A 50,981-nucleotide genomic window follows, 5' to 3' on the forward strand; every position below is an offset into this window, starting at 1 on the left:
GTTAATTTGTAATTAATTGTTTGTCAGACTTAAATATACAAAATAATTCGGTGATTACCAACTTTTAAAGATACTTTCTTATCCCGAACTCACGTATTCTTTGGCACGTTCCATACCAAATGTCCAGAATTTCTGCAGGGTTTGAGAATTTGTCTGGTAATCCCATCTTCCGTTTCCTCGTCGCTTCCAGTCTTGTTGGTTCAGTGCCATTGGTTCGTGATGCGAAGTTCCCATAATAATTCCCATTTTGTTGGCAAGGGGACCGTTCTCGGCATCGTCATCATAGAAGGCGTTTCCCCACATGGCTGGCCACATAAAGTTACCTTTCAGGCGTAGAATCAGTTCGAATACCTTTTTGTAAAATTTACAGTTGAAGCCTCCGAATTTTTCTTGTGCCCATCCGCTCAGTGCAGGTGCTTCATCATTTAGAAAGATACCTCGATATTTAACTTTCGGTTCTCCGTCTGAATAACTTCCAGGACGGACGTATACATTTTTTCTGTGTACGGTAGGAACATCGGCCCACCAGTACCATGGAGAAACTCCCATTTGCCGTGATAATTCATAAATTCCGTATATGGTTCCCCGCTTGTCACTTCCGGCTATGACTAATGCACGGGTAACTCCTTTTTGTGGACGGTTTACTATGCGGATGATGTATTTTTCGTTTTTGCCAGTCAGCTCTTTTGCTGAAAGCTGCTTGTCGTTTATCAGTTGACGTATGATCGGACTTTCTATACTTCCAATATAAATGCAAATAGAATCATTTTCTGTAGAGGTTGAAATAACAGGCTGATGACCCGATACGCGAAAAAAATCTTCCTTGAGATTATCGGCTGCCATGCGAATACCTTCGTCTTCGTCGGCGTCAATTATTATCCTACAGGGAATGCCTTGATTAATTAATGTGAAGTCTCCAGCTGTCTTTTGAAAGAATACAAATTGTTCTGTAGCATATCCCTGCAGGAGAAACAGGGAAAGCATTGTTGATAAAATCAGTTTTTTCATGGTATAAAGTTTCTTCTGAGTTTGCGCAAAGGTAAAGATGTTTTCGAATGAAAACAAAGCTGAAATATGTTGTAGGTCATAAATGTAACATTGGAGAAAGTATATGTAACAGACTATACAAGCAATGTAACTTGTCAGCTATGCTTTGATTCAATGAATGAAATAAAATGACCTTATTCCTTATACTTTTGTATATCATGAAAAACAAAAAAAGAAGGTAATGAAAATAACAGATTGGTTTAATATTAAGTTAGGGTTAGTTTGTGTATTTCTTTGCTTCACTGTTCAAAGTGAAGCAAAGATTACCTTACCTGCTTTGCTGTCTGACGGTATGGTATTACAACGGGACTGTATTGTAAAAATATGGGGAACGTCGGATGCAGGTGAGAAGGTGAATTTAGCATTTTGTGGAAAGACATACCAGACTGTTGCCGATGAACAAGGAAATTGGATAATCGGACTTTCTCCTTTAAAGGCGGGTGGACCGTATGACATGCAGATAAACGAAATAACTCTGCATGATATATTAATAGGTGATGTCTTTCTGTGTTCCGGGCAATCGAATATGGAACTTATGGTATCTCGTGTGATGGATAAGTTTGCCGATGAAGTAAAGAGTTATGAAAACCCAATGATACATTATATTAAAGTGCCTTATAACTATAATTTTCGGAATCCTCAAGCTGATATTAGACAAGCTTGTTGGCAAGCTTTGACACAGGAAAATGTTATGGGCTATTCGGCTTTATGCTATTTTTTTGCCAAACTTCTGTATCAACAGACGGGAATTCCTGTTGGAATTGTTAATTCCAGTTGGGGAGGGACTCCAGTTGAGGCTTGGATTAGTGAAAACGGATTGAAAGATTTTCCTTCGTACTTGAATCAGAAATCTATGTATGAGTGCGACAGCTTGGTAGACGATATACAACGAATAGAAAGAATGAGCCAGCAAGTTTGGCAGGCAGTGTTATGTAATGCAGATGAGGGGTTGCATTCATCAATCCCTTGGTATGCTGAAACTCTGAAGGATGACTCTTGGCAAACGGTCGATATGTTTTCTGATGTATGGGCAACAAACGGATGGAAGCCTAAGAATGGTTCACACTGGTTTCGTCAGCAGATAGAAATACCTGAAGCCTGGAGTAACAAAGACGTTACGCTTCGTTTGGGCTGTATGGTGGATGCCGATTCCGTATACGTCAACGGGTCTTTTGTCGGAACTACTTCTTATCAGTATCCTCCACGTATTTATCAGATACCGGCGGGGGTGTTAAGGTCTGGTACAAATCAGATAACCATACGACTGATAAGTAATGGAGGCTATCCTTCTTTCGTGAAAGAAAAACCTTATAAATTGATTTGTGGAAAAGAGGAAATAACCTTATCTCCAACGTGGAAATATCATGTAGGAGCAGAAATGCCTCCAGCTCCTGCATCAACCAGCTTTCACTGCATGCCTGTAGGGTTATATAACGGAATGATTGCTCCTTTGGCAAACTATCGGTTTAAAGGGGTTGTATGGTATCAGGGAGAATCGAATGTAGACAGGTGGCAGGAATATGCTCCTTTGCTGACTTCCTTAATGAAAGACTGGAGAACACTTTTCAATAACGAGGAACTTCCTTTCTATATTGTAGAACTTGCTGATTTTCTTGCACCCGATGATCCGGGACGTCAGAGCTGGGCCGAACTTCGGTTACAGCAGGCTAAGGCTGCTCGTTCCGTAAAACATGCCGTATTAATTAAGAACAGCGATACAGGAGAATGGAATGATATTCATCCGTTGGATAAAAAGACAGCAGGAATACGCCTTGTTGAGGCTGTATTATCTGTAGACTAATGAAATTATAAAAAATATACTATGAGCACATTACAAAATCAGAAAGTATCTTTGACCGAGAAAATAGGTTATGGATTGGGAGATTGTTCTGCGAACCTCGTGTTCCAGATGATGATGATTTACCAGACAAAGTTTTATACTGATATATTCGGACTGGAAGGAGCAATAGCCGGTACGGTAATGTTAGTGGCACGCATCGTGGATGCCTTTGTCGATCCTACCGTCGGAATCTTATCCGACAGAACGAATACCCGATGGGGTAAATATCGTCCATGGGTCTTGTGGACTGCCTTGCCTTTTATGGTATTTTATGTGCTCGCTTTTTATAATCCGGGTATCGAGGATAAAGGTCTGGTAGCACTGTATGCTACTATTTCATATACCTTGTTGATGACTATGTATTCATTCAACAATACTCCATACTCTTCGTTGGGAGGAGTTATGTCTGCCGATATAAAAGAACGTACAAGTATAACTTCTATTCGTTTTATCTTTTCGACTATCGCCCAATTTGTAGTACAAGGTTTGACACTTCCGTTGGTCAGCAAGTTTTCCGATAATGGTGATAAAGCTCACGGCTGGTTATGTACTATTTTACTGTTTGCTGTTATAGGTTTGTTCTTCCTGGTTATTGTCTTTTTTTCCACAAAAGAACGTATTACTCCTCCTGCCAGTCAGAAAAATGATACACGTCAGGATATAAAGGATGTGCTGAGCAGTTTGCCGTGGCGTTCTATGTTTGTACTGACATTGTTTGTCTTTATAACACTGGCTATGTGGGGAAGTGCCATGAACTATTATTTTGAAAATTATGTAGATGCCGGAGCACTTTATGCTTTTCTCGATAAACTGGGACTTGTTGCCACAGAAGCCCAGGATAGTATCGGCTATATTATACTGAATGCCTTTGGCTTGATTGTCAGTTCTCCTGATAGAGCATATGAAGTCGGCTTTGGAGTATTTAATATGCTGGGTGCTTTGGTACAGTTCTTCGGCGTTATTTTATTGTCGGAATATTTGGCCAATAAGTATGGAAAGAAGCAAACTTTTATTGTTTGTCTGACATTGACTGCTATCTTTACAGCCATGTTTTATTTCCCGGCAAAAGATAATATTGAATTAATGTTTGTTTTGAACTTCCTGAAGAGCTTGGCGTATGCACCTACTGTACCTTTATTGTGGGCCATGATAGCGGATGTAGCAGATCATTCGGAATATATTCACTTCCGTCGTGCCACAGGTTTTGTTTTTGCCGGTGTAGTTTTTGCATTGAAAGCAGGATTAGGAGTTGGTGGTGCCATTCTTGGATTTCTGTTGTCTGGCTTCGGATATATATCTGGTACGGGGGTATCACAGAGCGATTCGGCTATTCACGGCATTCTTCTATCGTCGAGTCTTATTCCGGCTGCAACTTTCTTTATAGGAGTAATTGCTTTGTTATTCTATCCTATAACGAAGAAATATAATGAGAAAATGCAGGCAGAATTGGCCGAGCGCAGAAGTAAAAATGATTATTAACCTTTAATTATACCATGTTATGAGAGTAAAACACATTGCATCTGCTTTGCTGATAGCTGCTTTTGCGGCAGCTTGTAGTAATCAGAAAACAGCAGTTACAGAAGAGTTGTCGTTAAAAGACGTTGTTGGTGATAAGTTTCTGGTAGGAGTAGCATTGAATGTAAATCAGTCTTCCGGTATTGATACCAGTTCTGTTAAACTTGTAAAGCAACATTTCAATTCGATTGTAGCAGAAAACTGTATGAAGTGTGAAGTCATTCATCCGGAAGAAAACCGTTATGATTTTACGCAAGCCGATCAGTTTGTCGATTTTGGTGAAAAGAATGGCATGGCTATTATCGGACATTGTCTTATCTGGCATTCACAATTAGCACCGTGGTTCTGTGTGGATGAAAAAGGCAATAATGTGAGTCCCGAAGTCTTGAAGCAGCGTATGAAAAATCATATTACAACCATTGTAACCCGCTATAAGGGACGTATAAAGGGATGGGATGTAGTAAACGAAGCTATTTTGGAAGATGGCTCTTATCGTCAGAGTAAGTTCTATGAGATATTGGGTGAAGAATTTATTCCATTGGCATTTCAATATGCTCATGAAGCTGATCCGAATGCAGAGCTGTATTACAACGATTATGCGATGAATATGCCGGGCAAGCGCGAAGGTGTGGTGAAGCTGGTCAAGAAACTGAAAGAAAGAGGACTGCGTATAGATGCTGTTGGCATGCAGGGACATATGGGAATGGACTATCCCGATATTAATGAATTCGAGCAAAGCATTGTTGCCTATGCCGGGGCGGGAGTAAAAGTTATGGTTACCGAGTGGGATATGAGTGCACTTCCTACAGCCAAGCAGAGTGCAAATATTTCAGATACGGTTGCTTTCCAAAAAAGTCTGAATCCTTATCCGGAAGCATTACCTGATTCTGTATCCGAAGCATGGAACAAGCGTATGAAGCAATTTTTCGATTTGTTTGAGAAGCATGCTGATGTCATTACTCGTGTAACTGCATGGGGAGTGAGTGACGGCGATTCCTGGAAGAACGATTTTCCTGTAAAAGGTCGTCGTGACTATCCGTTGCTTTTCGACCGGAGCTATCAGCCGAAGCCATTTGTTGAGGAGATTCTGAAAGAAAGTCAACCTCAGGCAGAGGAGCAGAAATAACATTTGATTTAAATAGATAAAAACAATATTGATACGAATATGAAAAAAGAAGCAAGATACCTGGTACCGGGCGACTATATGGCTGATCCTTCGGTACATGTTTTTAACGGACGACTTTATATTTATCCTTCCCATGATTGGGAAAGTGGGGTTCCTGAAAACGATAATGGTGACCACTTTAACATGAAAGACTATCATGTTTTTTCTACAGATGATGTAATGCATGGAGAAATTGTAGATCATGGAGTTGTCTTGAAAGTCGAAGATATAGCGTGGGCTGGCCGGCAGTTATGGGATTGTGACGTGGCCTTCAAGAACGGAAAATACTATATGTACTTTCCGATGAAAGACCAGAATGATATTTTCCGTATGGGAGTAGCCATAAGCGATAAGCCAGAAGGTCCGTTTATTCCACAACCTGATCCGATGAAAGGCAGTTACAGTATCGATCCAGCCGTATTCTGCGATGATGACGGTACTTGTTATATGTATTTTGGCGGTATATGGGGCGGACAGTTGCAGCGTTATCGTGATAACAAAGCGTTGGAAAATCCATGTCTGCCGGCAGGTGATGAACCTGCATTGCCTGGACGTGTGGTCAGGTTGCGTGATGATATGCTGGAATTTGCTGAGGCTCCACGTGCAGTTCTTATATTAGACGAAAATGGAGAGCCTTTGAAGGCAAGCGATCCTCATCGGTTTTTCGAAGCATCGTGGATGCATAAATACAAGGGCAAATATTACTTGTCTTATTCTACCGGCGATACTCATTTCCTGTGTTATGCCATAGGGGATAACCCGTATGGGCCGTTTACTTATCAGGGCGTTATTCTTACACCTGTAGTAGGATGGACTACACATCATTCCATTGTTGAATATAAGGGAAAATGGTATTTGTTCCATCACGACTGTGTACCGTCGGGAGGAAAAACATGGTTGCGCAGTTTGAAAGTCGTAGAACTGGAATACGATGATAATGGTAAGATTATCACGATAGACGGAGGAGGAGAATGATAAAAAGCTTATTTCTCGGCCTGTTGTTCTGTGGGTGTAGTCTGATGACATCTGCAGAAGATGGTAATCGTTTGTGGTTGCGTCAGGATAGCACAGTGAATGCAGCAGTCAGTTGTCTGCTGCATTCGTCAACGTTGGATATAGCACAACGTGAACTGGCGAAATCCTGGAAAGGAAAGCCGGTTATGCTACAATTATGTGCTGACGAAGAACATTGCGGACTGGGTAAAGACGGCTATACTATTTGCAGCAGGAACAATCAGGTCATTCTGGAATCTCAGTCGGAAATCGGGTTGCTTTATGCTACCTATCACTTGCTCCGCCTGCAAGAAACTGGTGAAGACACAAACCATTTATATATAAAAGAGAAACCCGCATACAAGGTTCGTATACTGAACCACTGGGATAATCTGGATGGAACGGTAGAACGTGGTTATGCCGGACATTCGCTCTGGCAGTGGAATGAACTGCCTAAAGTTCTTTCTCCACGTTACGAAGCCTATGCACGTGCCAATGCTTCTATTGGCATCAATGGTACGGTATTGAATAATGTCAATGCTTCTCCCGAGATTTTGTCGACTGTATATTTGCAGAAAGTGAAAGCTCTGGCAGATATTTTCCGGCCATATGGATTGAAAGTGTACTTGTCGGTAAACTTTGCTTCACCTATGGTTTTAGGTAAGTTACCTACAGCCGATCCGCTGAATAGTGAGGTTTCGAAATGGTGGAAGGAAAAGGTTCATGAAATCTATTCGTTAATACCTGATTTCGGAGGCTTTCTGGTGAAGGCTAATTCTGAGGGGCAACCCGGACCATGCGACTATCACCGTACACATGCCGAAGGAGCAAATATGCTGGCAGAAGTGTTGAAACCCTATGGAGGCATTGTGATGTGGAGAGCCTTCGTATATAATCCTTCAGAAGACGACCGGGCCAAACAGGCTTATCTGGAGTTTCAGCCACTGGACGGACAGTTTCACGATAATGTCATCGTACAGGTAAAGAATGGTCCTATCGATTTTCAGCCACGTGAACCTTATAGTCCTTTGTTTGGAGCGATGAAACATACATCACTGATGGTAGAGTTTCAGATTACGCAAGAATACCTCGGACATTCCAATCATCTGGCATATCTGGCTCCGATGTGGAAAGAGTTTTTTGGTTATGTAAAGCCGGAAGGATTGCGTGCAGTTGCAGGTGTGGCAAACGTTGGCGACGATGATAACTGGTGTGGGCATGATTTTGCACAAGCCAACTGGTATGCTTTTGGAAGGCTTGCCTGGAATCCTCACTTGTCTTCTGCCGAGATTGCCGACGAGTGGCTGAAGCAGACTTTTTCTTCGGATAAGACTTTTGTCGACGCAATGGGAGAAGTCATGCTGGAAAGTCGTGAAGCGGTAGTAGATTATATGATGCCGCTTGGACTGCATCATATTTTTGCCTGGGGGCATCATTATGGTCCTGAACCGTGGTGTAAAGTGGATGGTGCACGTCCCGATTGGCTTCCTTCATACTATCACCGGGCAGACAGCAAGGGACTTGGCTTCGACAGAAGTTATACGGGCAGCAATGCTGTGGAACAGTATCCCGACTCATTGGCTAATGTATTTGGTTCACAGAATACATGTCCTGAAGAGTTCCTTCTTTGGTTTCATCATGTCCCGTGGACGTATAAATTGAAAAATGGACATACCTTGTGGGAAGAACTCTGTTACAGGTACAATGACGGACTGGAAGCTGTGCGGCGTTTCCGGAAAACATGGGCAAGCATGCGTCCGTATGTCGATAAAGAACGCTACGAAGCGGTATCCAGACGTCTGGATATTCAGGTTAATGATGCTGTATGGTGGAAGGATGCCTGTTTGTTGTATTTTCAGACTTATTCGAAGATGAAGTTCCCCAAAGGTATAGAACCACCGGTCTATCGATTGGAAGAGTTGAAAAAAGTTCATCTTCCGATAACTAATTTTGAATGTCCTACGGCTGATATGTTGCCGGGAAGCAAATAAAATCCGAAAATTACTCATCTGACTATGAATGTTGGCGGGATAACTGATAAAGTCAGTCTGTTCCGCCAATTTTGTTTTGATGAATTCATGGTATATCCAACTTGATATATAAAAATATTTGTTTTGAGTTTTGTGTAAAACCTCATTAGAGTCCGTTTAAAATTTGTACAAAAAATAAAATGTTTTGTACAAATTTTAAAAAAAGTCCAGCATGTTTTTCTATACACATGCTGAACTTTTGTGCTATCGGTAAGACGTCTTTTCCGGGCTGTAATCAAGGTGAAGCCTATTCTTGTGGCGTATTGGGCTCCGCAGCATTTTCTTCATGGGCATTCTGCATATATTCCTTGGGAGATAATCCGAAGCACTCTTTGAATGTATTCGAAAAATGTGACAGATTGTTATATCCCACGGCGTAGGCTACGTCCGAGATAGATAACTTTTTCTCTTTTAGTAACTTGGCTGCCTGCTGCATACGGATGTTACGAATGAAGTCTCTTGACGATAGGTTGGTAAGTTCCTTTAGTTTACGATGCAGGTGCACACGACTCAAACCTACGCTGTTTGCCAGCATTTCAACATTCAATGTTGGTTCCGAAAGATTCTCATTGATGACCTTCATGATTTTATTCATCAGTACCTCATCGGCCGATTTCAATTGGATTTTCTGAACTTTGTCTGTTTGTTCCTGAGCTCCGCTGAATTTATTTTTCAGCAAACGACGATTCTGTAACAGGTTACCTATGGTACTTCTCAGCACTTCCATATTGAATGGTTTGACCAAGTAGCTGTCGGCTCCTATTTCAATGCCCTCTACCTGTTCTTCGGGTCTTCCTTTTGCCGTCAGTAGAATAACAGGTATGTGATTGATATTGGCATTTTGTTTAATTTTCTTACAGAGGGTGATGCCATCCATTTCTGGCATCATTACGTCGCTTATCAGCAAATCTGTCGGATTATTGAGCAGATATTCGTAAGCGTCACGACCGTTATTACAAGTATGGATCTTGTAATTGCCAGACAGTTCGCTCTTCAGATAATTGAGGATTTCTTTCTCATCATCGGCCATCAGAATGTGGAAGTTATTCTTTGCTTTAACCTTTTTCTCTTCCTCTTCGTCTTCCCCCATTGTTTTTATCGGTTGTTTGGTTTCGGCAACCGTTGGCGCATTTTCTGTTTCCATGGTGGTATCTGGTTGTTCCAGATCTTCCATTTTCAAATGGTCGCTTCCTTGAGGAATCCGGATGATGAATTCGCTGCCTTGTGTATCAAGACGATTGCGGGCAATGATTGTGCCGTGGTGAAGTTCTACCAGCGAGCGGGTAAGGTGAAGTCCTACTCCCGTTCCTGCCTGATTGCGTGTAATGTCATTGCTTATCTGATAGAAGCGGTCGAAAATACGGCCAATCTGCTGGTCGTCGAGTCCTATTCCCGTATCGGCTACTTTGATTTCTATGTATTTCTTGAGTGGAAGATGCGCTTCCTCGTCTTCTCCTGTAGTGAGTGATACGGTAACACTACCTCCTTCAGGCGTATATTTGAAAGCATTTGATAACAGGTTCATCAGTACCTTGTCAAAATTATGTAAATCGAGCCATGCGTTCAGTTTGTTGTCCTGATGCTGGAATGTAAGTGTAATATGCTTGTCTTGTGCCAGATAGCTGAATGTATTTACTACATCGTCAATAAATCCTACCAGATCGGTTTCTCTGAATTTTAATTGCATCTGTCCCTTGTCTATCTTACGGATGTCCATTAACTGATTAATCAGTCGCAAGATACGTTGTGAGTTTCGGTAAATCATGATGTAACTTTTACCAAGTTCAGAATCGTGACAGTTGGCAATCAGCTTTTCGAGTGGATTGATGATCAGCGTCAGTGGAGTGCGTATTTCATGAGAAATGTTAATGAAAAACTGTAATTTGGCTTCACCTATTTCTTCGGCATGTTTGCGCTCTATCATTTCTTTGCGTCGTTGGAAGCGGGCACGCAGATTCCCTATTACTGCCAGTACGATGAGAATTATCAGTAACGTATAAATGACATAAGCCCACCATGACTGAAACCAGGGTGGTGTAATGATAATGCTTATACTGCGTATGGGAGAATTATTGCCGTGATTGATGGCATATACCTGAAAGGTGTATTTCCCGTGAGGTAAATTATTGTAAGTAACAGTATTGACTCCCGGTGCTGTAGACAGCCATTCTTCATCCAGTTCCTTGATACGATATTTGTATACTATTTGACGTGCATTGTCAAACTGCAGAGTGGAGAACGAAATGCTAAATGTATTGTCTTTGTAGTTCAGCCGGAATTTATCCGATTCTATTACTGCTTTTGGGGTTATTTGTTTACCTCCCGATAATGTATTGGTATTGACTGTCTTCCCTGAAACAACAAATTCGGTAATAGAGATTGAAGGTGTAGGTGCGTTGGCTGCTATTTGTTCTGGAATGAAGCTGGTTATGCCGTTTATGCCTCCAAAGAATATTTCTCCACTGGTTGAGCGGTAAAAGGCACCTCGTGTAAACTCATTACCTTGCAATCCATCTCCTGAAAAGAATGTTGTAAAATGTTGTGTTTGTCTGTTCAGGCAGCTGATTCCATTAAATGTACTGACCCATATGTGGTGGTTATTGTCTTCGCATACTCCACAGATAATATTATTGCTCAGACCGTCTTGTTGGGTATAGCGCTTTATTTCTTTGGTTTTTCTGTCGAATGAATATAGGCCGTTTGATGTTCCTGCCCAGATAGTGCCGTCGTGGCTTTCGGTAATGGCATACCCCAGACACCCTTTTATCACATAATTGTTCGATGTGTAATTGATGAAGCTTTCCGTATCTGGATTAAAACAACTGATGCCTTTGAAGTGACCAATCCAGATCATACCTTCTCTGTCGCAGTAAAGAGTGTTTATCCAGTTATTGGGTAGTTCGTCTTTACTTTTTTCAGCACTTTCTTCTATGCAATTATAGCGTTTCAGTGCTTTGCTGTCTTTGTTGTATACATAGAATCCCGATCCGTATGTACTGAAATATAGGTTATGATGATGGTCTTCGGTTATGGAGAAGACACGTTCGTTTATTAACTCCGGTATATATTCGCATAAACCGTTGGCAGGGTTGCACCGGGCTACTCCTTTGGTGTACGATCCGAGCCATAGTTCATTGTCGGAATCTTGGAAGATACTTAATATTGTATTGGTCACTCCATTGGCTGCTTCTCCCGGACGGAAGTGATGAATTTGCTTAAAGTCTTTATCAAGAACATATAATCCATCATTGTCGGTACCTACAAATAGTTCTTTGTTATGGTTCTGAAAGACAGACATTACACAATTATGTCCGATGGGGTTGTCGTATATTTGTTTACGTCCGTGGTAAAGAAATGGATTGCGCTTCATTGGTATAAAAGCAATTCCTCGTTGAAACAATCCAAGCCAAAGGTTTTTATCGCGGTCTATCAGTATGGAGTGTACTTTGCCGTCATTGATGTTTATTGGAACATTTTCTAATGAATAGTCTGTTATTTCATTGTTTTCGGATGAATAGAATTTCAGTCCTTCTCCATCTGTCCCGATATATAATAGATTATCGATGTATTTCAGGGTCTTTATTTGCAGGTCATATCTTCCTTTATAGGGTATTTGCACCAAGCTTTTTGTATTTGCATAGTAAACGTTAAGCCCTCCGGTCAGGGTACCAATGTAAATATTTCCGTTTTTGTCTTGAGCAAGATCGGATATATTGTTTTCACTGATAGATGGAGAACGGAATATCTGTATGGCTTGGGTTTCGGGATTATAGCAAATCAGACCATCATTTTCGGCTCCTGCCCATATGTTGCCATTGTTATCTTCCAAAATAGAACTTAAGTGGAGGATTCCTCTTTTATAAAAATCCATTACACATTCGCAACGCTTTCCTTCTTTATCGGCCTTAAATACACCACCTCCTGAAGAAGCTATCCATATTTCTCCATTTTTTCGTTCGATAATTTGAACTGTATGCATGGTCGTTATGCGTTTGGAGTTCATATAAAGGGGAACTTCTACAAAGGAGTTTGTATTATGATCGTATTTCAATAATCCTCCTAATGAAGCTATCCAAAGATTGTTTTTACTGTCTTCGAATATCGAATATACGTAATCGTTGAGAAGTGAGGTCGGGTCGTTGACTGAATGATGGAAAGTAACAAACTTATTGCCGTCGAACAGGTTTAAACCGTATTCGGTGGCTATCCAAATAAATCCTTTTCGGTCTTGGTAAATGTCATTTATCAGGCTGCTTGATATTTGATTCTCAGTAGAATATAGAACGCTGGTCTGAGCTGTTACCGGAAGTATGGTCAGACAGTAAATCAAGCAAATAAAAAATGTCTTTTTCAGTATTCTATTAGTAGGCATGATATATTTGTTTCTACAAAGATAGAAAATGTTCTTTTCTTTGGAGCTATAAGTTGAGATTTTCTTAACAAAAGACATATCCATAGATAGGTTTATCGTTGATTTATATCCTAAATTATCAACATGATAACCTCTATCTGGATATGTCTTTCTGTATAGAATTTAAATTGTCGATATGGTATCTTTATTCGGAAATGCTGATACTTATTTTTTGTAAAGCATTTACGTCCGAAGTTCCACCGTAGAGCAGTTCATAATTGCCTTTGACCAAACGCATGGTGTTGGTATTGGTATCAAACCATTGGAAGGTTTCGTCGTTAAGTGTGAAGTTAACATTGGCGGTTTCTCCCTTGGGAATGTATACGCGCTTGAAGGCACGAAGTGTATGTGAAGGCGCTTCTTTGTCGTCCGGGCGACTCAGATATACTTGTACAACCTCTTCTCCATTTGTTTCTCCGGTATTACGGACGGGAACGGTAAGGGTTATTTCTTTCCCTTTGCTCATGGTATTATTGCTTAAAGAAGCTGTTCCATATTTAAACTTCGTATAGCTTAATCCATGTCCGAAGCAATATAGCGGCGTTTCGGTCATATAGCGGTAGGTACGTCCTTTCATCGAGTAATCCTGAAAGTCGGGAAGTTGGTCGGTATGCTTGTAGAAAGTGACAGGCAGCTTGCCCGAAGGGTTGTATTCACCCAGCAGTACATCGGCTATCGCCGTGCCACCAGCCTGACCGGGATACCATGCCTGAAGAATAGCATCGCAGATTTTGCTTTCAGGTTCCAGACCGACGGCTGAACCGGAATAGTTGACAAAGATAATGGGTTTGCCCAGCTTCTTTAACTCACTGACCAGACGGCGTTGTATGGCTGGCAGTTCGATGGTGGTACGGTCGCCACCTTTGAAGCCTTCCGCACTGACTGGCATTTCTTCTCCTTCCAGTGAAGGCGAGATACCTCCTGCAAAGACGATAACATCAGCTGGTTTCATCTTGTCGATGGAAGCTTGCAAGTTGACGGGGACAGGACGGCCCATGTCAAAATTCAATTGAGCTGCTCGGTCTTTACTGTAGAAAATAAAGTCAATTTGAATGTTGTATGTCTTTCCTTTCTCAGCTTTCAAGGTATATAGTTTCATGTTGTTTTTCAGATATGCCCCTTTGGCTACTTCTTTTCCGTCGATGCTGAGACGAATGGCTCCTTCCGTTTCGAAATGGAAGTTTATATCTTCGGTTTTCTGGGCTGTAAAGTTCGATTCATAGCGGCCCGAGAAGTCTTGTATGTTTACTCCGGCAGCAAAAACGGTTGCTCCCAGTGTGGTAAAATGGAATGGAGTGCTTGTGTATGTAACGGTTGCTGGCTTTCCTTCCATTTTAATGTTGTTCCAGTAAGTAGATCTGAATCCGGGCTTACCATCGATGTTGCATTGTCCGAAAACACTTTCCAGACTGCTGTCGTTGGTGCGGTCACATCCCAAGTCGTAAATCAGTTGATCAGCCGGAATACGTTGTTTTAATGCTTCGTACAAGGTTGTAGTATGCGAAGGGAATCCGTTATAGTTACCCCATTGCATGATGGAATCGTTTGCATTTGGTCCGATTAAGGCTATTTTTATACCTTTTTTTAATGGCAGGATATGGTTGTGGTTTTGTAGCAGAACGATACTCTTGCGTGCAATTTCCAGTGCCAGGTCTTTGTGCTCCTTGCTGTCTACTACCGAGTAGGGGATAGAGTCCCAGCATACATGTTCGTCCATTTCACCTAATTCGAAGCGGGCTGTTAACAGACGTTTGACAGAAACATTGATTTGTTCTTCATTTATCAGTCCGTCTTTGACTGCTTGGGGAAGTGATTCATAGTTGTTCCCACATTCCAGATCGGTGCCACTTAGTACGGCTCCTGCACTGGCTGTCTGCTTGTCGGGGTGAGTTTCATGGGCACCCTTGTGCCAGAAGTCGCTGATTGCACCACAGTCGGATACTACGATTCCTTTATATTTCCATTCATCGCGCAATATCTGCATCAGCAACCGGTTGCTTCCGCAGCAAGGTTCACCTTCAAAGCGGTTGTAGGCACACATTACTTCCTTGACATTTGCTTCTTCTACCAATGCCTTGAATGCAGGCAGATAAGTTTCCCATAAGTCACGCGGAGCAATGTTTTCAGCATTAAAACTGTGTCGGTTCCATTCGGGTCCAGAGTGAACAGCGTAATGTTTGGCACATGCGTGTAGCTTGTCGTATTTCATGTTTGCTGGTCCCTGCAGTCCACGGACTACAGCAACTCCCATCCGGCTGGTGAGGTAGGGATCTTCTCCGTAGGTTTCCTGACCTCGTCCCCAGCGGGGATCGCGGAATATATTGATATTGGGAGTCCAGAATGTCAGTCCCTGATAGCGTTGCAGATTGCCCGATTGGCTGAATTTTGTGTATTTAGCTCTGGCTTCGTCAGATACAGCCGTAAAGACTTTATATATCAGATTGTCATCGAACGAAGCTGCCATTCCGATTGTCTGCGGAAATACGGTAGCGATGCCTGCCCGTCCTACTCCGTGGAGTGCCTCATTCCACCAGTCGTATGCCTTGATGCCCAGTCGTGGTATGGCAGGTGAGGCGTTTTGCATGAGTGCGGCTTTTTCTTCCAAAGTCAGTCGTCCAAGTAAGTCGGATGCTCTTTCTTCAGGAGTAAGATTGGTGTTTTGATAAGGGAACTGCTGTCCCATGAGTGGAGTTGCGAATAAGAACATACCCAACCCCATGAGTGTGTTAAGTTTTTTGTTCATGTTTTTATAGTATTAATGTGTTACTAACCCTCTTGGGGCAAAGATAAAAAGAATTTTGCTATAAGGAGGGCAAAGTATCCTCTAAAAAATAGTTCCAATTTTTAGAAGGGCTGCTAAGTTAGGAGAGAGGACTGATTGGAACTGTTTTTGAGAATTTGTTGGTATAGGTAAGCCGTTGTGGCATGTGAGATGGATGTACCTTCATATAAAATAAAGGAATATGTGTACTGGATATGATGAAATCGAGTGATAGTTATTTCTGTGTTTTCTATAAAAAAGGAAAACCGCTTCGACAATTCCTTGCATTTCCCGGTACTGGGCGTCAGGTTTTTGTCAAAGCGGTTTAAATACTAATTTTACGCTATGAACTATGTTAGGTCTATAGGGTAGGGATACTTGTTCTATTTTTTCAAGTAAAAGACTTTATTTCGGCAGATATTTGTTCCAGTCTGGCGTTTGTGTGATACCAAATCCGGCATTGATTTCATCGCTTGGTACAGGATAGCAGAACTGTGCAATATCGAAGTTGGTATATTTGTACGAAACCTGATCTTCGACGTTTGCATATACATCAGCCTTTTCACCCCAGCGGCGTAAATCGTAGAAGCGGAAACCTTCCTGGAACAATTCGCGGGCACGTTCGTCTTTCAGGAATGCAAATACCTTGTCTTTCGTATCACCTAAATCGTTGATGTTGGTTATTTTCGAGTTTCTCTTGGCAACAGTCAGCAGTGCTTCCTTGGCACCGTTCAGGTCGGGTTGTGCGGCACGCAGTTTCGATTCAGCAATAATCAGTTCCATTTCGGGAGCATTGACGATGTAGTTGGTTGCGTATGCCGTGTTTCCTCCTCCGAACCAGAATTTACCACCGTATTGTAGCTGGGTATACGAGCCTTTCTTGATGGTAGGAAGATAAAGTGAACCTCTACAGTCAGTGTCTGCTATCAGGTTACGCATGCGCTGGCTTGGCAGACCTCCGTAGGTAGTCCATACATTTCCACAGGCGTTGGCAGACCAGCTGTTGTTTACATCGATAGCCAGACGGAAGATACATTCCGAATTGCTGTCGCCGCCTGTATATAGTTTTTTATAATCGTCTATGGTGTAGGCTTCTACCTTTTTACCTGAATGCTGGAGTGCATTCGATGCATATTTTTCGGCATTGCTGAAGTCTTCCATATATAAATAGGTACGTGCCAGCAGGCCTTCGACAGTTGCTACTGACAGATACTGGTTGGTACCTCTTCCTTCTGTTTTACTTTCTGTGTAACAAGTCAGTGCATTGTTAAAGTCGTCCAGTATAGCCTGGTAGCATTGTCCTACGGTAGAACGGCTGACCTGTTCGAAAGCTTTTACCGGTTCGTCGACAATCACCACACCGATGGCCTCACTGTTGTCTGTTGTTCCGTTTACCTTTATCTGCTTGCCGAAGACATTGGTCATAGACAACATGGCATATCCTCTCAGTCCGTAGGCTTCCGCCATATATTGTTTCAATGCGGCTTTATCGGCATCGGCAACGGTTGCTTCCAGTTCTTTCCCCGCTTTAATGATACGTGAAGCATTGTCTACCACCTTATAACCATATTCCCATATACCACTCAGATAAGAGTCGTCGGGAGTTATACTATAGTGGTTAATGGTAGTCCAATGATTGGCGGAGCCGTTCAGGTAAGCCATGTCACCGGCCATATCGCCGATGGTAAGCGAATAGTTCCCGGCAAAATAGAACGCGAACAATTGATAATAAGTTCCGTTCAGTGCATATTTCAGGTTGTCCACACTTGTCAGTCCGTTGTCGACATCTATTCCTTCGTTGTACTCTGTATCGAAGAAATTGTTGCAGGAAGCAAAGCTCCCGGCCAGGGCTGAACAGATAAGCAGGCGAGTGATAAACTTCTTCATATTTCGTTCTTGTTTGATTCGTTAAACATATTTATTTAAAATCCGAGAGTAATTCCGGCAAGGAATGTTCTTGTAGATGGATACTGGAATGAAATCAATCCGCTTGTGTATGTTTCAGGATCGTAACCTACGAAATCCTTTGCCTTGAATGTATAGATGTTGTCAACAGATACATAGATACGCATGTTGTCTATCAGCGCTTTTTTCAAAAGTCCTTTAGGCAGTGTATATCCCAGTTGCAGATTCTTTACACGCAAGAAGTTTCCGCTATACAGGAACCGTGAAGAATGATTATTTTCTCCTGTGGTATTTCCGTATACATACTTGGGAACATCGGTGTAACGGTTGTTTTCGGTCCATGCATTCTCATACAGATAAGTTGTTGGAGTGACATTCCCCTGACTTCCTGCGGCGTTGAAGAAGCGGTTCGAAACAGCATAAACTTTACCTCCCAGTCGGTAATTGAAGTCGGCCGAGAAGTCGAAGTTCTTCCATTGTATGCGTGTGCCGAAACCTCCATAGGCTTTAGGGTCGGCCGAACCGAGGTATCTTTTCTCACATTCGTTCCAGTTGGTTGTGGTTTCGTCGCCTGAAGCATTTTTATACCATAACGGATTTCCCGTATTCGGGTCTACACCTGCATATTCTACCATATAGAATTGTCTTAAAGGATAGCCTTCCTGTTGGATTGTATAGGTACCTTCAATCGGTTTTCCTCCAGAAAGTTTCGTAACACGGTTTTGGTTGAGTGTAACGTTGGCGTATGCTGTCCATGTCCATCCCTTGGTTTGCAGGATGGTACCGTTCAGACCTATTTCCACACCTCGGTTTCTCATCGATCCGATGTTCTGATATACTTTGCTCAAGCCGGTAACCTGAGAGATAGGCAGTTCAAACAGCATGTTGGAAGTAGCCTCGTTGTAGAAATCTACAGTCAGGTTCCATCTTCTGGCAAGTGTAATATCCAGTCCGATATTCAGCTTCTTGCTGGTTTCCCATCCCAGGTCGGGAAGATTCAACGATACGGGAACGATACCCGGCGTGCTGTCATAGTTGTATCCGGCGCTGTAGAAACCACGGGCCGCATACCAGTCAATATCCTGATTACCTACCGTTCCGTAGCTTGCACGCAGTGCCAGGTTGGTCAAGAGGTCATTGTCTTTCAAGAATTCTTCTTCAGAGATACGCCATTTGCCGCCTACCGACCAGAAGTTACCCCAGCGGTTATTACTGCCGAATACCGACGAACCGTCACGACGGAAGCTTACCTGTCCGTAATATTTGCCCAGATAATCGTAGCTGGCATTCAGAAAGAAAGAAGCCAGACGTGCTTGACGGGTAACATACGACGGATTGCCGTAAGAAGAACCGGCCATATTCAGTTCCCGATATCCTCTCAGCGGAAAGTTGATGCCTGCATACGATTCATTCCAGTAATTCTTCCACTGTGCTTCTTGTCCGAGCATAATGTTCAGATTATGCTTTTCATTGAATGTATGCATCCAGTTCAATGTATTGGTCCATGTAATGGTGGTGGTATTCGAATTATATTGCATGCCACGTCCGTTGTCGTTTGCTCCCTGATTATTGTACCAGCTCCAGAAATCGTACTGACGTGTGCCATATGAGTTGATACCTAATGATGTTTTCAGAATGAATCCCTTTCCAAAATCGATGGCGAAATAAGGATTCAGATTGATCGTTGTAGTTTTTGTATTATAGATATCTCCTTCATCCTTGTCGTATACGGCAAGCGGGTTGTACGAGATACTGGTGTTATAACTGCCGTCTTCGTTGTAGAACGGATCGAGAGGTGTTGCTTTCATGGTCGCACTAACAAACGGATTCGAGAAGGAACCTCCGGTTGATTGTGAGAAGGCATCCATGTCGGCCAGCGCGAATGAGGTATTGAATCCGAAGCTGAACCATTTGTATGACGTTTCCAGATTGAGGCGGGCAGAGTATCGTTTCATACCGCTGTTGATGGCTACGCCTTCCTGATTCAGGTAACCTACACTGGCGTAGTAGCGTGTCTTGCCGTTTCCACCGCTGAAACTGAGGTTGTAGTCCTGATAATATCCGGTACGTGTGATGGCATCGATCCAGTCGTAACTCTGAATCCCGTCCCAGTTGTAGTCTGATTTGATCTTGGCCATAGCCGATTCGTAAGTGTATTTCTCCGGGTTGCTGTTTACCAGTCCTTGAGCGAATAAATCAGCGGTCTGCTGTGCGTTGCAGAAAGAGAAGTTGTTTGGAGCAATGGTTGTGAATCCCTGCTTGATATCCAGGTCAATATGCATGGCACCTTCCTGTCCCTTTTTGGTCGTGATGACGATGACTCCGTTGGCTGCACGCGAACCGTAGATGGCCGTAGCGTTGGCATCTTTCAAGACTGTAATTGTTTCTATATCGGCTGTATTGATATTAGCCAGCGGGTTGAATGCACGGTTGTTGCTAACCGATGCGGCATCCGTATCCGAATTCATCGGCATGCCGTCGATGATATAAAGAGGTTGCGTGCCCGAGTTCACGGAACTTTCACCTCGGATGTAGACATTAGCCTGAGCACCTGGCATGCTTGTTGAGTTGTTCATCTGTACACCCGGCATACTTCCTTCCAGCGCTTTCATGAAGTTGGCGTCCGTATGCGATTCGAGGGTAGTAGGACTTGCCACGTTGGCGGCTCCTGTGAATGTGCTTTTCTTGGTCACTCCGTAACCTGTCACCACAACTTCATCCAGCACCTTGGTATCCGGTTGAAGCGTAACGTTTAGTTCTGGCTTGATGTCAAGTTCGCGGCTTTGCATACCGATAAATGATATAATTACCTTCTTGGCACTTTCCGGAATGTTGCTAAGCGTAAATTTACCATCGATGTCGGTAACTGTTCCTGTGTTGGTTCCTTTGATAAGAACGGAAGCTCCCACGATAGGGAGATTGTCTTCTTCAGAGATGACCACTCCTGTCATCTTTGATACTTGTGCCATCGCTATGCTGATGCAGGCAAAGAAACAAGTGCAGATTAAAAGCAATTTTTTTTTTCATAAGATCTCTCGTTTTAGGTTAAGTCTAAAAACTAAGAACAGCAAACAGGTAAGAATTGTTTGCTGTTTTTATGAAAAAATATAAAAAAAGTTCTTTATATGCTTCCTTTTGTCTGCAATGAGGCTTTTATTGCATCTTTTCGGCTAAATATTGTCCTGTATATGACGCTCCGCAACGAGCTACTTCTTCCGGAGTACCGCAAACCACGAGGTTGCCTCCCATATCTCCTCCTTCCGGACCGAGATCGATTACATAGTCAGCACATTTTATGACATCCATGTTGTGTTCGATGATGACAACAGTATGTCCGCGTGCAATCAATGAATCGAAAGCTTTCAGTAATTTCTTGATATCGTGGAAATGGAGGCCGGTAGTTGGTTCGTCAAATACAAAAATAGTGGGTTGCGATTTTTCTATACTCAGAAAATAAGCCAGTTTTACGCGCTGGTTTTCTCCTCCCGAAAGTGTAGAGGAAGATTGTCCCAGTTTGATGTATCCTAATCCGACTTCCTGCAAAGGCAAAAGCTTTTTCACAATTTTTTTCTGTCCGTGTCCATCGAAAAATTCAATGGCCTGGTTGACTGTCATTTCAAGTATGTCGTAGATATTCTGCCCTTCATAGCGTACTTCCAATGTATCGCTCTTGAAACGTTTGCCGTGACACGACTCACATTCCAGCACCAGATCGGCCATGAACTGCATTTCTACCGTGACGGTTCCTTCTCCCTTACATTCTTCACATCGCCCTCCTTCGGTATTGAAAGAAAAGTATCCTGCCGAATAGCCCATTTGTTTAGATAAGGGTTGGTCAGCAAACAGTTTTCTTATTTCATCGTATGCTTTGATGTAAGTGACAGGATTGCTGCGCGACGATTTACCTATCGGATTCTGATCGACGAACTCTATGTCTTTTACCATCTGGATATCACCTTCCAGGGATACAAATTCACCCGGACGGTCACTACTTTCGCTGTATTCCCGTTTTAAGGCCTTGTAGAAAATATCACGTACCAAAGTACTTTTTCCCGAGCCGCTCACTCCGGTTACAACTGTCATTACGTTGAGCGGAAAACGTACATCAATACCTTTCAGGTTGTTTTCTCTTGCACCTTTTATTTCTATGTAGTTATTCCACGACCGGTGGGTCTGCGGACGTTCGATGGTTTCTTCTCCAAGCAGATATTTTACCGTATAACTGTTACTTCCGGGTTTCAGGTCTTTCATATCTCCCTGATAGACGATTTCTCCTCCCAGTCGACCGGCCTTAGGACCTATGTCAATAATATAATCGGCAGCACGGATGATTTCTTCATCATGTTCTACTACAACAACCGTATTGCCCAACTGTTGCAATTGGCGAAGTACCTTGATAAGCTTGTCCGTATCACGGCTGTGCAGACCGATGCTCGGTTCATCCAATATGTAAAGAGAGCCTACCAGACTGCTTCCTAACGATGTGGCAAGATTGATACGCTGACTTTCACCACCCGAAAGCGAGTTGCTGAGTCGGTTTAAAGTCAGATATCCCAGTCCTACGTCGAGCAGGAAAGTAAGTCGGTTGTTTATTTCGTTCAGCAGACGCTGAGCTATCAGTTGGTCATGTTCGTCCAATTGAAGCGTACGGAAGAATTCCTTCAACTGGTAGACTGGCATTTCTACCAGTTCTGCTATGGTGCGTCCTCCTACCTTCACGTAGAGGGCTTCTTTCTTCAAGCGGCTTCCGTGACATTCGGGGCAAGTAGTCTTACCCCGGTAACGTGCCAGCATTACACGATATTGTATTTTGTATTGATTCTCTTCCAGCATTTTGAAGAATGAATCAATACATACCTTATCGCGTGGTCCGTGCCAGAGATAATCTTTCTGTTCCTGGGTCAGATTATAATAAGGTTCAAAAATAGGGAAATCATGAGCCGGAGCTTCGCGCAAGAATTCGGTGAGCCATTCACTCATCTTTTCGCCTCGCCAGCACATGACGGCACCGTCGTATACACTCAGGGCACGGTTGGGAACTACAAGATGTTCATCGATACCGATAATCTTTCCGAATCCTTCGCAGGTAGGACATGCACCGATAGGAGAGTTGAATGAAAACATTTGGTCGCTGGGCTCTTCGAACTTCATTCCGTCAGCTTCAAATTTGGTACTGAATGAATGCAGTTTGGTTGTGCCGTCGGGCAGATAAAACCGTAACATACAAGCTCCGTCTCCTTCGTACATAGCCGTTTCGGCAGAGTCGGTCAGGCGGCTGACAGCATCTTTGGTGTCATCACAACTCATGCGGTCGACCAGCAGATATACAGTATCGTGAGGGTTGTACTGATATTCTTCCATACGTGTCATTTCACCGTTTACTTCCAGACGGGTAAAACCTTGTTTCATGTCCATGTCTATCTGTTCGGCTTCATTGCGTCCCTCGCGAGGGATAATAGGTGTCAGTACCGTGTAGCGTGTACCTTTGGGGTATGAAAGCATACAGTTTACAATATCTTCCGGACTGTCTTTCTTTACAAGTTGTCCGCTTACGGGAGAATAAGTCTTGCCGATACGTGCAAAAAGCAGGCGGAGATATTCATATATTTCCGTCGATGTCCCTACAGTGGAACGCGGATTCCGGCTGATTACTTTCTGTTCGATAGCAATTGCAGGCGGAATACCTTTGATAAAGTCACATTCAGGTTTGCTCATTCGTCCCAAGAACTGGCGTGCATACGATGAAAGACTCTCCACATAGCGGCGTTGTCCTTCGGCATACAAGGTATCGAAAGCCAGTGAGGATTTTCCCGATCCCGATAATCCGGTGATAACAACTAACTTATTACGAGGTATATCGACATCGATATTCTTCAGGTTATTCACCTTTGCGCCTTTTATAGATATGTATTTGCTGTCAGACATGCTTAGAATCGTTTAGTTTCAATAGGCAAAGATAGTGAAATATTTTAAAGAAGTTTTCATTCTTTACCGGCAAAATTAGCTGGATATATATCTCTTTAACAGTATTATCGCAACAAAACGCAGTCTTTTCTGCATGCTTTTCTATATCGATATTCTTTTGTAACGATTAAGCAAAAAGAAAGTTCGTGATTATTTTTTTCGTTATCTTTGCCCTCTCGATAATAATGAATAAAAAATATGAAATCAAAAGTTTTATTGGTTTGCCTGGCAATGCTTTTACTGATTGCCGGAAGCGTTGAGGCGCAAACTTATCCGAAGCGTGAATTTCGCGGTGCATGGATACAATGTGTGAATGGGCAGTTTCAAGGTATGCCGACAGAGCAGATGAAAGCTACCCTGATCAGACAGTTAGACAATCTGAAAGGTGCTGGCATCAATGCCATAATATTTCAGGTTCGTGCCGAGTGTGATGCTCTTTATGCATCGACTTATGAACCGTGGAGCCGGTTTCTCACAGGATTACAAGGTAAAGCACCTCAGCCGGGATGGGATCCTCTCCAGTTTATGGTAGAAGAATGTCATAAACGCGGAATGGAACTTCATGCGTGGATCAATCCTTATCGGGCTCAGACAAAGGGAACTACAGCCTTGTCGCCCATGCACCCTTATAATAAATATCCAAGACTTTTTGTACGCTACGGCGGACAGTTGTATTTCGATCCGGGCTATCCTGAATCGAGAGCCTATATCTGTAAAATAGTACGCGATATAGTTTCTCGTTATGACATAGATGCCATTCACATGGATGACTATTTCTATCCTTATCCGATTCCAGGAGAGGAGTTCCCCGATAACGTCAGTTTTGCTGCTTACGGACGTGGATTTACCAGCAAGGCCGACTGGAGAAGAGATAATGTAAACGTATTGATAAAGGAGATACACGAAACCGTACGCAGTTGTAAGCCTTGGGTTAAATTTGGAGTTTCACCTTTTGGTATATACCGCAATAAGCGGTCTAATCCGAATGGTAGTGATACGAACGGACTTCAGAACTATGATGATTTGTATGCCGATGTCTTGCTTTGGGTAAACAATGGTTGGGTGGACTATAACATTCCTCAAATTTATTGGGAAATCGGACATCCGGCTGCTGATTATGAAAAGCTGGTTCGCTGGTGGGCACGTAATTCTGCTGCACGTCCTTTGTTCATCGGACAGGATGTGATACGAACGGTGTCGAAAGCCGACCCAAAGAATCCTGCACAAAACCAGATGCCGGCTAAGTATAAATTGCAGCGTATGTTTCCTACGATACAAGGTAGTTGTCAGTGGTACGCTGCAGCTGTTGTAGAAAACAGAGGGAACTATCGTAACATGCTGGTGAATGTCTATCACAAATATCCCGCATTACTTCCTACATCTCCCTTTATCGATGATAAAGCTCCCGGCAAGGTGAAGAAACTGAAGCCTGTGTGGACAGCCGATGGTTATATTCTTTTCTGGACGGCTCCAAAAGCGAAGGACGAAATGGATAAGGCTGTACAATATGTGGTATATCGGTTTGCAAATAAGGAGAAGGTAAATTTGAATGATCCTTCTCATATAGTGGCAGTCACTAATGATACTTTTTATAAACTTCCATATGAAGATGGAAAAACGAAATACAGTTATGTGGTAACAGCGCTCGACCGTTTGCATAACGAATCGAAATCCGTCAAGAAAAAAGTTAAATTATAAAATATCTTTGTTTCTGAATCCCGTTCATCTTTTGGACGGGATTTTTTTGTTATAGGTAGAGCCATTTTTTTATTAATTCTTTCTGCTTGAGTTTGTTATTCTGTAAGATTTGTTTAACTTTGCAAAGAACACAAAACAAACAGGAGTGTGCCTTGGTAAAGAAGGCGGTCCCTACACTTCGAAAAACAAATCCTAAGATTCTTTGGGGGACAAGAACCTTAAAAAACAATAAGCGCTATGAAGAAGTTATTATTAACCGTTGTATTGGGATTATGTACACTGGCAGGCTTTTCTCAGGCAAGATTTGACGTGCATGCCGGTATGTCTATGGCAAACATCACCAATAGTGATGCAGACATGAAGATTGGCTATTCAGTAGGAGTAGGAATGGATTATGCTATTACAGATATGTGGGCTTTCCAGACCGGATTGAATTTTACGAGCAAGGGCTGTAAGGAATCGGAAGACGGAGCTACTGCGAAGTTTAATCCCGTTTATCTGGATATACCTTTGCTTGCAGCTGTGAAACTTCCTATCAGTGAAGGAAATACTTTCGTTATCAATGCCGGTCCGTATGTAGGCTTTGGCTTGGGGGGAAAAATGACGGTTGAACAAGGAGGAGCTGAAGTAGGAACTAAGTTGTTTAAGAAAGTGGATGGAGCCGATGAGGCTGTGATGAACCGTTGTGCAGTAGGCTTGCAGTACGGAGTAGGCTTTGAGTTGGGATATAGATATTTATTGAATCTGACAGGCCAGTATGGATTTACCAATATGATAAAGGAAAGCTGGGCTCATGAAAGCAATAAGAATCTGGCTTTCTTGATTACTGTAGGTTATCGTTTCTGATAAAACCGGATATTGGTCTTACTTAAAATAAAGAATAAAGCCGTTTCAGTCGTATTTATCTTGAAGACTGAAACGGCTTTTTTTATGTAATTTAATATATGCCTGGAGCAGCGTTCTGCTTAAAGTTGTCGTAATTTCCTGTAATCTGCTTTTCGTTTTCAGGATTCAGTTCGATTGCTTTTTTCATATCTTCCACCGAACCGTCCTTATCTCCTTTCAGCAGGCGGATACGTCCTCTTTCCTGATAGAAGACAGCATTCTGAGGCATCAGTTCTGTTGCTTCGGTATACAGTTCGACAGCCTTGTCGAATCCCTTCTGTTCAGCCAGCATTTCTCCTTTCAGCAAGTAAGCCTTTTCATTGAACGGGTTGATTTCCAGTACTTGATCGAAGCATGTATAGGCTTCCTGAGTTTCACCGAGTGCCGCATGTATCTTTCCTTTCAGCAAGAGAGCATCTTCTTCTTCGGGAGCAATGGAAAGAACTTTTTCCAGATCGCCCATGGCATCTTTAGCCTGACGCATGTCCCACAAGACCTCGGCACGGAGGAGATAGGCAGCGGCATATTCTTCGTTCTGGGCAATAGCCTTAGTCAGCATGACGATAGCTTGCAAGTCGTTCTTCATGCCACGTGCAGCCTTGGCTGCCAGGTAGTAGGCAAGGGCATTGGTTTCGTCAAGCTTGATGGCTTTCTGACAAGCGTCGTCCATGCTTTCGTAATCTTCCTGCATGTAGCAGATGCTGGCCAGCGACAGCAGACCTTTTACGTTTTCGGGAGTCTTATCAATCAGGCGGTCGAGAGTGATGCGTGCATCGTCGGTACGTCCCGCTTCCACGTAAGCATTAGCAAGCAGTTGTAATGTTTCCGGCTCATCGTTCAGCTCTATGGCTTGTTCGAAACATTTTATGGCATAAGCCAGTTGATGCATGTTGTGTGCGCGTATGCCGTCGTATTTCAGGATTTCGAAATTTTTCTTTTCCTGTTTAGCTTGTTGGTCTTCGCTCGGTTTGCTTCCTCCGAATAAGGATGATAATAAGCCCATAATTTTATCTTTTTATGTTAATGTGTTGCAAAGATAACGAGAAAATTAACTTAATGAATATGTTTGCTGAAAAGAAATTCGTATGTTTGCACGACAATAAAGCTGTGAATTTAAAAAAGATAAATTATGAAAAAGATGCTGTTGGCCATTGTTGCCTTGCTGGCATGCCATACCATGCAGGCACAATATTTCTGTACAACTAATGGTACAGAATTGCACTACGTAAATTATGATGAGGCAGGACAAAGCCTGTCGAACGAAACGGTTACAGTATATAATGGGGTGAATAACGCTTCAGGAGCAAGTGCGCAGTACTTGGCTAAGATTGTAACCAACAAGACAAAGAACAATACCAGCTATACACTTTATAACTGGAGTTACGATGGTAATGTAACTACCTGTCAGGAAGACTTGATGTACGGCCCTTATATCAAATCGGATTCCGATCCGGCCAAATATGACTCGAAGGCACGTCAGGCTATGGCAGAAGATTTGAAGCTGAAAGGGGATAATTCTTTCACGATCAAAAAGCAGGCCAATGCAGGTGAAGCTATTCCTGACCGCTCTTATTCGCTGATTTCAAACATGTTGAAGAATGAAGTAACTATTTCGGGCGCAGCTTACATGGGAACGGAACAGGTCAGTACAACTGCCGGTAAGTTCGATTGTATCAAGATTTCATACCTGAAACGTACAAAGATTGTGCTGAAATCGGAAACTATCCGTGTGACTGAATGGTATGCCGAAGGTATCGGTCTGGTAAAATCGGAAACTTACAATACCAAAGGCGAGCCGGATGGCAAGACGATTCTGGTGAAAATTGTAAAATAAGCTGATAAACAAACAGGCTGTATGTGCCGGTAACATAAAAATCTCCTACTTTTGTAGGAGATTTTTTATTTCTAAGTTTCAATCTGTATGTAAGATTTTACTTCTGCAATTCTATTTTGAGGCGACCTCTTTTTTATAATCTTAAATCACTTCAATGCCCTGCTGCCGGCAAAGTTCCAGACTTAAATCCTTCAGTTTGAACTTCTGAATCTTTCCACTTCCCGTCATCGGGAATTCCTTTACAAAGAAAATGTATTTCGGAATCTTGTAGCGAGCAATCTTTCCTTCACAGAACTCACGGACATCGTATTCGTTCATCGTACATCCTTCGTGCAGGATGATGAAGGCTCCCACCGCCTCACCGTATTTTTTCGAGGGGACACCTGCCACCTGTACATCCTTTATGCCCGGCATCTGATAGAGAAATTCCTCTATCTCGCGCGGATAGATATTCTCTCCTCCACGGATAATCATATCCTTGATACGTCCCGTGATGCGGTAATTACCGTTCTCGTCTTTTACACCTAGGTCGCCCGAGTGCAGGAAGCCGTTCTTGTCTATTACTTCGGCAGTAGCTTCCGGATTCTTGTAGTACCCTTTCATGGTATTGTATCCACGGTTGCACATTTCGCCCTGTACGCCTTGTGGACATTCCTCACCCGTTTCCGGATCGAGAACCTTTACTTCCGTAAACTCGAAGTCGTGTCCTACCGTAGTGAAGCGTACCTCCTGCGGATCGTCGATGCGGCTGTGCGTCATGCCCGGCGAGGCCTCTGTCAGACCATATACGCTGGTTACCTTCATAAACATTTTTTCTTCCACCTGCTTCATCAGCTCTATCGGACAGAGCGATCCTGCCATGATACCCGTGCGCAGGCAGGACAGGTCGAACAGGTCGAACATCGGATGATTCAGTTCGGCAATGAACATGGTCGGTACCCCATAGAGTGCCGTACAGCGTTCCTTATGGATGGAAGCGAGCACCAGCAGCGGGTCGAACCGTTCTACCATGACTTCTGTACAGCCGTGCGTCAGGCAGTTCATGGTGGCGAGCACCACCCCGAAACAATGGAACAGCGGTACGCAGACACAGAGCTTGTCGTCGGAAGTGAACTTCATGTGCTCTCCTGTCAGGAATCCGTTGTTGGCGATATTATAGTGGGTAAGCATCACTCCCTTGGGGAAGCCCGTCGTACCCGAAGTATATTGCATGTTTACTGTATCGTGGCAGTTGACTTTTTTCTTCGCCTCGTCGAGTACTGTATCGTCGATGTTGTTTCCCAGCAGCAGAATCTCCGCCGTGTTGTACATGCCGCGATACTTTTCCTGACCGATATAGATAACGTTTCGCATGTGCGGGAAACGTTTGCTTTTCATGTGACCACGCTCGAATGTTTTCAGCTCGGGAAGCATGCGGTACGTCATTTCCACAAAGTTACTGTCCTTTTCTCCGTCGACAATACAAAGTGTATGCATGTCCGAGTTCTCGCACAAGTATTCCAGCTCCGACTGCTTGTAGTTGGTATTGACGGTAACGGCTACCGCACCAATCTTGGCACAGGCATAAAGAAACGTCAGCCAGTCGGGGACGTTTCGTGCCCATATTCCTACATGCGTGCCGTGCGTAATGCCGATGGCAAGCAATCCCTTTGCCATATTGTCTACACGGCGGTTGAACTGACTCCACGTAAAACGCAGGTTACGGTCGGAGTATACGATATATTCCTTGTCGGGCGTTTCGGCGGCCCAGTGCTCCAGCCAGTCGCCCAGTGTTCTTTCCGATAATTGTATCATACGCAGTCGGTTTATCAGATGGGAGTATAGATAACGGCCAGGATGCGGGCTTCCTGTCCCTCGAACGCATGAACGTGATGCGGTACGATGAGTCATAGTAAATGGTATCTCCTTCTTCCAGCAGATACGTATACTTGCCATAGTTAATTTCCAGCGTTCCTTTCAGTACCATGATGAACTCTTCTCCTTCGTGCGCCGAGAGATTGAATTCACTGTTCCCGTCTGCATCGATGTCGACAATGAACGGCTCCATGTGTCGGTCGGTCTTGCTGCGCGACAGGGCATGATAATGCAGATGCTGCCGGGCGTCGAGTGCATTGTTCGAAAAGCTGATGGTATCGTCAGCTTCTCCGCGCCGGCATACTACCGGACCGGCTTCGTCGGGCTGGTCGTCGAGGAAGGTTCCCAGACGTACTCCCAAGGCGCGTGCCAGTTTTACCAGTGGAGCAAGCGACGGAATATCAATATTTTCTTCGATGCGGGTTATTTGTTCGATGGCGAGGCCGGTACGGTCTGCCAGTTCATCCAGACTTATTTCTTTGGCCATTCTGAGACCTTTGATCTTTTCTCCGATAACGTTTGTTCTATCCATAGTATAAGCAGTTTTTGTTAATGCGTAAGCCCTTATTGGGCTTTTAATGAATAAGGTCGGTGACAAATATAGTAAAGATTTTATAATACGCACGGTATAGATGTCTAAAAAAGGTTACAGTGCTTTTCCGTTCATATTCAGTTAACTAATATTTTCATAAAAAAACATATACGGCAGGCTGGTTGTGAACTAAAGTGAAAGTACCCTTGTTCTGATTTAGACGGTTTGGCCGTTTAAAAGACATTTGAAGTTCTTTCAAACATAAACAGAAAGAGTATGAAACTGATTATGACCGACCGCCCTGTCGACGTAAGTTTTCTGAAGAACGAGGCGGTGAAATATATCGATTTGTCATCCCTGCGGATAGCCAACTGCATGGGATGCTTTGGATGCTGGACAAAGACGCCGGGCAAATGTGTGATTCGTGACGACGCCACCCGGGTTTATCCGTATATTGCCGCAAGCGATACGGTACTGTATGTCAGTCGGCTGTGTTACGGCGGCTACGACAGCGTGATGAAAACCATGCTGGAGCGTGCCATCCCCGTGCAGCAGGCTTTTATACGCATCCACAAGGGAGAAACGCATCACGTACAGCGTGCCGTGACGATGAAGAAAGCCACGATTCTTGCCTACGGTGACATCTCGCCCGAAGAGCAGGAGATTTTCCGGCAACTGATAGCCCGTAATGCCATCAATATGAGTTTTGAGAGTTATGAAGTGAAGTTTACAACCGAGGCCATGTTGAACGATGTGGTAAAAGAAATTGTAGAAAAATGGGAAACGTGCTGATTCTGAACGGCAGCCCGAGGGCACCGAAGTCTAATTCGCGGCAATATGCCGAAATCTTTTCGGCCAACTGTCAGTTGCCGTCAGACTATTTCAATATATCGAAGAGCAATCATGCCGAACTCTGCCGGAGGATGTCGGAGTATTCCGATGTGTTGCTGGTGTTTCCGCTTTATGCCGATTCGCTTCCGGTAGGTTTCCTGAATTTCCTGAAGCATCTGGAAGCCAATCCTCCGAAGCGGAAACCAATTGTGTCTATCCTGATTAACTGCGGTTTTCTGGAGCATCAGCAAAACGATATTGCTTTGAAGATGCTGCGTTTCTTCTGCCGGAAGAACGGTTATCAGATAGGTTCGGTATTGGCATTGGGAAGTGGAGAAGCGATTCTTGGCACCCCGTTCCGTTATGTAGCGGTCAGAGCGGTCAAGAAGCTGGCGAAATCTGTCGGAAGCGGGAGTTACCGTACGATACGTGCCACCATGCCGCTGAGCAAACGCTTGTTTCTCTGGGCTGCCACGTACTACTGGACTTGGTACGGCAAGCGTTTCGGAACAACCAAGGAGCAGATGCAGACCATGAAGATTGAGTAAGATGAGTCTTGCGTCGGAAGGAAACTTTGGGATAGAACAAAAACATTTCATTTTGACAAAAAGTCAATTCATCTGTCTGAGAATCTTTTTTTTCGGACATTAGATGAGGAAGTGCCGGAAAAACGCAACGGTATGAAGTCGCGGATTTTCAGAATGTCAGAAATATAATCCTAAAGTCGTGCTTTTGTTTCGGATGAACGTGAAACGGGAATATCCGGATGGTATAAAGCGGAAAGAAAAGCAAAATGACGGTTGGCTTTCGACGGCGGAAGAAGAGTATCTGGCGTATTGCTGCTGCTTGTCGGGGATTTTTCACCCTTTTCTGGGCATGTTCATGCAAAATGTCACGAGGTTTTGGGTAAAACGTCCCGACGTTTTGAGAAAATTTGTACAAAAACTTTTGAGTTTGTGTTCTGCTTTTGAGTTTTTCCGCAGGAAAGTCTTTCCATTTTCGCAGGAATGTCCCCCAATTACCGCTGCCAACCTGTAGAAAAGGCCCTTTGGCGGACATGATTTTCGGCAGGAGGCCATTTCCTACACGCAGAAGAAACTTTTTATAGCTGAGGCTTGTTAGCTGTTGGAGAGATATTGCTTTTATTTGTCTGTGTAAATGCTTTTTTTTCTGTCTTTTTGTCAATGACCGTATTCGTCTTTTTGTAGCGTCTGCCTCCTGTGCTACAAAATTGTTTTGTACCTTTGCGCCGACAAAAAATAAGACGAATGAAAGAGGCTTTTATCAAACTTCATCTTTCGGTACTGATAGCCGGAGGTACGGGAGTATTCGGGCGTTTGATTACCCTGAACGAGGGACTGCTGGTGTGGTATCGTATGCTTTTTGCAGGTGTGTTGTTTTATATCGTACTTTTCCTGCTGAAGAAACTGCGCAAACTTCCAGTTCGCGATGCTCTGCGTATTGCCTCGGTAGGATTGTTGCTGGCAGTACACTGGCTGTTTTTCTATGGCAGTATCAAGGCATCGAACGTATCTATCTGGGTGGTTTGCCTGTCGCTGATGAGTTTCTTCACCGCCTTGTTCGATCCGCTTATCAACCGTCACCGCGTATCGGCAAGCGAAATCGTATTCAGTCTGATAGGAGTGGCGGGCATTGTGCTTATCTTTCATTTCGATATCCGTTATCGGACGGGTATTCTCATGGGAGTGGTGTCGTCGGCACTGGCTTCCTTGTTTACCATCTGCAACAAGAAAGTGGCATCGGGTTATCCGTCGGGCATTACCTTGCTCTATGAAATGGGAGGGGGATTTGCGGGCCTGACCTGCATGTTGCCTTTGTATCTGTATTTCTTTCCTGTACCTACCATATTGCCTTCGGCTACTGATTTCGGCTATTTGCTGGTGTTTGCTTCAGTGTGTACCGTTCTGTTGTATATCCTTCAGATACAGGTGCTGAAGAAGATTTCGGCGTTTACGTTCAATCTTACTTACAATCTGGAGCCTATTTACAGCATCATTCTGGCAATGATTATCTTTCGGGAAGCAAAGGACTTGAACTTCAGTTTTTATACCGGACTGGGACTGATATTTCTTTCTGTCGTGATGCAGACGGGAAGGGTGGCTTGGCAGGCGAAGAAAAATCAATTAAAACCCTAAAGCATGGACGATTTGAGATTACGCATACAACAGTTGTTGCAGCAGTTGAACGAACGGGTGTTCGGCAAGGAGCATGTCATCGCGCTGTCGCTGCTTTCTGCCGTGGCAGGCGAGAGCATCTTTCTGCTGGGACCTCCGGGAGTGGCAAAGAGTATGGTGGCACGCCGCCTGAAACTGGCTTTCCGCGGCGGAGAGGCTTTCGAGTATCTGATGTCGCGTTTCAGTACGCCCGATGAGATTTTCGGACCGGTTTCCATTTCGAAACTGAAGGAAGGCGATACGTACGAACGTGTGACCAAAGGGTATCTGCCTTCGGCTACGGTGGTATTTCTTGACGAAATCTGGAAGGCGGGACCGGCTATTCAGAATGTGTTGCTGACGGCTATCAATGAGAAGATTTTCCGGAACGGACGGGTGACGATGCAGCTTCCGCTTAAAGGACTGGTGGCGGCATCGAATGAGTTGCCGGCGGTAGGTCAGGGACTGGAGGCTTTGTGGGACCGTTTTCTGTTGCGTGTCATGGTGACAGGGGTGGAAGATTTGTCCGATTTCGACCGGATGATTGCTTCGGCCGACGAGAGCGAGCCGTGTGTACCGGAGGAACTTGCCATCGGCGACGAGGAGTATAGCGGATGGCAGCGGCAGATAGCAGGCATTACCTTGCATTACTCCATTTTCGAAGTGATTCATCTGCTGAAGGAAAAGATAGAGGAATACAACCGTCGCTTGCAGAATGATGAGTCGGCAGATCTTCCACTGTATGTGTCCGACCGCCGCTGGAAGAAGATGGTCAAGCTGCTGCGTGCATCGGCTTTCCTGAACGGTTCGGAGGTCGTCCGTCTGTCGGACTGTCTGTTGCTGGTACATTGCCTGTGGAGCGACGTGACGCAGAAGAATGTTACGGAGGAAATGCTTTCCGCGGCAATACGTCAGAGTGCCGAAGGGTACCTGCTGAACTTGCAGGGAGTGGACCGTGAGTTGCAGACACTGAAAGAGGAACTGAAGGCAACGGGTACGGTACGCGAGAGTCACGATCCGGGACTGATGCTGGTCGACTCGTATTATTATCAGATAGATCGGGTGCGGCTGGCAGGACGCTTGCTGATGTTTGCTTCCGATTTCCAGTCGCTCGACGATACGGGAAAACTCTTTTATCTGCATAAAGACAAGTACAAGTCGCAATGTTTCATTCTGAAGAAGTACGACCTTTCCATGCGAGGTAAGGTACCTCAGAACAAGATTTATTCCCTGCGCAAGGGAAGACGTTCGGTGTTCATCAACAATTATGAGTATCCTTTGCGCTGCAACGCCGATGCAGAACCGCTTCCGGCTATCGAGGTACGTCCGGAAAGTGACCTGACCAGACGTTTCCGGGAATTGGAGGAACTGCTTTCGCGGGTGGATGCCGGCAGCAGGGAGTTTTTCGAAACAGAGAGGGAATACTGCCGGAACCACCTGTTCCTGAACGAGAAACAACGCCGGACGATGGAAGACATGCTGTGCATGCAGCACGATTCGCTGGAGAAGTATAAAAATGAACTTGATGAGCTAAAACATGCGTACCGAAAAGAGAACGAGGAGTATCCGGATCAAGGATCTGAAAGCGACTTATTTGGAGGAGCTTCGGAGCAGGTGCTTTAAGTGTCTGGGCAAGGCTTTGCAGTACGGGACGGTGCGTCCGGGAGAGCTGGAAGGGGAAATCTGGGAGTATTACCGCAAGACGGCTCCATCTCTGCAGGAGTTTTATTCGCGCTACACACCCGAGTGGGAGGTGTTTTACGAGCACGAACAGTTGCTGCCGTCCGATTTCCTCGATTTTCTTTACCGCATGCAGTCGGCTTTTCGCAAGCGTTATTCGCTTGCCGAGCTCGACGTGCCTTATTACATCGAACGGCTGGAACGGCTGCCTTTGCTGAGTCCCGATCGGAAACGCTTGCAGGAACTTTTTCTGGATAAATGGCATTGCCTCCTTACGAATAAGGAATACGATTATCAGTATCATCACATTGAATCGCTGTGTGAGGGATTTGTTCTGCTCGACAAGCAGAGCGGACTGAAAACAGTGGAGGATGTGACGGGCTCGCGCGTCAGGTGGCTGTTGCTGAATCATCCGGAACTTTACCGTCGTGTCGTGCCCTATGAAAAAGTGATGGAACAGAACCGTCATATCCGTGAACTGGTGCGGGTCTTAGGAAAGCACAGCAAGGGAGAGAAGCGCAGTTTCGATCCGCTGGGAGGCATCCGTGAAGAGCAACTGGTTCGCCATGCCGTGCGCAGCGATATCGAGGGAGTAACATTGGGAAACGATTTGAATCATCTGCTCCCGACGGAGTATTGTTACCTGACGGATGAGGCACTTCGTCCGGTATTTATGCAGAAGTTTGTGGAAAAACGCCTGCAGGTATTCGACAGCCGTTCGGCAGAAGACAGCTCGACACTTCAGAAAGGTAGAAAGCCCGTGAGCGGTCAGGGGCCGTTTGTGGTTTGTCTGGATACTTCCGGCTCCATGCAGGGTAAGCGTGAAATGCTGGCAAAATCGGCTTTGCTGGCGGTAGCGAAGCTGGTAGACAGTACGCATCGCAAGTGTTATATCATCAACTTTGCCGAGGATATTCGTTGTATGCTGATAAAAGATTTGCGTACCGACTTTCCGTTGCTGGCCGATTTTCTGAATTATCGCTTCGATGGCGGAACCAATATGGCTCCGGCGCTGAAGGAAGCCATCCGTATGATACAGACAAACGGGTGGCATCGTTCGGACGTCGTGATGATTTCCGATTTCGAAATGCCACCCGTAGAGGACGAGTTAATGAAACAGATAATTCGTTTGAAGCAGAGAGATACTTCGTTTTATGCATTGGTTTTCGGGACTCGGCCCGAAATGGATTATCTCACTATTTGCGACCGGACTTGGGAGATGGAGATACCTTGATCTGCTGGATGGGTTGCTGAGTAACATTATCCAGCGGGATAGCCTGATATTTCACCTTGGCAAAGTCGATGGTCCGCAGGTCGATGCTGCGTATCGCGCTGTTGTACATCGTGCGGTAATAGATGGTCAGGTTCGCCATGTCGGTAGCCGATGTCCACTGTGTGGCGCTCGGAATGTCGGCCGGTACTTGTCCTAATGGAAATTCGATGCCTACCGGGATATCGAAGTTGTTCAGAATCTGGAATCCCTGAAGTACAGTCTTTTCGGCAGTGTCCTGTTGCGGAGCAGTCGACTGGTAGAAAGCTGCGCGCACGAAACGTGAAGGAGGGGTTACATCGCCCGGTATGCCTAAGAATCCGCTTCCTGCTCCGAACGATTTCAGCGGGGTAGTGCCCAGGTCTTGTGCCGGAGCCGTTCCCGGGAACAGGTTCACGTAATTGTTCAGGTTGGTGAGTTGCCATTCAAAGCCCGGAGAGTTGGTCAGTACACCTAAGTTGTTTTCGAAGAAGTGCGGGGTCTGGCCTGTTATCTCCAGTACAAGCTGTTTGCCAGCCGGATCGGTGAATCGCCAGTGAACGGTAGACGAACGCGGGTCGATGTTGACTACATGCACATTCTTTACCGCCTCTTTTACTTCATCCAGTGTGGCACAGTTACCCAAAATCCACGAAACCAGTTGGAGGTCGGATATGGTATTTTCTTTCTCTGCTGCGTTATAGTTCTCGTATTCTCCGTAGGAAGGGAAGTAGAACAGTCCGGCAGACAGTCCGGCTTCGTTCACGCCTTCCGCGATAAATTCCTTTTGTTCCACCGCCAGACCTACATATCCGTATCGTGCCGTGAACTTCATTCCGTTCACTCCTTCGGGTGTATACGATTGTGCCGTATATCCTCTCGGAACAATGATGTACTGACTTTTCAGGTCGCTTCCTCCCCATTCGATGGTACGTGCTACGATGGTTGTTCCATCTTTACTTTTCAGTGTGATGCCTGTGCAGGCATTTGCGGGCTGCGAGGTGAATAAACCGGCCAGTCCCAGTAATAAAATTGATAACGTTGATTTCATACTCTGTATTTTTTAATATAACAAAGGTTCGGTAAATATGTTCATTTGCAGATAAATAGTTTTCCGTCCTGCTGGCTGATTACTTCTTCTGCAAGCAGGTACGACAGAGTTTTCTTGTTCTTTTCTATGTCGCCGGGCAGGCTTTCCAGTAGTTCGTGTGAGGAACGGGGCGTTTGCAGCATAGACATGATTTCGTTGCGGATATCTTCAAACTCTCCCTGTTTCAGTCCGGAAGCGTGTTTGGCAAGACAGGTATCGCACTGTCCGCAGTTGTGTTCGTTCTTTTCACCGAAATATTGCAGGAGCAGACGGCTTCGGCACTGTTGTTCGGCATCAGCATAGTCGAGCATGGCTTTGATGCGCCGTTCGTAACTTGCCTTCCGGTCTTCATAAACTTCCCGGCTCAGCACGATACGTTCATTTTCCTGACGTTCGCGGGTATAGATGATATAAGGTGTTTTCTTTCCTGGTATGTAGTGCAAGATGTGTTGCCGGGTGAGCGATACCAACGTTTCATACACTTGCTGGCGTGAAAGTCCGCTTCGCAAAGCAAGCGTATCTTCGTTGATGTAAGCATAATCGCTGAACACACCGGTATAGGAGCGCAAGATGATACGAATCAGATTTTCCGTTTCCTGACTACTTTCGTGGATGCGGTACAATTCGTCGCGTCGTAAAGTGAATATCAGTCGGGAGGCGTTGTCCTGCTCGTCGGTGTATTCCAGATAACCGGCACGGGTGAGAATCTTCAATGCACTGTCTACCTGAATGGGAAAATGCTTGAAGTTTCGGCAGAACTCGTCGATGTTGAAGGCATATGTGCAGCCCAGTCCGTCGCCCATTGCCATCTGATAGTAATAATTGATGTGTTCGTATACCTGACGGATATAGTCTTTTTCGGGAAAAGTATCGGTGATACGTTTGTTCAGGATGGTTTTGTCGCTGCGGGCATACAGCAGAACGGCATACGCTTTCTGTCCGTCGCGTCCGGCACGTCCCGCTTCCTGAAAATAGGCTTCGGGGGAATCTGGAAAATCGATGTGCACTACCAGACGGACATCGGGCTTGTCGATACCCATACCGAAGGCATTGGTGGCCACCATTACCCGAAATTCTCCGTTTATCCAGCTTTTCTGTCGCTGGTCTTTGGTATCATTGTTTAGTCCGGCGTGGTAGAATGTGGCGGTAATTCCTTGTGTATTCAAAAATTGTGCAACCTCTTTGGTCTTCTTCCTGTTGCGCGTATAGACGATAGCCGAGCCTTCCACACTGTTCAGAATGTGGAGAAGTTCTTCGGCCTTGTTTTCCGTGCGGCGTACGATGTAGGCAAGGTTTTTGCGTTCGAAGCTCATCCGGAACACGTTTTCTTCCTTGAATGCCAGTCGTTGCTGAATATCTTTTACCACTTCGGGGGTAGCAGTGGCTGTAAGGGCGAGTACGGGTACGCCGGGGAGCAGCTTACGTATGTCTGAAATCTTCAGGTATGCCGGTCGGAAATCGTATCCCCACTGCGAAATACAGTGTGATTCGTCGACGGTAATCATGCTGACTTTCATACTTTTCAGCTTGGTCTGGAAAATCTCCGTGTCCAGTCGTTCGGGAGAGATATAGAGAAACTTGTAATCGCCGAAGATACAGTTTTCCAGTGCCACGAGGATTTCTTCACGCGTCATGCCCGAATAAACGGCAATGGCTTTGATACCGCGGTCGCGCAGGTTGCGTACCTGATCTTTCATCAGGGCAATGAGTGGAGTAACCACCAGGCATAGTCCGGGCTGGGCAAGGGCAGGTACCTGAAAGGTGATGGATTTACCTCCTCCCGTCGGCATCAGTCCGAGAGTATCGCGTCCGCTTCCGATGCTGTTGATGATATCTTCTTGTATGCCACGGAAGTTGTCGTATCCCCAATATTGCTTCAGTATGCTTTTGTAGTCCACGTTGTCGATTGAAAAGTTATGAAAGAAGGTGCTGAAATGAACAATGATGAATGAAGAAATGTCCTGCCGGAAGCAGTTCTTCATTCATCATTGTTGTTTATTGGAAAGAGGGCTTGATGTCCTCTATCTGTAACTGGATTTCTCCACGTTTGTGCGTATTTTCTTCAATCGTGTAACAGATGTTGAACGATTGTTTGGTCTTGATGTAGCGTGCCTGCGAGCTTTGTCCGAACGCGATGCCGTTCATCACGTTGTTCGACTTGTTGTCTACCAGTTCCAGCTTGATGTGTTCCTGGTCGCGTCCTACTACCTTGCTCGTACCGTAGTCATAGACATTCAGGGTGGCGAAGACCGGTTTCGGATTATCCGGCCCGAAGGGGTTGAACTTCTTCAGGTCGAAGAAGAACTTCGGGGTGATGTCGCGGAAATCCAACTGGGCATCAATGTCGATGGTTGCGCTGGTCTGTTCCGGCAGAATATGGTCGGTTACATATTGCTCGAAGCGCCGTGTAAACTCCGGTACGTTTTCAATCTTCATAGAAAGTCCCGCAGCATAGGTATGTCCTCCGAAGTTTTCCAGCAGGTCGCGGCAGTTTTCAATAGCCTTGTACACATCGAATCCCGAAACCGAACGTGCAGAACCGGTTGCCAGGTTGTCGGTACGTGTCAGTACCACGGCAGGACGGTAGTAAATCTCCGTCAGACGGGAAGCGACGATGCCGATCACTCCCTTGTGCCAAGCCTCGTTGTAAATTACGATGGAGCGTCGTTCCGACAGATTCTCCAGATGATCTACAATCTTGTTTGCCTCTTCGGTCATCGTCTTGTCGAGGTCCTTACGGGTTTCATTGAACTGGTTGATTTGGTTACTCTTTTCGAGAGCCGACTGAAAGTCTTTTTCGATAAGCAGGTCGACCGCCTTTTTCCCGTTCTGTATGCGTCCGGAAGCATTGATGCGCGGGCCGATTTTGAACACAATGTCGCTCATCGTAATTTCCCGGTCGGCCAGTCCGCAGACATCGATGATAGCCTTCAGTCCGATGCTCGGGTTCGAGTTAAGCTGACGCAGTCCGTGATAGGCAAGCACCCGGTTTTCGCCCATAATCGGCACGATATCGGAGGCAATGCTCACGGCAACCAAGTCCAGCAGCGGGGTAAGCTGATGAAACTCTATCCCGTTGTTCACGGCAAAAGCCTGCATGAATTTGAATCCCACTCCGCAGCCCGACAAGTGATCGTACGGATAAGTCGAGTCGAACCGTTTAGGGTTCAGGATAGCCACAGCCGGTGGCAGCACGTCATCGGGCACATGATGGTCGCAGATGATGAAGTCGATACCCTTTTCCTTGGCATACGCAATCTCCTCTACAGCCTTGATGCCGCAGTCCAATACAATAATCAGTTTTACGCCCGTTTCGGCGGCGTAGTCCACTCCCTTCTTCGAAACTCCATACCCCTCGTTATAACGGTCGGGAATGTAGTAGTCGATGTTCGAATAGAACTGCTGAAGGAATTTGTATACCAATGCGACGGCCGTTGTTCCGTCCACATCGTAATCTCCGTACACCATAATCCGTTCTTTCCGTCCCATAGCCCTGTTGAGCCGTTCCACAGCAATACTCATGTCTTTCATGAGGAACGGATCGTGCAGTTCGCTCAGTTGCGGTCGGAAAAATCGTTTGGCTTCGGCGGTAGAAGTGATACCGCGCTCCAGTAGCAGACGGCATAATATAGGACTGATGCCTATATCTTTAGCCAGTGCCCTAGCTGCTTCCCGCTGTTCGAGTGTCGGAGGTTGATAGTTCCATTTGTAATTCATTTATATATGTTTTTTCTTTCTTTTCTTTTTTCAGGAACCAGGTCAAGACAGGTATCAAGCCGTTTCTCTTTTTCTTTGCCTGGTTATTCAATCTGTAAAATTAGAAAAAAAGAAAGAAAAAAACGGTTAATCCCGTATTTATTTTCGGGGATTAACCGTTTAATTATTTATAATTGGTCTATATTATCCAATTACAGTCCCAGTTTCTTGGCGATGTCGGCAGGGATGGCATGTTTGTTTACCAGAATATTCATAGTCTTGTAAGCAGCAAATGCTTTTGAAGCATACCATATACCTTTGTATTTACCTTCAGTACCCCATGAGTTCTTGACCATGAAGTATTCTTTTCCGTTCTGGTCTTTAGCGATACCATAGATTACCATTCCGTGGTCATCGGTAGTTTCCCAGTTGTCGAAAGCCTGCTGACGCATTTCCTGAGTAACTGTGATTTCAGGAAGTGGCTTGCTTGTCAGCTCTTTACGCTTGTCGGCCTGGCTCATACCCAACCAGCGTGCCATATCAGAACCTGTCAGTTCGGCACCTTTTTCTGCGTCCGGGCAAACAGCCACACCGTCGCGTGTAAAGCCTTGTTCACTTACATCGGCACCCCATGCGAAAGTATAACCGTTGTTGATGGCATTTTCCATAACAGCCATCAGTTCGTCGATAGGCAGGTTGTAAGAAAGCGCATTACGCCAGTTGTCCTGTACCTCGATGTTGAACTGAGTATAGAACGGGTGATGAGTATAAGAAGTCAGTGAAACATAGTCGTCCATGTTCAGGCCCAGAGCTTCATCGGCAAATGTTCTCGGAGTGTAAGTCTTTCCTTTGTAAGTAAATTCCTTCGGACATGCACCCAGATAAGTATCGTAGATAGACTGAATACCGTTTTTCCATACCGGAGAAAGTTTCTTCAGATTGCCTTTGGCGATAGCGTTCATGTATGCAGAAGCTACAGCATCCAGTTCGTTATGGTTAGGCAGAGAGTCGCCGTACATGATGCCCGGCATAGCTTCCTGCGGTACCATACCATAGTTTTCGTAGCAATATACAATGTCTTCGAAGCTTCCACCCGGAGAGAATGAAGCGTCGCCGTGGTAACGAACGTAGTTTACGGCACGGTCTTCCATGGTCTTGTGTACGACAAACATTTCAGACAAGTCGAAATCACCTTTTCCGGCACGCAGAAGTTCTGCTTCGAGGAATCCCAGTGTTGAGAATGCCCAGCAAGTGCTCGACTGGTTCTGGTCTTTGATAGAGGTGATAGGAACTTCTTTTACTGTTGTAAACACAAAACCTTCTTCCGCTTTGTTCTTCTTCGGACTCTTGGCATATACATTGCTGAAGCATACGCCCAAAGCCAAAATGGCAATTAATTTGTTCATTGTTTTCTGTTAGGTTTTTAATTATTATTTAATTGTTTATTATTCGTTCATAATCTTTTCCACTTCTTCTATTGTGATAGGAATGTGTTTCTCGCCTGTAAAGCGCGAACCTTCTGGAGTAATCAGAATATCGTCTTCAAGACGGATACCGCCGAAATCCTTGAATTTGTCGATGGCGTCGAAGTTCAGGAATTCTGTATTGATGTTCTCGGCTCTCCATTTGTCTATCAGTGCCGGAATAAAGTAGCATCCCGGTTCGTCGGTGATGACGAAACCTTCCTGCAAGCGGCGTCCCATACGCAGCGAAGCCAGTCCGAACTGATCGGACGGACGGGTTTCATCGTCGTAACCTACATAGCATTGTCCCAGATCTTCCATATCGTGTACATCGATACCCATCATGTGTCCCAGTCCGTGAGGCATGAACAGTGCATGTGCTCCGGCAGCTACTGCTTCGTCGACGTTACCTTTCATCAGTCCCAGGTCTTTCAATCCCTGAGCCAGTACCTTACATACGTCCAGATGTACGGACATGTAAGTTACTCCCGGGCGAGTCAGTTCCAGTGCACGGTCGTGGCAAGCCAGCACAATGCTGTATACGTCGCGCTGACGGCTGGTGAACTTTCCGCCTACCGGTATGGTACGTGTGTGGTCGGAGCAATAGTTGGTGACACTTTCTGCGCCCGCATCAGTCAGCATCAGACGTCCTGCTTGAAGAATCTGGCTGTGGTCGTGGTTGTGAAGCGTCTGTCCGTTCTGCGAAAGAATGGTGGCAAACGATACCATGTTGCCGTATGATGCAGCAATGCCGTCGAGGATTCCGGCAATATATTGTTCCGAAACACCCGGTTTGCACAGGCGCATGGCAGCCGTATGCATTTCGTAACCGATGTTGCAGGCCTTGTCTATTTCTTCAATCTCACACGCTTCCTTTACGGCACGCAGACTGATGACAGCTTTGATAAGCTCCAAAGATGCATGCTGCTTGGTCATGGATGCACGGATTCCCGTCAGGTCTTCCAGCAACATCATGTTGTCGTAACGGTAAGGAGGCAGGAAGTGTATTTTGCGTCGCTGTGAAATAGCTTTTCCGACGAAATCTTTCAGTCGTGCAAACGGAAAACTTTTCTCCACACCCACGCGTTCTCCCAGTTCTTTTACGCTGGGCTGTGGGCCCATCCAGATAATATCATCCATCGTCACGTCATCGCCGAAGAAATAATCTTCGTTGGCGTCTACGTCCAGCACGCCGGCAAATCCCGGATGCGAATGGCCGAAGAAATAAAGAAATGAACTGTCTTGACGAAATTTATATGTATTATCGGGATAATTGGCGGGGGCTTCATTGTTTCCCAGTATCAGGATAATACCACTACTAACTTTCTCTCTTAGTGCCTTACGGCGGTTGCGGTATACTGATGAATCAAACATATTGTTATTGTTAAAGTAAATTTATTGTAATAAGTGTTGCAAAAATAGGAAATTAAATTGAATAATGTCCTAAGCATTTTCCTAAAAAATGTATCTTTGTGAAACTAAACTATTGTGCACTATGAAACTAGATTTGAAGAATATGGGCCTGGTGCTCGAAGGAGGAGGCATGCGTGGGGTGTTTACCTGCGGTGTTCTGGATTATTTCATGGATCATCATATCGAGTTTCCATATGGTATCGGGGTCTCCGCCGGTGCGTGTAACGGACTTTCTTATATGTCTCATCAGCGCGGACGTGCCAAATACAGCAATATCGATATGATGAAAAAATATCATTATATAGGTTTGAAGTATTTATGGTATCAGCATAGCATACTCGATCAGAAGCTGTTGTACGAAATCTTTCCCGAAGAACTGCTGCCGTACGATTATGAAGCATACTTTAAGAATCCGGCACGTTTTGAAATGGTTACGACGAATTGTGTGACCGGCCGTGCTTGTTATCTGGAGGAAAAGGAGGATAAGGAGCGTTTGGTAGCCATAGCGAAGGCATCGAGCAGCCTGCCTTATGTATGTCCTATTGCGTATGTCGACGGACGTCCGATGCTGGACGGAGGAATTGTCGATTCCATTCCTGTGCTACGTGCCATCAATCAGGGATATAAGCAGAATGTTGTAGTACTGACCCGCAACAGAGGTTATCGCAAGTCGGAAAAGGATATTCGGATTCCGAGATTCATCTACACCCGTTATCCGCGTCTGCGTGTGGTACTGAGTCACCGTTGTCGGGTTTACAACGAACAGCTTGCGATGGTGGAGCGTATGGAAGATGAGGGAAGTATTATTGTCATTCGTCCCGAGCAGCCTGTTGTCGTGAACCGGATTGAGAAGGATGTGAAAAAACTGAGTGCGCTATACGAAGAAGGATATGCTTGTGCGGAGAAAGTTATGAGTCCGTATATCTGAAAACATAAGAATGTTTCCACAAAGATGCTGGCATTTGGAGGCAAAACTGTATATGTTATTGAAAAACAGAAAAAGAGCCGTATCATATACCTCAATATTTTGGGAGTAATGATACGGCTCTTTTATTTACTTGTAATATGTCTTTTGCAGAGTAAATGCTTTCGCTTTAATCTTTTTCTTTCGAACGATTGCTCGTCTTGGCATTATTTAGCGAAGCTTACCGCACGAGTTTCACGGATAACGGTGATCTTAACCTGTCCCGGATAAGTCATTTCATCCTGAATCTTCTTGGCGATTTCAGTCGACAGACTTTCTGTCTGCTTGTCGTCTATCTTGTCGGCACCTACGATGACGCGCAGCTCTCGGCCTGCCTGAATAGCGTATGTCTTTGTAACACCCGGATAAGACATGGCCAGTTGTTCCAGATCGTTCAGACGCTTGATGTAAGCTTCTACGATTTCGCGGCGTGCACCTGGACGAGCTCCAGAGATAGCATCGCAAACTTGTACGATAGGAGCCAGCAAGCTGGTCATTTCTACTTCATCGTGGTGAGCACCGATCGCGTTGCAGATATCGGGTTTTTCTTTATACTTCTCGGCCAGCTTCATACCCAGCAGTGCATGTGGCAATTCAGGTTCTTCGTCGGGTACCTTACCGATATCGTGCAACAGTCCGGCACGTTTAGCTTTCTTCGGATTAAGTCCCAGTTCGGATGCCATGACGGCGCACAGATTGGCTGTTTCACGGGCGTGCTGTAACAGGTTTTGTCCGTAAGAAGAACGGTATTTCATCTTACCGATGATACGGATCAGTTCAGGATGCAGACCGTGGATACCCAGGTCGATTGTCGTACGCTTACCGGTTTCGATGATTTCATCTTCCACTTGCTTGCGAACCTTGGCAACCACTTCTTCAATACGTGCCGGATGGATACGGCCGTCGGTAACCAGTTGATGCAAGGCAAGGCGGGCAATTTCACGACGGACGGGGTCGAATGCTGACAATACGATAGCTTCGGGAGTATCGTCTACTACGATTTCCACTCCGGTCGCAGCTTCCAGTGCACGGATGTTACGACCTTCACGACCGATGATGCGTCCTTTGATTTCGTCTGATTCGATATGGAATACAGTTACCGAGTTCTCGATAGCTGTTTCTGTAGCAACTCGCTGGATAGACTGGATAACGATGCGTTTGGCTTCACGGTTTGCTGTAAGTTTGGCATCGTCCATGATATCGTTGATATAAGACTGAGCCTGCGTCTTAGCTTCTTCTTTCAGTGATTCTACCAGGCGTTCTTTTGCTTCTTCGGCAGAAAGTCCGGAGAGAGCTTCCAGTTTTTCACGTTCCTGAGCCTGGAGTGTATCCAGTTCTTCTTTTTTCTTGTCGATGATAACCAGCTGGGCATCGAGGTTTTCCTTGATAGCCTCGTTTTCGTTACGCTTACGCTGCAACTCTTCGTTTTTCTGGTTCAGAACCATTTCACGCTGTTTCAGCTTGTTTTCCGCCTGCTGGATTTTCTGGTTACGCAGAGCTACTTCCTTTTCCAGGTCGGCCTTCTTGTTCAAGAACTTCTCCTTTACCTCCAGAAGTTTGTTTTTCTTGATAACCTCGGCCTCTGTTTCCGCTTCTTTTATAATTTTATCATATCGCGCTTTCAAGCCATACTTGAAAAAGCAATACGAAAGTGCCCCTCCAACCAGAAAGGCAATGACCGTCAATATTACTAATGTCAACATTACAAGTTAGTTTAAATATATAAATAAAAAGCGCACAAACTATCAGTCGGGTTATATTCCCGGCATCAAGCTTGTGCGCAAATGTTTTCCTATCTTCTGTACACTAAACGCTTACTCACTTTCTTTTTTGATACATTCGTCTATGTCTTCTTCCAGCTGTTTAAGCTTTTCGAGATAAGGTTGCGTATCATTACGGTCTTTCATAGACATATTTTCAAAAGCCAGTTCCAGAGCTGTCATCACCCAATACTTCTCAGTATTGAAATTTGGGAACTTATTGCGGTATTTGTTTAGTTTATAGTCAATCTGTTTGGCTGCATCCCGATATAAATGTTCCTCTTCACGTTTGATGATCAGGGGATATCGTTCATTGTCAATCAGCAGATGTATTTTCATTTGGTCGTCCGTCATGTTCTTTTCACCGTTTAGATTATTCATTCAGCAAAGCGATACATTTGTCGACTTCACGCACAAGCTTCGCCAATCTCTGTTTCGTATCGCGGAGTTCATTGTCGTTGATACTGATTATGCGAGCTGTTTTTAAATTGGTATACATGGCTTCTAATTCTTTCCGGCTATTTTGAAGTTCGGATATTTCAACTTCTTTTTCGGCAAGAAGTTGTCGGAGAGAGGCGTTTTCTTTCTTTAATTCTTCGTATAAATACATAAAATGCCTCAGCTTTCCTTCGAAAGTGTTCAATAGCTTTTTATCTTCTTCCGTCATTTTGTACCAAAATTGTATACAAATATAGTGGATTGAGGAGAAACACAAAAATTTTTGCTGATATTTTCTTTAAAAAGTGGTGAATTTTAAGTGATATGGGGTAAAATGGCAGATTGAGGCGCGGAATGTTCTATTTGTCCTTTGTGGAAAAAGCCTGTGGATGAATTGGAGTTCGAAGGAGTCGGTCGGACTGTTCTGTTTGTGTCTGCTGTTTGCTGTTTATAACGAGAAATCCCTCCGGATGTCTTGTCGTAAAGGCATCCGGAGGGATTATAAGGTAAGTCTACCGGTCAAGGTTGGCGGTAGAAAGGATTTATCTTTTTTCGATGTCGCCGTTGGTAAGTGTCTGAGGCTCTTCTTTCAGTAATCCACGGTTCTTGAGTAATGCATCAATTTGAGGCTCACGTCCACGGAAGTTCTTGTACATCGTCATTCCGTCGTCTATACCGCCCGGAGTCAGGATATATTTGCGGAATTTTTCAGCCAGGTCCTGATTGAAAATGTCACCTGTTTCCTTGAAGGCTTGGAAAGCATCACAGTCGAGCACTTCTGCCCACATGTAGCTATAATATCCAGCTGTGTATCCGCCTCCCATGGTATGACTGAAATTTGTAACGCGGTAACGTGGAAGGATCTGTGACGGAATGCCACGTTCTTTCAGTTTCTGAGTTTCGAAATCCATCACGTTCAGGTCGGCAGGAACTTCCTTCAAGGTGTGCAGATCTATATCTGTAAGTGAGGCTGCTAAGTATTCTACGGTTGCAAATCCCTGACCGTACTTGGCACTTTCTTCTATTTTCTGTACCAGCTCCATCGGGATGACTTCTCCTGTCTGGTAATGTTTGGCATAGATATTCAGCACTTCGGGTTCGAAAGCCCAGTGTTCGTTGATTTGTGAAGGAAGTTCTACGAAATCGCGTTCTACATCCGATACTCCATTATAATGGACGTCGTGCATAAAGGCATGCAGTGCGTGTCCGAACTCGTGGAACATGGTTGTTACGTTGTCAATGCTTTGCAGCGCTGGTTTGTCGCCACTGGCTGTTGTCATGTTGCAGACGTTCACTACTATAGGCAGTACACGTTCTTTTCCATTGTATGACTGATCTCTGAAGCCGGTACACCATGCTCCCGCACCTTTTCCGTCGCGTGGATAGTAGTCGCTGTAGAAAATAGCCAGTACCTTTCCGTCTTTATCGATAACTTCCCACGACTGTGCAGTTTTTTCGTATACGGGGAATTTATCAGTACATTCCTTGAATGTCAGTCCATACAGCTTGTTGGCTACATAGAAGATACCTTTCATTACATTATTTATTTCCAGGTATTCTGACACTTTATCCTCGTCGATGGCATATTTAGCCTGTTTGGCCTTGTTGAGATAGTACATATAATCCCATCCCTCCGGCTCGAAGTCGTATCCTTCTTTCTTGATTTCGGCACGGATGTCGTTCAACTCTTCTTTTGCTTTTTCTACGGCAGGTGTCCATACCTGATTGAGCAGACGATAAACATTCTGTTCATTTTTTGCCATACGGTTGTCGAGAGCAAGCGAAGCATAGTCTTTGTAGCCCATTAACTTAGCTTTTTGCAGACGTAAGGTAACCAGCTTGCGGGAAATTTCCTTATTGTCGTATTCGTTATTCTGGTTTCCTCTGTTGTAATAAGCATCGTATATACGATGGCGCAGGTCACGGTTCTTGCAATATTGCAGCACCGGATTACAGCTGGGACGTTGCATGTTGAACATCCACTTGCCTTTCTGTCCGTTTTCTTCCGCCATTTTAGTCGCAGCTTCAATGTTTGCTTCAGGAAGGCCTTCCATATCTTCCAGCTTGTCGACAGTGACAAATGTATTGTTGGTTTCGTGCATCAAGTTCTGGCTGAAAGTAAGTTCCAGTAACGAGATTTCACTGTTCAGCTTGCGTAGTTCTGCTTTCTGTTCGTCGTTTAGGCCTGCACCACCACGAACGAAGCGTTTATATACGTTTTCCAGTAATTTTGTTTGTTCTTTATCCAGTCCGAATTTTTTCTGATTATCGTAAACTTCCTTCACCTTAGCAAAAAGCTGAGGATTCAGATAAATGTCGTCGTAATGAGCAGAGAACAGAGGAGAAAGCTCTTTTTCCAGTGCGCGGGTTTCTTCGGTGGAATTGCTGCTTGCAATGGCTCCGAATACATATTCAACTTTTGTTAGCAGTTCTCCGCTGCGGTCGAGAGCTACGATTGTGTTTTCGAAATCAGGTACTGCACGATTTCGGATGATGGCATTGATTTCCTGTTTCTGTTGTTCCATTCCTTTCAGAAAAGCTTCTCGATAGTTGTCGGTCGTGATTTTTTCGAAAGGAGCGATTTCATACGGAGTACCATACGATTCTGATAGAAATGGGTTGGTACTTTGTGCCATGCTGGCTCCTCCCAGTGTCAGGGCTAAAGCAGCGGTTAATAAACATTTCTTCATTTTGATAATAGGTATGTCTGGTTAATTGTTATTATATTGGGCGCAAATATAGCGAAATGTCAGGAGTTTAGCAAGTGGGGTAGACTGTCTGTTTTTATATTTGATGTTTTTTCGTTTTTAGGTAAGTGTGTAATTCTTTCTGTATAGTTAGAGAAACTCTCTATTTTAGTCGACGAATCTTTTTGATTTTTGTGTTGCTCCTTATTTACTTATCTTAATTTTAAGGTAAATCATATCTTTCAATTGTTTACCTGCTTCAAAAATCGGATGCTCATAATTGTTGGTGAAAAAGTTGGGTATCCGATGTGAATATACAAATCCGTAATTCTTGTAGAAGGCTATAGTTATAGGAGAGTCTCCGGTTCCGACAAGCATTGTATGGCATCGATCTTTATAATGTTCCAGAAGAAAGAATATCAACTTTTTTCCATATCCCTGACGCTGGAACTGTGGATAGACAGCAATGTTTTTGATTTCGTAGATACCTTTACCTTCTTCAGTTATAACGCATGAAGCTTTAACCTCATTGTTTTCAGTTAGAACGAACATGTCTCCACGTTTTAAATAGCGATCGATCATGGATTCTTGCTCATCGGCAAGGAGCAGTAAATCGAGATATTGCTTTTTGTTGTAGGAGATAGGATATATATTTATCATATTCAGTTTTTATGTAAATGGTTTGATGTGCTATAAAATACTTTTTTTATTGAAGTTATAAAATTAGATGGCTGTAACGTGTTCAACAAATATAAACTGAATTTTATAGTTCTGTATTGTTAGTGGAACCATTTTATGTATATAGACTCGTACGACACTTCAGTTGTTGGATGCTCCAATAAAACAGATAGAGGTTCTAATTCGGAATATAAAAAAAGAAGTGTAAACCTCGCAAATGCTTGATTTACACTTCTTATTGGCGGAGAGAGAGCTCTCGAACTTATACTTTCACAGAATATCATAAAACCGCAAATAACTGATAATCAAGTACAAATTACAATATAGAGTAAAACTAAATGTTTCTAAATGTCTTTTGCTATCTCAATAATTGGGTGTATATTTGGGTGTAGAATTTCAAACGCACCCAATTATGAATATCAAG

Annotated in this window: 33 protein-coding genes and 1 pseudogene; 14 read left to right on the forward strand and 20 right to left on the reverse strand. The window is 44.5% G+C overall.

Going from position 1 to position 50,981, the window contains the following annotated elements; translation table 11 throughout:
- Window positions 1-78: 78 nt before the first annotated feature.
- Window positions 79-1,008: a glycosyl hydrolase 115 family protein gene (locus ACZM60_RS05400; protein WP_489520966.1), complete on the reverse strand. Its 930-nt coding sequence runs from the start codon at window positions 1,006-1,008 to the stop codon at window positions 79-81.
- A 220-nt stretch (window positions 1,009-1,228) separates the two neighbouring features.
- Here ACZM60_RS05400 and ACZM60_RS05405 point away from each other — a divergent pair, with 220 nt between their 5' ends.
- From ACZM60_RS05405 to ACZM60_RS05425, 5 genes are read left to right on the forward strand one after another with little or no spacing between them, the layout of a single operon-like run.
- The gene (locus ACZM60_RS05405) at window positions 1,229-2,848 is read left to right on the forward strand and encodes a sialate O-acetylesterase (RefSeq protein ID WP_489520967.1); all 1,620 of its coding nucleotides are present in this window, start codon (window positions 1,229-1,231) and stop codon (window positions 2,846-2,848) included.
- A 21-nt stretch (window positions 2,849-2,869) separates the two neighbouring features.
- The gene (locus ACZM60_RS05410; RefSeq protein ID WP_489520968.1) at window positions 2,870-4,366 is read left to right on the forward strand and encodes an MFS transporter; all 1,497 of its coding nucleotides are present in this window, start codon (window positions 2,870-2,872) and stop codon (window positions 4,364-4,366) included.
- Between the two features lie 19 nt (window positions 4,367-4,385).
- Window positions 4,386-5,528, forward strand: a complete 1,143-nt coding sequence (locus ACZM60_RS05415; protein WP_489520969.1) for an endo-1,4-beta-xylanase — start codon at window positions 4,386-4,388, stop codon at window positions 5,526-5,528.
- A gap of 39 nt (window positions 5,529-5,567) precedes the next feature.
- A complete protein-coding gene (locus tag ACZM60_RS05420; protein WP_489520970.1) occupies window positions 5,568-6,542 on the forward strand; it encodes a glycoside hydrolase family 43 protein in 975 nt (324 codons plus the stop codon).
- A complete protein-coding gene (locus tag ACZM60_RS05425; RefSeq protein ID WP_489520971.1) occupies window positions 6,539-8,551 on the forward strand; it encodes an alpha-glucuronidase in 2,013 nt (670 codons plus the stop codon). The genes ACZM60_RS05420 and ACZM60_RS05425 overlap by 4 nt, the downstream gene beginning before the upstream one ends.
- 286 nt (window positions 8,552-8,837) lie before the next feature.
- Here ACZM60_RS05425 and ACZM60_RS05430 read toward each other — a convergent pair whose 3' ends face one another.
- The 5 genes from ACZM60_RS05430 to uvrA all read right to left on the reverse strand — a co-directional run bounded on the left by ACZM60_RS05430 (window position 8,838) and on the right by uvrA (window position 23,592).
- Window positions 8,838-12,962, reverse strand: coding sequence for a hybrid sensor histidine kinase/response regulator transcription factor (locus ACZM60_RS05430; protein WP_489520972.1), 4,125 nt, complete (start codon window positions 12,960-12,962; stop codon window positions 8,838-8,840).
- A 184-nt stretch (window positions 12,963-13,146) separates the two neighbouring features.
- Complete coding sequence (gene xyl3A, locus ACZM60_RS05435) at window positions 13,147-15,720, reverse strand: xylan 1,4-beta-xylosidase (protein WP_489520988.1); 2,574 nt, start codon at window positions 15,718-15,720, stop codon at window positions 13,147-13,149.
- Window positions 15,721-16,167: 447 nt separating this feature from the next.
- Window positions 16,168-17,649: a RagB/SusD family nutrient uptake outer membrane protein gene (locus tag ACZM60_RS05440; protein ID WP_489520973.1), complete on the reverse strand. Its 1,482-nt coding sequence runs from the start codon at window positions 17,647-17,649 to the stop codon at window positions 16,168-16,170.
- A gap of 35 nt (window positions 17,650-17,684) precedes the next feature.
- Window positions 17,685-20,636, reverse strand: coding sequence for a SusC/RagA family TonB-linked outer membrane protein (locus ACZM60_RS05445; RefSeq protein WP_489520974.1), 2,952 nt, complete (start codon window positions 20,634-20,636; stop codon window positions 17,685-17,687).
- 184 nt (window positions 20,637-20,820) lie between these two features.
- Window positions 20,821-23,592: an excinuclease ABC subunit UvrA gene (uvrA, locus tag ACZM60_RS05450; protein WP_489520975.1), complete on the reverse strand. Its 2,772-nt coding sequence runs from the start codon at window positions 23,590-23,592 to the stop codon at window positions 20,821-20,823.
- Between the two features lie 237 nt (window positions 23,593-23,829).
- Here uvrA and ACZM60_RS05455 point away from each other — a divergent pair, with 237 nt between their 5' ends.
- Together ACZM60_RS05455 and ACZM60_RS05460 are read left to right on the forward strand one after the other, a co-directional pair.
- Window positions 23,830-25,329, forward strand: a complete 1,500-nt coding sequence (locus tag ACZM60_RS05455; RefSeq protein WP_021971351.1) for a glycoside hydrolase family 10-like protein — start codon at window positions 23,830-23,832, stop codon at window positions 25,327-25,329.
- Between the two features lie 237 nt (window positions 25,330-25,566).
- Window positions 25,567-26,175: a porin family protein gene (locus tag ACZM60_RS05460; protein ID WP_489520976.1), complete on the forward strand. Its 609-nt coding sequence runs from the start codon at window positions 25,567-25,569 to the stop codon at window positions 26,173-26,175.
- A gap of 91 nt (window positions 26,176-26,266) precedes the next feature.
- On the opposite strand, the gene ACZM60_RS05465 is transcribed toward ACZM60_RS05460, so the two are convergent.
- Window positions 26,267-27,217, reverse strand: a complete 951-nt coding sequence (locus tag ACZM60_RS05465) for a tetratricopeptide repeat protein (RefSeq protein WP_489520977.1) — start codon at window positions 27,215-27,217, stop codon at window positions 26,267-26,269.
- Window positions 27,218-27,343: 126 nt separating this feature from the next.
- Between ACZM60_RS05465 and ACZM60_RS05470 the strand changes: the two genes are divergently transcribed.
- The gene (locus tag ACZM60_RS05470; protein WP_489520978.1) at window positions 27,344-28,048 is read left to right on the forward strand and encodes a TapB family protein; all 705 of its coding nucleotides are present in this window, start codon (window positions 27,344-27,346) and stop codon (window positions 28,046-28,048) included.
- Window positions 28,049-28,189: 141 nt separating this feature from the next.
- On the opposite strand, the gene ACZM60_RS05475 is transcribed toward ACZM60_RS05470, so the two are convergent.
- The gene (locus ACZM60_RS05475; protein WP_489520979.1) at window positions 28,190-29,842 is read right to left on the reverse strand and encodes an AMP-binding protein; all 1,653 of its coding nucleotides are present in this window, start codon (window positions 29,840-29,842) and stop codon (window positions 28,190-28,192) included.
- Between the two features lie 14 nt (window positions 29,843-29,856).
- Window positions 29,857-30,434, reverse strand: a pseudogene (locus tag ACZM60_RS05480) (helix-turn-helix domain-containing protein).
- Window positions 30,435-30,710: 276 nt separating this feature from the next.
- Here ACZM60_RS05480 and ACZM60_RS05485 point away from each other — a divergent pair.
- On the forward strand, window positions 30,711-31,226 hold the full coding sequence (locus ACZM60_RS05485) for a flavodoxin family protein (RefSeq protein ID WP_021971357.1): 516 nt from the start codon (window positions 30,711-30,713) through the stop codon (window positions 31,224-31,226).
- Window positions 31,211-31,813, forward strand: coding sequence for a hypothetical protein (locus ACZM60_RS05490; protein ID WP_021971358.1), 603 nt, complete (start codon window positions 31,211-31,213; stop codon window positions 31,811-31,813). Before ACZM60_RS05485 ends, ACZM60_RS05490 begins: the two co-directional genes overlap by 16 nt.
- A gap of 148 nt (window positions 31,814-31,961) precedes the next feature.
- Here the strand turns inward: ACZM60_RS05490 and ACZM60_RS05495 are convergent, their stop codons facing one another.
- Window positions 31,962-32,450, reverse strand: coding sequence for a hypothetical protein (locus tag ACZM60_RS05495; protein ID WP_489520980.1), 489 nt, complete (start codon window positions 32,448-32,450; stop codon window positions 31,962-31,964).
- 83 nt (window positions 32,451-32,533) lie between these two features.
- Here ACZM60_RS05495 and ACZM60_RS05500 point away from each other — a divergent pair, with 83 nt between their 5' ends.
- From ACZM60_RS05500 to ACZM60_RS05510, 3 genes are read left to right on the forward strand one after another with little or no spacing between them, the layout of a single operon-like run.
- Window positions 32,534-33,421, forward strand: a complete 888-nt coding sequence (locus ACZM60_RS05500) for a DMT family transporter (protein WP_489520981.1) — start codon at window positions 32,534-32,536, stop codon at window positions 33,419-33,421.
- 3 nt (window positions 33,422-33,424) lie between these two features.
- Window positions 33,425-35,062 carry an AAA family ATPase gene (locus ACZM60_RS05505; protein ID WP_489520982.1) on the forward strand — a complete coding sequence of 546 codons (1,638 nt, stop codon included), beginning with the start codon at window positions 33,425-33,427 and terminating at the stop codon, window positions 35,060-35,062.
- Entirely contained in the window at window positions 34,977-36,353 is a 1,377-nt protein-coding gene (locus tag ACZM60_RS05510) for a VWA domain-containing protein (RefSeq protein ID WP_489520983.1), read from the forward strand. Before ACZM60_RS05505 ends, ACZM60_RS05510 begins: the two co-directional genes overlap by 86 nt.
- On the opposite strand, the gene ACZM60_RS05515 is transcribed toward ACZM60_RS05510, so the two are convergent.
- The 5 genes from ACZM60_RS05515 to ACZM60_RS05535 form a co-directional block, all read right to left on the reverse strand.
- Complete coding sequence (locus tag ACZM60_RS05515; protein ID WP_489520984.1) at window positions 36,316-37,419, reverse strand: linear amide C-N hydrolase; 1,104 nt, start codon at window positions 37,417-37,419, stop codon at window positions 36,316-36,318. The two genes, ACZM60_RS05510 and ACZM60_RS05515, sit on opposite strands and share 38 nt — an antisense overlap.
- A 41-nt stretch (window positions 37,420-37,460) precedes the next feature.
- The gene (locus ACZM60_RS05520; protein WP_489520989.1) at window positions 37,461-39,356 is read right to left on the reverse strand and encodes a RecQ family ATP-dependent DNA helicase; all 1,896 of its coding nucleotides are present in this window, start codon (window positions 39,354-39,356) and stop codon (window positions 37,461-37,463) included.
- A 97-nt stretch (window positions 39,357-39,453) separates the two neighbouring features.
- Complete coding sequence (gene recJ, locus ACZM60_RS05525; RefSeq protein ID WP_021971364.1) at window positions 39,454-41,175, reverse strand: single-stranded-DNA-specific exonuclease RecJ; 1,722 nt, start codon at window positions 41,173-41,175, stop codon at window positions 39,454-39,456.
- 191 nt (window positions 41,176-41,366) lie between these two features.
- Window positions 41,367-42,560, reverse strand: a complete 1,194-nt coding sequence (locus tag ACZM60_RS05530) for a C1 family peptidase (protein ID WP_021971365.1) — start codon at window positions 42,558-42,560, stop codon at window positions 41,367-41,369.
- Between the two features lie 39 nt (window positions 42,561-42,599).
- Window positions 42,600-43,991: an aminopeptidase P family protein gene (locus tag ACZM60_RS05535; RefSeq protein WP_489520985.1), complete on the reverse strand. Its 1,392-nt coding sequence runs from the start codon at window positions 43,989-43,991 to the stop codon at window positions 42,600-42,602.
- A 121-nt stretch (window positions 43,992-44,112) separates the two neighbouring features.
- Here ACZM60_RS05535 and ACZM60_RS05540 point away from each other — a divergent pair, with 121 nt between their 5' ends.
- Window positions 44,113-44,958, forward strand: coding sequence for a patatin-like phospholipase family protein (locus ACZM60_RS05540; protein WP_021971367.1), 846 nt, complete (start codon window positions 44,113-44,115; stop codon window positions 44,956-44,958).
- Between the two features lie 203 nt (window positions 44,959-45,161).
- Here the strand turns inward: ACZM60_RS05540 and rny are convergent, their stop codons facing one another.
- The 5 genes from rny to ACZM60_RS05565 form a co-directional block, all read right to left on the reverse strand.
- Entirely contained in the window at window positions 45,162-46,697 is a 1,536-nt protein-coding gene (gene rny / locus ACZM60_RS05545; RefSeq protein ID WP_021971368.1) for a ribonuclease Y, read from the reverse strand.
- Between the two features lie 111 nt (window positions 46,698-46,808).
- The gene (locus tag ACZM60_RS05550) at window positions 46,809-47,108 is read right to left on the reverse strand and encodes a cell division protein ZapA (RefSeq protein WP_021971369.1); all 300 of its coding nucleotides are present in this window, start codon (window positions 47,106-47,108) and stop codon (window positions 46,809-46,811) included.
- 19 nt (window positions 47,109-47,127) lie between these two features.
- On the reverse strand, window positions 47,128-47,421 hold the full coding sequence (locus ACZM60_RS05555) for a hypothetical protein (protein ID WP_021971370.1): 294 nt from the start codon (window positions 47,419-47,421) through the stop codon (window positions 47,128-47,130).
- Window positions 47,422-47,734: 313 nt separating this feature from the next.
- Complete coding sequence (locus tag ACZM60_RS05560; protein WP_489520986.1) at window positions 47,735-49,882, reverse strand: M3 family metallopeptidase; 2,148 nt, start codon at window positions 49,880-49,882, stop codon at window positions 47,735-47,737.
- 201 nt (window positions 49,883-50,083) lie between these two features.
- Window positions 50,084-50,539 carry a GNAT family N-acetyltransferase gene (locus ACZM60_RS05565; protein WP_489520987.1) on the reverse strand — a complete coding sequence of 152 codons (456 nt, stop codon included), beginning with the start codon at window positions 50,537-50,539 and terminating at the stop codon, window positions 50,084-50,086.
- Window positions 50,540-50,981: the final 442 nt, after the last annotated feature.

This window comes from Phocaeicola sp. (genome assembly GCF_057861905.1).

Excerpts from the sequence above, each read along its gene's own strand:
- ACZM60_RS05400 (WP_489520966.1), bottom strand. The coding sequence starts at position 1,008 with ATGAAAAAACTGATTTTATCAACAATGCTTTCCCTGTTTCTCCTGCAG.
- ACZM60_RS05405 (WP_489520967.1), top strand. The coding sequence starts at position 1,229 with ATGAAAATAACAGATTGGTTTAATATTAAGTTAGGGTTAGTTTGTGTA.
- ACZM60_RS05410 (WP_489520968.1), top strand. The coding sequence starts at position 2,870 with ATGAGCACATTACAAAATCAGAAAGTATCTTTGACCGAGAAAATAGGT.
- ACZM60_RS05415 (WP_489520969.1), top strand. The coding sequence starts at position 4,386 with ATGAGAGTAAAACACATTGCATCTGCTTTGCTGATAGCTGCTTTTGCG.
- ACZM60_RS05420 (WP_489520970.1), top strand. The coding sequence starts at position 5,568 with ATGAAAAAAGAAGCAAGATACCTGGTACCGGGCGACTATATGGCTGAT.
- ACZM60_RS05425 (WP_489520971.1), top strand. The coding sequence starts at position 6,539 with ATGATAAAAAGCTTATTTCTCGGCCTGTTGTTCTGTGGGTGTAGTCTG.
- ACZM60_RS05430 (WP_489520972.1), bottom strand. The coding sequence starts at position 12,962 with ATGCCTACTAATAGAATACTGAAAAAGACATTTTTTATTTGCTTGATT.
- xyl3A (WP_489520988.1), bottom strand. The coding sequence starts at position 15,720 with ATGGGGTTGGGTATGTTCTTATTCGCAACTCCACTCATGGGACAGCAG.
- ACZM60_RS05440 (WP_489520973.1), bottom strand. The coding sequence starts at position 17,649 with ATGAAGAAGTTTATCACTCGCCTGCTTATCTGTTCAGCCCTGGCCGGG.
- ACZM60_RS05445 (WP_489520974.1), bottom strand. The coding sequence starts at position 20,636 with ATGGCACAAGTATCAAAGATGACAGGAGTGGTCATCTCTGAAGAAGAC.
- uvrA (WP_489520975.1), bottom strand. The coding sequence starts at position 23,592 with ATGTCTGACAGCAAATACATATCTATAAAAGGCGCAAAGGTGAATAAC.
- ACZM60_RS05455 (WP_021971351.1), top strand. The coding sequence starts at position 23,830 with ATGAAATCAAAAGTTTTATTGGTTTGCCTGGCAATGCTTTTACTGATT.
- ACZM60_RS05460 (WP_489520976.1), top strand. The coding sequence starts at position 25,567 with ATGAAGAAGTTATTATTAACCGTTGTATTGGGATTATGTACACTGGCA.
- ACZM60_RS05465 (WP_489520977.1), bottom strand. The coding sequence starts at position 27,217 with ATGGGCTTATTATCATCCTTATTCGGAGGAAGCAAACCGAGCGAAGAC.
- ACZM60_RS05470 (WP_489520978.1), top strand. The coding sequence starts at position 27,344 with ATGAAAAAGATGCTGTTGGCCATTGTTGCCTTGCTGGCATGCCATACC.
- ACZM60_RS05475 (WP_489520979.1), bottom strand. The coding sequence starts at position 29,842 with ATGATACAATTATCGGAAAGAACACTGGGCGACTGGCTGGAGCACTGG.
- ACZM60_RS05485 (WP_021971357.1), top strand. The coding sequence starts at position 30,711 with ATGAAACTGATTATGACCGACCGCCCTGTCGACGTAAGTTTTCTGAAG.
- ACZM60_RS05490 (WP_021971358.1), top strand. The coding sequence starts at position 31,211 with ATGGGAAACGTGCTGATTCTGAACGGCAGCCCGAGGGCACCGAAGTCT.
- ACZM60_RS05500 (WP_489520981.1), top strand. The coding sequence starts at position 32,534 with ATGAAAGAGGCTTTTATCAAACTTCATCTTTCGGTACTGATAGCCGGA.
- ACZM60_RS05505 (WP_489520982.1), top strand. The coding sequence starts at position 33,425 with ATGGACGATTTGAGATTACGCATACAACAGTTGTTGCAGCAGTTGAAC.
- ACZM60_RS05510 (WP_489520983.1), top strand. The coding sequence starts at position 34,977 with ATGCGTACCGAAAAGAGAACGAGGAGTATCCGGATCAAGGATCTGAAA.
- ACZM60_RS05515 (WP_489520984.1), bottom strand. The coding sequence starts at position 37,419 with ATGAAATCAACGTTATCAATTTTATTACTGGGACTGGCCGGTTTATTC.
- recJ (WP_021971364.1), bottom strand. The coding sequence starts at position 41,175 with ATGAATTACAAATGGAACTATCAACCTCCGACACTCGAACAGCGGGAA.
- ACZM60_RS05530 (WP_021971365.1), bottom strand. The coding sequence starts at position 42,560 with ATGAACAAATTAATTGCCATTTTGGCTTTGGGCGTATGCTTCAGCAAT.
- ACZM60_RS05535 (WP_489520985.1), bottom strand. The coding sequence starts at position 43,991 with ATGTTTGATTCATCAGTATACCGCAACCGCCGTAAGGCACTAAGAGAG.
- ACZM60_RS05540 (WP_021971367.1), top strand. The coding sequence starts at position 44,113 with ATGAAACTAGATTTGAAGAATATGGGCCTGGTGCTCGAAGGAGGAGGC.
- rny (WP_021971368.1), bottom strand. The coding sequence starts at position 46,697 with ATGTTGACATTAGTAATATTGACGGTCATTGCCTTTCTGGTTGGAGGG.
- ACZM60_RS05550 (WP_021971369.1), bottom strand. The coding sequence starts at position 47,108 with ATGACGGACGACCAAATGAAAATACATCTGCTGATTGACAATGAACGA.
- ACZM60_RS05555 (WP_021971370.1), bottom strand. The coding sequence starts at position 47,421 with ATGACGGAAGAAGATAAAAAGCTATTGAACACTTTCGAAGGAAAGCTG.
- ACZM60_RS05560 (WP_489520986.1), bottom strand. The coding sequence starts at position 49,882 with ATGAAGAAATGTTTATTAACCGCTGCTTTAGCCCTGACACTGGGAGGA.
- ACZM60_RS05565 (WP_489520987.1), bottom strand. The coding sequence starts at position 50,539 with ATGATAAATATATATCCTATCTCCTACAACAAAAAGCAATATCTCGAT.